This is a genomic window from Nocardioides sediminis (genome assembly GCF_003047295.1).
Lineage (GTDB): Bacteria > Actinomycetota > Actinomycetes > Propionibacteriales > Nocardioidaceae > Nocardioides > Nocardioides sediminis.
This window is the reverse complement of record NZ_PZYZ01000002.1, coordinates 113,471-168,355: the sequence shown is the minus strand read 5'-3', so window position 1 is coordinate 168,355 and position 54,885 is coordinate 113,471. Positions and strand designations below refer to the sequence as shown.

Below are 54,885 nucleotides of genomic sequence, written 5' to 3'. Positions count from 1 at the left end.
GAGGACGCGGAGGCCGGCGACGTCGTGCGCCTCGGGCCGATGGACGCCCAGGCGGCCTGGGACCTGGCCAACGCGCTGGACGAGAAGCGCTCGGAGTGGACGATGGTGATCCTGCCGCTGTTCTCCGACACCGACGTCGACTCGATCATCGAGCAGATCGAGTCCTGACCCGCGGCGGGGAGTGCGCTCAGGCGCGCCGGCTCTCCAGCACCCGGAAACCCTTGGCCGACGCCAGCCTGGTCGTCGGGTAGCCCTGCTCGCCGAGCCAGCGCTGGAGCGAGTCGGCGCCGAGGTTCTTGCCAACGACCATCACTGCGCGCCCGCCGGGCGCGAGCCGCGGCAACCAGGTGAGCAGCAGCTCGTGCAGCGCCTCCTTGCCGATGCGGATCGGCGGGTTGGACCAGATCTCGTCGAACACCATGTCCGAGGGCACGTCGGCCGCGCGACAGGCGACGAACTGACCGCCGACGCCCAGCGACGCGGCGTTCTCGTTGGCGAGCATGATCGCGCGCTCGTTGACCTCGAGGCCGATGACCGAGGACAGCGGGACGGCCTTCGCGATGGCCAGGCCGATGACGCCGTACCCGCACCCGAGGTCCAGGAAGCGTCCCGCGACCGGCGGCTCCACCTCGCGGAAGAGCACGGCGGTCGCGTGGTCGAGGTGGCCGCGGCTGAAGACGCCGGCGCCGCTGACCAGCTCGAGCTCGTGCCCCCACACCGACGCGGTGAACGTCTCGCGCTCGAAGGGCGCGGTCGGGTCCGCGGCGAAGTAGTGGTCCTCAGTCATGGACGGCCTCCCTGGGGTTGCGGGCCCGCTCGGCCTGCGCGGCGAGCTCGGCGCCCTCCGGGTAGCCGACCTCCTCCAGCGTCAGCCCGTGGGCGTGTACGACGGTCACGGCGGCGTCGCGACGACGCGCCGCCATCATCTCGGCCGCCCACTCCGGCGGCCGACGGCCCTCCCCGACGGCCAGCAGGCAACCGACCAGGGAGCGCACCATGCTGTGACAGAAGGCGTCCGCGACGACCCGCGCGACGGCCACGCCCGTCTCGTCGCGCGACCACGAGAGCTCCGTGAGGGTGCGGACCGTGGTGGCCCCCTCGCGCCGCTTGCAGAACGAGGCGAAGTCCCGCAGCCCGACCAGCGGCGCGGCTGCGGCGTTCATCGCGTCGAGGTCCAGCGGCCGGGGCCAGGCCAGCACGTGCGAGCGGACCAGCGGGTCGACGATCGCGGGGTCGTCGGCCACCCGGTAGGCGTACCGGCGCCACACCGCCGAGAAGCGCGCGTCGAACCCCTCCGGCGCCTCCGTGGCCCGGCGTACCCGCACGTCCGGCGGCAGGATGCCGTTGAGCCGTAGGACCAGCGCGTCGAGCGGCGTACGTCCGGAGCGACCCGCGGAGCGGACGACGTGCTCGGGGTCGAGGTCGACGTGGACCACCTGTCCTCGGGCGTGGACGCCCGTGTCGGTGCGGCCGGCGCAGACGACCCGGACCTCCGGCACCCGCACGACCGTGGACAGCGCGTCCTCGAGCGTGCCCTGCACCGTCCTCAGCGCGGGCTGTGTCGCCCAGCCCTTGAAGTCGGTCCCGTCGTAGGACAGGTCGAGCCGGATGCGCACCCGTCGATCCTAGGTGTCGACCTCGCACCCTTCCCGCCTCGGCCTCGAGTGAGGGGCCTGGTGGTGTCGCAGGTGCACGACTGGCTGCCCCAGCGACGTACTCAATCAACTGGTTGACAAAGCCCGAGGGTAGTCGTAGCGTCATGTTCAACCGATCAGTTGAGGAAGGGCGCCACGATGACCGACCAGCTCTCCAAGGTCTTTGCCGCCCTGGCCGACCCGACCCGGCGCGACATGGTCGCCCGCCTCACCGTCGCCGACGCGACCGTGGGTGACCTCGCCGAGCCGTACGACGTGAGCCTCCAGGCCGTCTCCAAGCACCTCAAGGTGCTCGAGGAGGCCGGCCTGGTGTCCCGCAGCCGGGAGGCCCAGCGCCGACCGGTGCACCTGGAAGCCGAGGTGTTCGACCTGATGTCGAAGTGGATCGAGCGCTACCGGCGGCAGGCGGAGGAGCGCTACTCGCGCCTCGACGCCGTCCTGGCCTCCCTGCAGGAGGCCGACTCGCCCACCGCTGAGGAAGGAACCGCATCATGACCACCACCCACGACCGCCGCTACGCCGAGGCCGCCATCGAGGCCGACCCCACCGTCCCGGCCGTCCACATCTGGCGCGACTTCTCCGCCACCCCCGAGCAGCTCATGCGTGCCCACACCGACCCCGAGCTGTTCGCCCGGTGGATCGGCCCGTCCTCGCTGACCACCCGCATCGACCACTGGGACTGCCGCACCCTGGGCTCCTACCGCTACGTCGCCGAGCGCGACGGCGAGGAGTACGCCTTCCGCGGCACGTTCCCCGAGGTCGGCGAGAACCGCATCGTCCAGACCTTCGTGTGGGAGGGCATGCCCGAGGCCATCGCCCTGGAGACCGTGACCTTCGAGGACCTCGGGGACGGACGGACCCGGCTCCACGCCTTCTCGCTGTGCGACTCCTTCGAGGGCCGCGACGGCATGCTGTCCAGCGGCATGGACGTGGGGATCCACGAGGGCTACGCCAAGCTCGACGCCCTGCTCGCCGAGGGCGCGGTCTGACATGGACCGGTCAGCGACGACGCTCCCCGACGCACCGGCGGCCCGCCACCGCGAGGTCGCCGCGGCCTTCGGCGACCTCGTGGCCGGCACCCGCGACTGGCAAGCGCCCGCTCCGGTCGACGGGTGGTCGGCCCGCGACGTCATCGACCACCTGGTCACCTGGTTCCCCGGCTTCCTGGCCGGCGGAGGGGTCGACCTGCCGGCCGGTCCGTCGGTCGAGGAGGACCCGCCGGCCGCCTGGCGGCACCACGCCGACGCGGTCCAGGCGCTGCTCGACCAGCGCGGTGACGAGCCGTTCAGCCACCCGATGGCGGGCGACCACCGGCTCGCGGACGCGATCGACCGCTTCTACACCGCCGACGTGTTCATGCACACCTGGGACCTGGGCCGTGCGACCGGGCAGGAGGTGCGGCTGGACCCCGTCTTCGCCGGGACGCTGCTGGAGGGCATGCGGCCCATCGAGGCCGTGATGCGGTCGTCGGGTCAGTACGGCGCGCCGGTGCCGGTCCCCGACGACGCACCGGTGGTCGACCAGCTGCTGGGCTTCATCGGGCGCGACCCGGGATGGATCCCTCCGGCCCGCTGAGGCAGGTCACTCCACCTCGTGGCGGTGCGGAGGGTCCCCGCCCGGGCGGCTCACCGTCACCGCCGCGGCTCGGGCGGCGAAGGCGAGCACGGCGGTCCGGTCGGCCGGCGCCAGCGCCCGGAGCCTCTCCCCCGCGCCGGCGCCGACGACGTCCCGCTCCCACAGCGCGTGGACGACGGCCGCGGTGACCGTGTCGCCGGCACCGATCGTGTCGACCACGTCGACCGCCGGCGCCGGCACCGTGACCTCGTCCTCGGCGGCGTACCAGCTCACCCCGGCCCCGCCCATCGTCACCACGACGGCTCCGACGCCCGCGTCGATCAGGCGGCTCGCCACCTCGCGGTGGGTGCGTCCCGGCCAGAGCGCCTCGAGGTCCTCGTCGCTGGCCTTGACCACGTCGGCCAGCCGGGCCATCTGCTCGGCCCGCGCGACCACGGCTCCCCCGGTCCCCGTGATGGCCGGTCGGGCGTTGACATCGAAGACGGTCAGCGCACCCGCGCGGGTTGCCTCCACCAGAGCGGCCACGTCGTCGGCGCCGGGCGCCAGGGCCGCACCGATCGAGCCGTAGACCACCACCGCCGGCGTCACGTGCCCGGGCAGGACCACGTCCGGGACCCGCCACTCGATGTCGAACTCGTAGCTCGCGGACCCGTCGTCCGCCAGCGTCGCCACGGCCGTGGCCGTCCGCTCCAGCACCACCGGGTCGACCGCCAGGCGTACGCCGTTGTCGGCCACATGTGCGGCCAGTAGGCCCCCGTGCTCGTCGTCCGCCCACGCGCTGGCGAAATACACCTCGCGGCCCAGCCGGCTCATCGCCACCGCGGCGTTGGCCGAGCTCCCGCCGGCGTGGTCGCGCTCGACGCCGTCCCGGCCGCGCACGACGTCGACCAGCGCCTCGCCGACCACCAGGGCAACCTGCTCCATGACGAGGTTCTACCACCATCCGGGCGCCCGCGGCGCCCCTAGGCTGTGCCCATGGAGCTGGCCCGCGTCGACCTCGATCCGCTGGACGCGGAGTCGGGCACCGCGCCGTACGAGCAGGTCCGCGTCCAGCTGGCGGCCCGCATCGGTGACGGCCGGCTGCCGGCCGGCGCCCGCCTGCCCACCGTGCGGGCGCTGGCGGCCGACCTCGGACTCGCGGTCAACACGGTGGCGCGCGCCTACAAGGAGCTCGAGGCGGACGGACTGGTCGTCACGGAGGGCCGTCGGGGCACCCGCGTCACCGGCCGGGTCTCCACACCCGCCGCCGTGCGCGACGCGGCGGCGGAGCTGGCGCTCCAGGCCCGCCGCGCCGGGCTCACCCTCCCGGAGGCCACCCGCCTGCTCGAGGAGGGCTGGTCGCGATGAGGTGGGTCGTCTACGGCGCTGGCGCCGTCGGCGGAGTGGTGGGCGGCCACCTGCACCTCGCGGGACGGCCCACCACGCTGGTGGCCCGCGGCGCGCACCTGGCCGCGATCCGCGAGGGCGGGCTGCGGCTGGACACGGGTGGGGGCACGCACCGGATCGTGGCACCGGCCACCGACACCGCCGCCGACGTCGGCTGGACCGACGACACGGCCGTCCTCCTCGCGGTGAAGTCCCACCAGGCCGCCGCCGCCCTCGACGACCTCGCCGCGCACGCGCCCCCGACCACCACCGTGGTCTGCGCGACCAACGGCGTCGCGACCGAGTCGGCGGCCCTGCGCCGCTTCGCCGCGACGTACGCCGTGTGCGTCATGCTCCCCGCCACGCACCTCGAGCCGGGGCTCGTCGTCGCGCGGTGCCACCCGGTGCCGGGGATCCTGGACGTGGGCCGGATCCCCCACGGCACCGACGACCGCACCTCGGCCATCGCCGCCGACCTCCGTGCGGCGGGCTTCGAGTCGGTCGAGCGGGACGACGTGATGGCCTGGAAGCGGCGCAAGCTGCTCATGAACGTCGCGAACGGCGTGGACGCGTCCTTCGCCCCCGGCCCGGACGCCGACGAGCTGGCCGAGGTCGCCCGTGCCGAGGGCGAACGCGTGCTGGAGGTCGCCGGCCTGACCCTCGTCAGCGCGGACGACGACCGGCGACGGCGCGGCGACGTGCTGCGGCGGCGTCCCGAGCTGGCTCCCGCCGGCGGCTCGACCTGGCAGTCCCTGCGTCGCGGCACCGGGGACACCGAGGTCGACTACCTGGCCGGCGAGGTGGTGCTGCTCGGGCGACTCCACGGCATCCCGACCCCGGCCTGCGAGGCCGTGGTGGCGGCGACCCGTCGTCTCACCATCGGTGGCGGGGTGCCCCGCAGCATCGGCGCCGGGGCGCTGCTCACCCGCCTGCGCTGACGCCTGTGGACGACGTCCGCGCGGTGTCGGTGCGGCGTGCCAGCCTCGGCAGCCACCACCACCGGCCCAGGGAGACGACATGGACGAGACCGACGACTCGGGCCCGATGCTGGCCAAGGTGCGCAAGCTCCTGGCCAAGGCCGAGGATCCTGCGGCGACGACGGCCGAGGCAGAGACCTACACCGCCAAGGCCGCCGCCCTGATGGCCGCCTACGGCATCGACCGGGCGCTCCTCGCCCTGTCCGACCCCTCGCTCGACGTCGTCGGTGACCTCGTCGTGGTCCTCGACCGCCCCTACGCCGCCGACAAGGCCGACCTGTTGTCGGCCATCGCGGGTGCGCTGGGGTGCCGGGCCGTGCGCCGCACCCGCTACCCCGACGGCACCAAGGAGCTGTCCCTCCACCTCTTCGGCCACCGCTCGGACCTGCAGCGGACCGAGATCCTCTTCACCAGCCTGCTCGTCCAGGCGCTCCACGCGCTGGCCCGCACCCCCGTGCCCTCCTGGGACCATCCCGCCGCCTTCCGGCGCAGCTGGCTGGCCGGCTTCTCCGGCGCGATCGGCCGCCGGCTCGACCGGGTCGAGCGGGCCGCTGCCGAGCACGCCCAGGACAGGTTCACCGGACACGGCACGTCCAGCGCGCTGGTGCTCGCCGACCGCTCGCAGGCGGTCGAGGCGGCCCGGGACGACGCCTACCCCCACCTGGGCAGGGCGAGCGCCCGTCGGCTCTCCGGCACCGGGGCGCGCGACGGCTGGAGCGCCGGCCAGCGCGCCGACCTCGGCGACGGGCGGCTGGGCGGAGCCCGCCGCCGGCTCCCCCAGGGGCGGTCGTGAACGACGAAGGCCCGCCACCCCGGACGGGGTGACGGGCCTTCGGTGGAGCGGTGTCATCTCACTTGGAGCTGTCGTCCTCGGCGGGCGCCTCGGTGGCCTCGTCCGCGGCCGGGGCCTCGGTCTCGGTCGCCTCGTCGGTCGACTCCGCGGCGGTCTCCTCGGCCGGAGCCTCGGTGGCCTCGGCCTCGGTCGCCTCGGTCTCGGTGGTCTCCTCGGCAGGAGCCTCCTCCTCCGCAGCGGCCGGAGCCGGGGCAGCGGCGCGGGTCTTCTTGGTCGAGGCCGCCTTGGGGCTGTAGGCCTCGGTCACGAGCTCGATGACCGCCATGGGGGCGTTGTCGCCCTTGCGCGGACCCACCTTGGTGATGCGGGTGTAGCCGCCCGGACGCTCGGCGAACGTCGGCGCGATCTCGGTGAAGAGGGTGTGCACGACCGACTTGTCGCGGATGGTCTTGAGGACCTCGCGACGGTTGTGCAGGTCTCCACGCTTGGCCTTGGTGATCAGCTTCTCCGCGACCGGGCGCAGCATGCGGGCCTTGGTCTCGGTGGTGGTGATCCGGCCGTGCTCGAACAGGCTGGTGGCCAGGTTCGACAGGATCAGGCGCTGGTGGGCCGGGCTGCCGCCGAGGCGGGCACCCTTCTTGGGCTTGGGCATCTCAGTTCTCGCTTCTCTCCGGCCGTGTCAGGTACCGGGTAGACGCCCGCCGGGACCGGCGGACGGTTTGGGTGGGTGGCGAACCTCGACCTGGATGCGGCTGCCCGACGCCGTACGACGCCAGGCAACCGCAAGTCCCGTGAAGGTCAACCGCGGTGCGGCAGCGTGGCGCCGAAGGCGACACGCTCGCGCAATTCAGTTCAGTACTGCTCGTCCTCGACGAAGGCGTCGTCGTCGTCGTCGCCGTACGCCGCCAGGGCAGCGTGCGGGTCGAAGCCGGGCGCGCTGTCCTTGAGGGACAGGCCCATCTCGACCAGCTTGGCCTTGACCTCGTCGATCGACTTGGCGCCGAAGTTGCGGATGTCGAGCAGGTCCTGCTCCGAGCGGCTGATGAGCTCACCCACGGTGTGGATGCCCTCGCGCTTGAGGCAGTTGTAGGACCGGACCGTCAGCTGCAGGTCCTCGACGGGGAGGGCCAGGTCGGCGGCGAGCTGCTCGTCGACGGGCGACGGGCCGATGTCGATGCCCTCGGCCTCGACGTTGAGCTCGCGGGCGAGCCCGAAGAGCTCCACCAGCGTCTTGCCGGCCGAGGCGATGGCGTCGCGGGGACGCATCGACGGCTTGGTCTCGACGTCGATGACCAGCTTGTCGAAGTCCGTGCGCTGCTCGACACGGGTGGCCTCGACCTTGTAGGTCACCTTGAGGACCGGGCTGTAGATCGAGTCGACCGGGATGCGGCCGATCTCGTTGTCGGCGCCCTTGTTCTGCACGGCCGAGACGTAGCCACGGCCACGCTCGACGACCAGCTCGACGTCGAGCTTGCCCTTGTCGGACAGGGTGGCGATCTTGAGGTCGGGGTTGTGGACCTCGACGCCCGCGGGCGGGGTGATGTCGGCGGCGGTGACGTCACCGGCGCCGGACTTGCGCAGGTACATCACGACCGGCTCGTCGTGCTCGGAGGAGACGACGAGGCCCTTGAGGTTGAGGATGACCTCGGTGACGTCCTCGGTCACGCCCTCGATGGTCGAGAACTCGTGCAGCACCGAGTCGATCTTGATGCTGGTGACCGAGGCGCCGGGGATGGAGGACAGGAGGGTACGGCGCAGCGAGTTGCCGAGCGTGTAGCCGAAGCCGGGCTCCAGCGGCTCGATGACGAACCGCGAACGGAACTCGTCGACGGTCTCTTCCGACAGGGTCGGGCGCTGAGCGATAAGCACTGATTCTTTCCTTTCCGGACCCACCCACCATTTGACGGGCCCGAACTCACAGGATTGTTGTGAAAGGGAGGGACCGGTGGCCACCCGGAGGTGGCCACCGGCAAGGGGTTACTTCTTCGAGTAGTACTCGACGATCAGCTGCTCCTGGACCGGCACGTCGATCTGTGCACGGACCGGCACCTGGTGGATGAGGATGCGCATCCGGCTGGGGATCGCCTCCATCCACGCAGGCACGTGACGCTCGCCGTGGGTCTCCCGGGCGACGATGAACGGGGTCATCTCCAGCGACTTCTCGCGGACGTCGATGATGTCGTGGGCCGACACCTGGAACGACGGGATGTCGACCTTGTGGCCGTTGACGAGGAAGTGGCCGTGCACGACGAGCTGACGGGCGTGGCGACGCGTGCGGGCGAAGCCGGCGCGGTAGACCACGTTGTCGAGGCGGCACTCGAGGAGCTGGAGCAGGTTGTCACCGGTCTTGCCCTGGCGACGGTTGGCTTCCTTGTAGTAGCGGAGGAACTGCTTCTCCATCACGCCGTAGGTGAAGCGGGCCTTCTGCTTCTCCTGCAGCTGGAGGAGGTACTCGCTCTCCTTGATGCGGCGACGGCCGTGCTGGCCGGGCGGGTAGGGACGCTTCTCGAAGGCAGCGTCGCCGCCGACGAGGTCGACACCGAGGCGGCGCGACTTGCGGGTGATCGGGCCGGTGTAACGGGCCATGGCTGGAAGTCTCTCTTTCTCGGGTGTCGGGTCAGACGCGGCGGCGCTTGGGCGGCCGGCATCCGTTGTGGGGCGTGGGGGTGACGTCCTGGATGGTGCCGACCTCGAGGCCGATCGCACCCAGCGAACGGATCGCCGTCTCGCGGCCCGAGCCCGGGCCCTTCACGAAGACGTCGATCTTCTTCATCCCGTGCTCCATCGCCCGACGACCCGCAGCCTCGGCTGCCATCTGCGCGGCGAACGGCGTGGACTTGCGCGAGCCCTTGAAGCCGACGGTGCCGGCAGAGGCCCACGAGATCACCGCACCAGTGGGGTCGGTGATCGTGACGATGGTGTTGTTGAACGTGCTCTTGATGTGGGCTTCGCCCTGAGCGACGTTCTTCTTCTCCTTGCGGCGGACCTTGGTCGCGCGGCTCTTGGGAGGCATTCAGGTATCTCCTGTGAGGTTCTGGTCTGGAAGCTTCGAGTGAAGGGGCGGGACTCAGCGCGTCAGCGCAGGGTCACTTCGCCTTCTTCTTGCCGGCGACAGTGCGCTTAGGACCCTTGCGGGTGCGCGCGTTGGTCTTGGTGCGCTGACCGCGGACCGGGAGGCCCATGCGGTGGCGGCGACCCTGGTAGCTGCCGATCTCGATCTTGCGACGGATGTCCGCCTGGACCTCGCGACGGAGGTCACCCTCGATCTTGAAGTTGGCTTCGATCTCGTCGCGGAGCTTGACCAGCTCCTCGTCGCCGAGCGTGTGGACTCGCGCGTTCGGGTCGACCCCGGTCGCGGCGAGCAGCTGCTGGGCGCGGGTACGGCCGATGCCGTAGATGTAGGTGAGAGCGATCTCGATGCGCTTGTCGCGCGGGAGGTCGACACCAACGAGGCGTGCCATGTGGCTTTCCTTGTCTGTTGCTCACAGTGGTTTCGGTCGTGTCGCGTCCCGCTCCTGCGGGCTCCGGCCACTGCTCCGGAGGTGTCTTCGCGCCGGCGGGGCCGGGCTAGCGATCACGTTGTGTGGTTATTCAGTTTGGGTACGTCGGGTGCTGCGGGCGGAGCGTCAGCTCAGCCTTGCCGCTGCTTGTGGCGCGGGTTCTCGCAGATGACCATGACGCGGCCGTGACGACGGATGACCTTGCACTTGTCGCACATCGGCTTGACGCTGGGCTTGACCTTCATCAGAAGGACCTTTCGGATCGGCTGGTCACTTGTAGCGGTAGACGATCCGACCGCGGGTCAGGTCGTAGGGGGACAGCTCCACCACCACGCGGTCCTCGGGGAGGATCCGGATGTAGTGCTGACGCATCTTGCCGCTGATGTGGGCGAGGACCTTGTGTCCGTTGGTCAGCTCGACCCGGAACATGGCATTCGGAAGGGCCTCCACGACGGAGCCCTCGAGTTCGATCACGCCTTCTTTCTTCGGCATGTCCTCCACAATCTGTTGGTCGTGTGTCTACCGTTGGTGCACCGCGCCACGTGGGTGGCGCGGGTGGCCCGGGAACCTCCGGTCCGTGGGGACCGGTGGACCTCGTGCAGTGGTCCCGGGTGCCTCATCCCAGGCACGACACCGACCGCCGTCCAGGACGGTCGAGCGTGATCAGGCAGCCGCGAGGCACCACGAAACGCAACCCACGTTGGGCCGACACGCCAGTTTAGTCAGGCGCTCTCCCAAAAGACCAATCATCGTGACCGGCGGCGCACCCTCGGGGTCGTGGGACGCAGGGACCGCAGGTTGACCGCCGCCAGGAACCGCTGCCGGCGACCCAGCGCGCGCCTCATCCGGCGACGCTCCGCGTCCACGCTCTCCCAGTACGACGCCGCGGCGCCGGCCTCGGGCACGCTCGGCCCGAAGACGAAGCTGTCGGCCCGCCGGGCGAGGGGGCCGGCCTGCTCGGAGCCGATCGACCCGGACTGCTCGCGCCGGGTGACGGTCGGTCCCAGCGGCACGGGCTGCCCGAGGTCGCGGGCCTGGTCCACGAGCTCGCGCCAGGCCCCGACGAAGCGGGCCGAGACGCTGGCGGCGTTGCGGCGACGGTGGCGGCGGAGCAGCTTGAGGCCCACGATCGCGCCGACGAGGAGCAGCACCGCCAGGAGCGGCCCGCCGACGTAGGTCACGACGACCCGGACCCAGCCGGGCAGCCGGTCGACGACCGACTCCTCGTCCTCCTCGTCGGCGTCCTTCTTGTCCGCCTTGCGCTCCTTGAGGTCGGCATCGCTCTGGTCGCCGGCGTCGGACGGCGGCGGGATCGGCGCCGGCGGCGGGACGATGGTGCCGGTCATCGGGGTGTTGGTCTCCGGCAGCTCGTCGGCCGGCGGCTCGTCGGACATGAAGGCCTCGGTGGGCAGCGTCCGCCAGGACCCGTCGGCCGCACGCAGCTCGACCCACGCCGAGACGTCCTTGCCGGTGACGACGCCGTCCTCGGGCACCTCGGCACCCAGCACGACCCGCGCCGGCACCCCCACCTCGCCGGCGAGCAGGGCCATCGCGGCGGCGTACTGCTCGTCGTTGCCGACGATCTGCTGCGCCGCGAGGAACTGCTCGCCGAGCCGCCGGATGCTGTGGCCGGGGTGGTGGACCTGCTCGGACTTGCGGACGCCGTCGGAGTACTTGCCCTCCCGGCGCAGGTGCTCGGCGATGGCCCGGACCCGCTCGATCGGGGTGGTCGCCTTGGCCGACCACTGGGCGGCCGGCGCCTTGAGGAACGTCGTGCCCTCGGGCGGCGGCACCGCCGCGTCCGAGGCCACCGTGGTCTCGTCCAGGGCGTCGTCGGGGGCGACCGCCGTGAAGGTGTAGGTGTCGCCCTCGTGGAGCCCGGTGGGCACCACGGCCGTGGACGTGGCCAGGTTGTAGCGGAACGCCTCGGCCTTGCCGGCGGGGTCCCCGATGCGGAAGTCCAGCGACTGGAGCGCGCCGATCGTGGGCAGCCACACCCCGTCGTACGCCTCCCCGATCGTGACGGTGGCCTCGAACTCCTCCCCCTCGACCGGGTTGTCGATGGTCGACGAGACCCGCTGGAAGGAGTCGGCGGCCGGCTCGGGCAGCGCGTTGTCGGAGGCGCCCCACACCATCCCGTCGTAGTGGTCCATCGCCGCGAACCTCACGCGCGTGCCCGCCGGGGCGCCCTCGATGGTGAACAGGGTGCGGTCGTGGACGTTGGCCGCGTCCTTCTTGCCGAGGAGGTCGACGTACTTGCGGAAGCCGGCCAGCGGCGAGGGGTAGCGGCCGATGTCGAACGGCGGCTCGACCCAGTTGCGCACCACGCTGCGGTCGGCGTCCTCGTCCATGACGAGTCCCGAGGCCGGTACGGCGAGCGCCGAGGCCAGCGCGACCATTCCGGCGCCGACGACCAGGCGGCCCCAGCCCGACGTGCCGCCGTGGACGCTGGCCGAGGCCCGGCGGGAGCGCAGCGCGAGCCAGCCGAGCGCGAGGCCGGCGAAGACAGACCCCTGCAGGACCAGCGACTGCGGGTGCCGGACGCCGAGCAGGATCACGGTCGCCAGCACCGCGGTGAGCCCGAGCACCGGCAGCAGGGCGGTCAACCAGGCCCGCCGCAGGCGCAGGTGCGCCAGCGTGGTGCCCAGCACGCCCGCGACGAGCCCGAGCAGCCAGGGCAGGACCAGCAACGGGCCGTCCCCGTCGACGGGCGGCAGGGTGGTGAGCAGGTCCTTCCACCCGTGGATGGCCTGGTCGACGAGCCTGGAGAGCGTCTCGCCGCCGGGGACGAAGGCCGTGTCCCCCACCGAGCGCAGGGTCAGCGGTCCTCCGAGCAGGAAGAAGACCAGGCCGAGGACCAGGACCGGCGCGACCAACGGCCAGCCCAGGGCGCGGGACAGGTGGGTGACGACGACCGCGAGGACGGCGCCGGTCATGCCGACGACCAGGAACGACCAGCCGGTGAACGAGGTGGCCAGTCCGGCCAGGGCCACGCCGGTGAGCAGGAGGACGAACGCCAGGTCGACGACGGCTCGGCCGTCGGGGACGAGGTGGCTCGGCCGGGTGCGGGTCTGGGTGTCGACGTGGCTCACTCGGGGCCCCCGCGGCGTTGTCCGGCGGAGGAGCGGAGCGGAGGAGACGGAGAACGTCGTGGGGTGAGGTTCATCGCAGGCTCCACAGGAGCAGGCCGCCGAGGTCCTCCTTGGCGGCGAGGTGCAGGACCGGGAGCCCGCCGGTCTCGGTCACCCGGCTGCTGCCCTCGGGGTCGAGCACGACGGCGAACCGGCGCACCTCGGGCGGGAAGGCGGCCGAGGCGCGGAGCAGGTCGGTGAAGGAGGTGTCGGCGCCGCCCACGAGGAAGAGCAGGCTGCAGTCGGGAGCCACGAGCGTCGCGCGCCGTCCGGCCGCCACGATCCCGGTCTCGCCGAAGTCGGCCCGGCACACCGCGTCGAGCGCGAGGTGGCCGTCCGCACCGGTCGATGCGGTCTCGCCGCACACGAAGGAGACGTCGAACTCGTCGAGGACGGCGCGGACCGCGACCGACGCGGCCACCGACATGGCGTCCTCGAACTCGTCGTCGCTCCTCCAGGACGAGCGCTGGTCGTCCACGACGATCGCCGCATGGCTGCGCCGGGTGTCGAGGTACTGCCGGACGAGGAGCGCGGACTCGCCGGTGGAGGCCATCACCTTGGCCGACGAGCGCCAGTGGATGTGACGCAGGTCGTCACCCGGGACGTACTCGCGCAGCGCGTGGAAGGCCAGGTCGCTCTGCGAGACCGCGTCGGTGGAGACACCCTCGAGGTCGCGGAGCAGGCCGGCACCCAGGGAGTCCAGCGGCACCATGGGCGGGCGGACGAGCACCTCGCGCACCGGCGTCCACACCATGTCGCGGGAGAAGATGCCGACCGGGTCGCCGCGCCGGGTGGTGGCCGGGCCCACCCGGATGACGCCGCGACGCTCCGTGCGGATGGTGAAGGACTCCTCGTGCACTCCCCCGGCCGGCAGCGAGCCGATGCCGTAGCGGTGGGTGGACGACCCCACGGGCACCTCGAGGGTCGTGGGCAGCAGCCGCCCGGAGGCGATGTTGCGCACGACCACGCCCGCCGCGACCGAGTCGCCGGCGGCGACCCGCTCGGGCTCGAGGCGCAGGTCGACGTCCACGGAGGTGCGCCCGAGCAGGAACGGCGCCGCGAGCGCCAGCAGCAGCAGGCAGGCTGCGGCCAGGACGCCCATCTCCCGCCAGCCCGCCAGGGTCGCGACGTACGCCGCGCCCAGTCCGATGCCGAGGACCAGCCAGCCCGTGGGCCGGACGATGCCCAGCGTCTCCGTCACTCGATCCATCGTCGGGTCAGGCCACCCGGTCGGTGGGCGGTGCGACGCCGTCGAGGAGGCGACCGATGACGGTCTGGACGCTGACGCCGCTGAACTGCGCCTCGGCGTCGAGGAGCAGGCGGTGCGACAGCACCGGCTCGGCGAGCTCCTTGATGTCGTCGGGCACGACGTGGTCTCGGCCGTCGGCGGCGGCCCAGGTCTTGGCGACCCGGATGAACGCCAGGCAGCCGCGCGCGGAGAGACCGAGCTTGACGTGCGGCTGGCGACGCGACTCCTCGGCCAGCTCCGCGACGTACCCCACGACGGCCGGGTCGACGTAGACGTCGTCGGCCAGCTTGCTCATCTGGGTGATCGTCGCGGCGGTGATGACCGGCGTGACGAGCGAGGCGCGGTCGCGCACCGCCGCGTTGACGAGCAGCTCGATGGTGGCGGCCCGGTCGGGGTAGCCCATGGACGTCTTCATCAGGAAGCGGTCGAGCTGGGCCTCGGGCAGGCGGTAGGTGCCGGCCTGCTCGATGGGGTTCTGGGTGGCGATCACGAGGAACGGCTGGCCCACCGGGTGCGCCACCCCGTCGACGGTGACCCGCCCCTCCTCCATGACCTCCAGCAGCGCGGACTGCGTCTTGGGCGAGGCCCGGTTGATCTCGTCGGCCAGCACGATCGAGTGGAAGATCGGGCCGGGGTGGAAGTCGAAGGTGCCCTTGTGCTGGTCGTAGACCGTCACACCGGTGACGTCCGAGGGCAGCAGGTCGGGGGTGAACTGGATGCGGGCGTGGCTGCCCTGCACGGTGTTGGCCAGCGCCCGGGCCAGCATCGTCTTGCCGGTGCCGGGGAAGTCCTCGAGGAGGATGTGGCCCTCGGAGAGCAGGCAGGTCAGCGCCAGGCGTACGACGTGCCGCTTGCCCAGCACGGCCTTCTCCATGTTGTCGGTCAGCTGGTCGAAGGTCTGCTTGAACCAGTCGGCCTGCTCGTGCGAGATCGTCATGGGGCTTCCTGTCGTGAGTGGATGTGCGTCGGGGTCACCAGCTGAGTCCGGCCTTCACCCTGAAGTAGTTGGGGCCGCCCTTGCCCGCCTCGCACGTGACCTCGATGTAGCCCGCGTCGAACACCCAGTCGGTGACGGTCTCACCGTTGGACATGTTGGGCTGGTACTTGTAGAGGTTCTGGTTGGCGGTCGAGGTGGTCACCTGGCAGCCGAAGTTCTCGCGCGCACCCTCGACACGGATGCCGAGGAACCCGCACCGGTCGTTGGTGCAGCCGAACTGCCCGAGGTTGCTGCAGTCGTTGTCCGGGTTGTCGTCGCCGTCGTTGCACGAGCGCTGCTTGTAGATGTTGACCGTCGGAGGAGGCGGGTCGCCCGACTCGGTCCCGGCGGAGGCGTACGCCTCTCCCCGCCCGCTGGGCGCATCGTCGTACAACCGGACGCGGACGTCGGTTCGTCTGTTGAAGTCCGCCACGGTCATGCTGCGGGTGAAGCTGAACTGGCCCGGGCCGCCGAGACGCACCGCCTCCTCCGGACCGCCGTCGATGCTGACACCGGCGATCGCGGCGTCGCCGTTGGAGGTGCCGCTGATGGTCCAGACGACGTTGAGGCCGTTGACCGAGGCCGTGGGCTGGTTGAGGTGGTTGCTGCGCAGCGGCCCGTAGCTCTGTGCGGTCTTGGCGTCGGAGTAGGAGCAGCCGCCCTGGCTGGCGAACTCGTTGCACATCCGCAGCTGGACCTGCGCGGGAGCCTCGTTCGTGGAGGTCGGGACCACTTCGCTGATGCCCGCGCCCGCCTTGACCGAGTTGGTCCAGACGACCTGGCCGCCGACGAGGATGCTGGCGATCGACTGGGCGCCGCGCGAGTCGGGGGCCGTGGCGGTCACCCGGAGCTGCTGGTCCGCGCCGGTCGGGGCGACGGCCCACGCCCCCCACGCGGCCGGCCTGCCGACCGCCTGGAAGGTCGCCGGCTGGCTGGGGCCGGAGGTGTTGGCCACGTTGTGCGCTCGCACGGTGTAGGCGTAGGTCGACCCGTCGTACTCCACACCTGAGTGCACGCAGGTGAGGGCCTGCACCTTGACGCATCCGGGCACGTTGGCGGCGCCCTGGCCGGTGCTGTAGCTGACCGTGTAGAGCGTGTCGCCGGGCCCCTCGGGCAACGTGGACGGCCACGTCACTCGCACGGAGGTGCGGTCGAGACCGGACTCGAGGTCCGCCACGGTCGGCGTCCCCGGCGGCGCCGGCGTGCCCAGCGGCTGGAACGGGTCGGAGGTGCGCGGCGGGGCGTACCCGACCTTGTTGAGCGCCTTGATGGTGAAGGAGTACTGCGTGTTGTTGTCCAGGCCACCCACGAGCAGGGACGTCTGGTCACCCGGCACGGTCTGCTCCCCGCCCAGCCAGGTGACGTGGTAGCTGAGCACCTTGGAGGTCACCGTCGTGGGCGGCTTCCAGGCGATCGTGATCGTGTGGTCGCCGCGGGTCTTCATGCGGATGTCGTCGACCCGGCCCGGGGCCGTGTCCGCGAAGGCGGACTTGGAGACGCTGCTCCACTCCCCCCGGCCGACCTTGTTGACCGCCGCGACCTTGAACGTGTAGCGCTTGCCGTTGTCGAGACCGCCGAAGTCGCACTCGTTGGTGCGACAGGTGATCTCCTTGCCGTAGCGCTGCTCTTGCACCACGTAGTGGGTGATCGGCGAGCCGCCGTCGTCGCTGGGCGGCTCCCAGCCCATCGAGATCTTCTGCGACTGCTGTGACGGGTAGGGGCGGGGCGGTCCTGGCGCTCCGGGCGTGCCCCGGACCTCGAACTGGATCCGTCCCTCCGCGGTGCGCTCGCGGCTCCTCGAGTCGGAGACGTCACTCATCACGATCCGGAACGCCGACGTCCCCTGGGCGTCGGGGCCGGCCTTCAGCGTGACCGACGACCCGCTGGCCGAGGCGGTCACTCCGGAGCCACCGAGGGGGTCGACCGACACGACGGTCGGGTCGGGCCGGGAGACCCCCGGCTCGAGGTAGGGCGCGAGGTCGTAGGTGCGCGACTGCCCGGCCTCGAGGTCGTCGACGCGGATCGGCAGCAGCGACGGCGGCGGCGCGTCGTCGAGGCGGAACCGGATCTGCTCGGCGTTGCTGTTGCCGGCGGTGACCGAGAGGACGGCGGTGCCGCCCTCGGTGGCGCCCTCGTCGGCACTCACGCGCAGCACCGGGCTGCCGGTGCCCGCGACGGACACGCCCTGGACCGACTGGGTGAACGTCCCGTCGTAGACGAGGTCGTCGACGTCGCCGGGGTCGAGCGTCCACACGTTGCACAGCGACCCGATGTCGAGGTCGTACACCTGGCCGGCCGCGATCGGGATGGTCGTCTCGGGACAGGTGAGCTCGGGGGTGTCGTCACCGACCTGGACGGGGACCGACAGCAGTGCCGTGTAGCCGTCGGCCGGGTCCTGGGGATCCTCGTTGCCGCTGGGGTCGGTGGCGGTGGTGACCTCGAGCAGCAGGGCGCCGGGGCCGCGGTACTCGGCGTCGGACTCGATGGTGAAGCCACGCTCGCCGTCGGGGGCGGGCTGCAGGGCGGCCGGCGAGGCGTTGACGGCGCGCTTGCCGGTCAGCCGCAAGGTCCCGCCGGACGGGTTGACGACGTAGTCCTCGAGCTTGCCCGACGCACGCCCCCCTCGCTCGAGCTCGATGAGAGCGTCCGGCTTGACGTAGGGAATGCCGGTGCCGGTCGGCGGCACGTAGAGGGACGCGGTGGCCGAGGCGCCGTCGGCGTCCTCGACGCGGAACGGCACCACGAGCGGCGACGCGGCACGGTTGGCCTTGACCCGGTCACCGTCGATGCGGGCCACCTCCGGGTCTCCGAGCACCTCCGCCACCCGGAGGTCGTCGGCGCGCCCGTCAGGGTCGTAGGCGCCGTCGAGCACGTCGACGGTGACGCTCTCGCTGTCGTCGGCGCGGCCGAACGCGTCGTAGAGGACCGGCGGGTTGTTGAAGTTCTCGGCCGTCTCCAGCCTCATCACGGCTCGCGACCGGTCGATGCCGTTGGTGATCTCGTAGACGACCGTGACGGCGGCGGCGTCGAGGCGCTCGGGCGCGGGCACGGTGACCAGGCTGGTCTCGTCGTCCAGCGACACCCCGGCCGGCGGGTCAACGAGCTCGATCTGCACGTCGTCGCCGGGCGCGACGAAGTCGTTGGCGAACGGGTCGAACGTGGCGGTGCGCCGCGGCTCCACGGTCAGCTGGTCGTCGACGGCGAGCGGGCTCTGCGGCTCCTCCGGCGGTACGACGACGACGCGCACCGTCCCGGACGCCGCGGCCCCCTGCGTGTCCACGACGGAGTACTCGAACTCGTCGGTGCCCACGGTGCGCGGGTAGGCCTGGTACTCCAGGTAGTTGCCGCCGAAGGCCACCAGGCGTCCCTTGCGCGGGGCGGAGGTGATGCCCGCGATGGTCACCGGGTCGCCGTCCGGGTCGACGCCGCTGCCGGGGAGGCGGACCTTGACGGTGTCGCCGGACACGACCCGCGACTCCAGGGTCGGCGGCTCGGGTGCCGTGTTGGGCGCGTCGGCCGGCGTGATGATCACGGTCAGCCGTCCGGGCGAGGTCTGCCCGGTGGTGTTCGCGGCCACGTAGGGGATCTGGAATGAGTCGCGCTGCTTGATGTCGGGCGGCGCCACGTAGCGCACCGTGCGACCCGACACGAACGCCCGGCCGACGTCCCCCTTGACGTCGAGGGGGGCGATCACCTCGAGCTCCCCGGGCGCGCCCTCCACGACGTCGCCGAGCAGGGAGAGCCGGTCGCCGGACGGCGAGAGGTCGTTGTCCAGGACGGGCGCGGTCACCGAGGTGCCGGCGCGCACGTGCACCCGGTCGGACGCGGTGACCGGCGAGTTGTCCTTGGGGGCCGGACGCAGGCTGACCGACACCTCGCCCTCGACGCTCGACGAAGGGCCGTTGCTGATCGTGTAGGAGACGAGCTGCGGGTTGGGCGAGAGCGCGCCCTGCCGCGCCGAGATGCGCAGCCACCTGCCGTCGATGATCGCGACGTCGAGCTGGTCGGGGTCGTTCGCCTCGGCCCGCTGGACCGCCAGCAGGCCGCCCGCCGGGTCGAGGTCGTTGGCCAGCACGTCCACGATCGCCGCCGACTGGCCGTAGACCGTGAGGCTGTCGGGCATGGCGACCGGGTCGCGGTCGCCGCGGGCGGGCTGCACGTCGACCCGGATGGTGCTGCCGTCGAGGGGCGCGTTGCCGTAGGCCGCGTCGTAGTCGAGGAAGAAGGTGCCGGCCTTGGAGCCGGTGAAGGTGATGATGCCGTTCTCGAGGTCGGTCCTGATCGTCGCGCCGGACTGGCCCGGGAGCTTGCCACCGAGGGCCAGCTCGGTCTCGGGGGTCGACGGGTCCGAGCCGGGCAGGTCGTTGAGCAGCGGCCGGATCTTGATGGGCTGGCCCACCTCGCCACGGACGACGTCGGGCTGGGCGTCGGCCTCGAAGGCGTCCTGGTCGAGCTTGTCCTGCACCTGGAACGTGATCGCACGCTCGACCGGCGCGGACCGCCCGTCGGTGACGGCGTACTGGACCCGGACCGGCTCGCCGCCGTCGCGCGGGGCGGTGAAGCGGATCCGGCCGTCGGAGGTGGTGCGCGCCACCGCGCCCGTCTGCTGGCCGCCGAGGGCCACCGCGGAGTCGAGGACCACGGTGTCGCCGTCGTCGTCGTCGCGCCAGTCGGCCAGCACGGGCACGGACAGCGCCCCGGCGGCCGGGACCCGGAACACCGGCGCCTCGTAGCCGTCGCGCACGCCCGGGGGACGGTTCTCGCCGGGTCCGCGGACGTCGACCGAGATCACCGCGTTGTCGGAGCTGTCGCGCCCGTCGTCGATGAAGTAGGCGAAGCTGGTGTCGCGGGCGTCCTCCGGCAGCGACAGCACGATGGTCTGGCCGTCGGGGCTGATCTCGGCCTGCGCCCCGCCCGTGGGCTCGTCCACCTCCACGATGCTGAGCAGCCGGCCGTCGGGGGCCGAGTCGTTGTCGAGCGGGTGCAGCACGGTCGTCCGCCCCGGGCGGGCGCCGTACTGGTCGGGCTTGGCCTTCGGCGGTCGACGGTCGCCGGTGCTCTGCTCCTCGTTCTTCTTGTCCTGGTCCTCGACCTTCTTGGACGCGGTGAAGGCGTTCCAGTTGTCGATCTTCTGGGGCTCGAGGTCCTCGACGTCCCACACCGACCCGGTCGTGCCGTCGTTGAGCACGATCTCGCCGCGGTTGACCCGGAAGGCGAGGTCGCGCCCCTTGCCGCCGAGCGTGGAGACCGTCGGCTCGTCGTCACCGCACCGCACCGCGACGGTGCCCAGCCCGCCCGACCACGCGGCGTACTCGCACGCACCGAGGCGGACCGGCTCGGTGGCCTGACCGTTGACCCCCTCGGTCACGACCGTGACCCGGCCGCTGCCGAGGTCGACGCTCATCAGGCTGCCCCGGCTGGCGACCAGCACCGCGTCTGCGCTGGGCCCGGCCTGCTGGAGGACGCTGTCCTCGGGAACCGTGGCGGTGGGCCCGCCGAGGACGGCGAGGGTGCCGGTCCCGGCGTCGAGGGTCACGACCGTCTCGCCGACGGTCGTGACGGCGGTCGGCTCGCCGGAGGCGTCGGGGAGGTCCTCGGTCCTCGGGTCGGCGAAGTCGCCCTCGCGGGCGACGAGGTAGGTGACCGTGCGTTCCTCGGCGGAGGTGACGACGGCGGTGCCGGCCTGGCTCACCGCGAGCGCGGCGCCCTCGCCGACCTCCTCGACCGGGTCCGACTGGCGGTCGACCTCGGAGACGAGCGAGGCGCCGGAGACCGTGTCGACGCGGGCGGCCCACAGGCCCCCGGTCTCGGCGTCGACCGAGGCCAGCGTGCCGCCGGCCAGCTGGAGGTCGCCCGTGGTGGGCACGGAGATCCTGCCGGTGGAGTCGAGCTCGGAGGTGCTGGGCTTGATGACCTGGGCCGTGCTGGCCCGCTCGTCGACGGCCAGCACGGCGGCGCCGTCCTGCACGACGTCGAGCGGCAGGTCCCCGCGGTCGGCGAAGACCACGCTGTCGAGCTGGTTGATCGGCTTGTTGATGCGGCCGTGCAGGCCTTCCTTGCCGTTGACGACCCAGATGCCGCCGTCGTTGAGCTCGGCCTCGTGGGCCTGGTAGCCGTCGGCGGAGACGGCGTAGGCCAGCACGGCTCCCGCGGCGATCACGAGAGCGGTGTTGGAGGCGATGGCCGCACGGTGCCGTCGCAGGAATCCAACCCGAGCCACTGGACAGCCCCCTACCGCGAGAATGTGCTCCCGTCCCCCGACGGCGCAGGATGGAGCCTAGGTTCGTACCGGGCGGCGGACAAGTTGGGACGGAGTGGCCCACCACGGCCCGGAGTGGTGACACTATCGTCCCCGACGGGTGCACTCGCACGGAACGAGGAGACGCAGCGTGGTCGTGGAGACCAGGTACGCCGCAGGGGACGGCGTCCTGCTGGGGGCCGGTGATCACTGGGTCCTGGTGACCGACCCGCACGACGACGACGTGCTGGAGGAGCTCTGGGCGCTGGTCTCGCTGGCCCGCCCCGCGACCGCCTCGGTCACCGAGGAGGTCCTCGCGGTGCTCGACAAGACCTTCGACGGCGATCCGCCCGCGCTGGCCGTGGTCGACCTGTCCTCCGGCGGCTCGACGAGCATCTCGCGGGGTGCCGGGCACGTCCGCGTGCTGGGCGCCGACCGCTTCCTGGCCCTCGACGGCGGCGCCGACCCCGCGCACGCGACCCCCACCCGCCGGCTGGTCGCCGGGGTGGTGGCCGCGAGCCGGGCGGAGGTGCGGCCGCTCGCCCACAAGGTCGCCCCGGCCCCCGTGGTGGCCGCTCCCGCCCCCGCGCCGGTCGCGGGCATGATCGACGGCATCCCGGACGCGATCCTGGCGGCCCGTGGCCCCGACGGCCCGCCGCCTCCCCGCCCCCGCGCCCGGTTCGAGGAGCGACCGGCGAGCGAGGACACCGGGTCCCTCCACGACACCACCGAGCCCGACCCCGGCTTCATGGAGCGCATCCGCGAGGGCGGGCACACCACGATCCGCTCCGCACCGGAGCAGCCCGACGCGGACGTCGAGGACCACGACGACCACGACGGCGCGACGGTGCACCGGCCCGAGCCGGCCGCCCACCTGCGTCACGGCACCCACGAGACCGTCCTGGCGATCAGCTGCCCCCAGGGCCACCTGACCTCGCCGGCCCGGCCGACCTGCCGGGTGTGCCACCAGAAGGTCGCACCGCAGGAGCCCCGGCGCGTTCCCCGTCCGCCGCTGGGCGGCCTGCGCCTCCCGACCGGTGAGGTCGTGCCCCTGGACCGGGGCGTGGTGCTCGGCCGCAAGCCGGCCCCCCTCGAGGGCACGACCGACTGGCCGCACCTGGTGCACCTCCCCCCCGACCACACGTTCGTGTCCCGCATGCACCTGCACATCGAGCTGGACGGCTGGCAGGTGCTCGCGCACGACCTGGACTCCCGGGGTGGCACCATGCTCACCATGCCCGGACGTGATCCCGTACGCATGCGCGCGGGCGAGGCCTACGTGCTCGAGCCCGGCACCACCCTCGACCTGGCCGAGGTCTACGAGGTGCGCTACGAGGTCGGGTCCGCGGCCGGCTCGGTGGGCGGGCTGTGAGCGCCCCGGTCATCCCGGGGTTCCAGTTCGTCGAGCACCTCGGCAGCGGCGGGTTCGCCGACGTCTTCCTCTACGAGCAGCAGTGGCCGCGACAGCGCGTCGCCGTCAAGGTGGTGCGCCCCGACGTACCCCTCAACGACCGCGAGAAGCAGCTGTTCACCGCCGAGGCCAACGCCATGGCCCGGCTGGCCGACCACCCCTACATCGTCTCGGTGATCACGGCCGGGGTGACCCAGGACGGCGGGCGGCCCTACCTCGTCATGCGCTACTGCCCGCCGCCGGACCTCGGGGTGCGCGTCCGCTCCAACCCGATGCCGGTGGTGGACGCGGTCGCGACGGGCATCAAGCTGGCCAGCGCCATCGAGACGGCGCACCGGTCCGGGATCCTGCACCGCGACATCAAGCCGAGCAACGTGCTGGTCACGACCTACCACGAGCCGGCGCTCACCGACTTCGGCATCGCCGGCCACATGGCCGACATCGAGGGCGAGAGCGACGTCCGGATCTCCTACCCGTGGTCTCCGCCGGAGCTGCTCGACGGTCGGTCCAACGGCTCGGTCGCCTCCGACGTCTACTCCCTCGGGGCGACGATCTGGCACCTGCTGGTGGGCCGGTCGCCGTTCTCCATCCCGTCGGGGGACAACTCGACCCGTGCCCTGAGCGCCCGCATCCTGCACGCCGCTCCCCCGGCCACCCAACGTCCCGACGTGCCGCCGGCGCTCGACCGCCTCCTGCAGCAGTGCCTGGCCAAGCAGCCCGCGCACCGGCCGCAGAGCGCCCTGGAGCTGGCGCGGAGCCTCCAGCAGATCGAGGCGGCCGCCGGCTGGTCGCGCACCGCCGTGGCCGTGGAGGGCGACCGACCGGACACCTCGGTCCGGGCCGCACCGCCCGAGCCCGAGGAGGACCGGACGGTCATGAAGGCCGTCACGGTCATCTCCGCCTCCGGCCCGCGGCGGATCGCCTCTGCCCAGGAGGAGCAGGAGGCCGAGGATGCGACGGGCCGCAACGGTGTCACGAGCGTCGTGTGGGCCGTCGCCGGCGTGGTCGCCGTCGCCGCGGCGGTCGGCGGGCTTCTGCTCGGCGGCAGCGACCGCCCCGACGAGCCGGGGACCGACGGTCCCACCACGCCGGCCGAGACCACCCCCTCCGACCTCATCCCCCAGAACCTCACGGCGACGCCCTCCCTGACCGGCACCCGGACCGCGGACGGCGTCGTGTTCCGCTGGCGCACACGCGACGAGCTCGAGCCGGGCGACCGGTGGATCTGGCAGCGGCTGGACTCGGGCGACTTCGAGCGCACCGGCCGCGACCGGGTCCTCATCCGGACCCGGGACGAGATCTGCCTCGAGGTGCGACTCGTCCGCGGCAGCGACGAGTCCCCGGCCACCAACGAGTGCGTCCCCGCCGGCTGAGCCGACGGGGACGTCCTCGGTGGAGCGGGGCTGGGGTCAGTCGTCGTCCCAGTCGCGGCGCGGACCGGTCGCCGCGTCCTGCTCGACGGGCGTCATCCGGCGCGACGCCCACAGCGACACGACGGCCGTGACCGCGAGCGTGGCGATGATGACCACCAGGGAGAGCCAGATCGGGATCTCCGGCGCCCAGGTGATGTGCTCGCCGCCGTTGATGAACGGCAGCTCGTTCTCGTGCATCGCGTGCAGGATCAGCTTGACGCCGATGAAGGCCAGCAGGAACGCGAGCCCGTAGGAGAGGTAGATCAGGCGCTGCAGCAGGCCACCGATGAGGAAGTAGAGCTGGCGCAGGCCCATCAGCGCGAAGATGTTGGCCGTGAGCACCAGATAGGGCTCCTTGGTGATGCCGAAGATCGCGGGGATGGAGTCCAGGGCGAAGAGCAGGTCGGTGGTGCCCAGGGTGAGGATCACGATGAACAGCGGCGTGATCATCCGCTTGCCGTTCTCCTTGATGAAGATGCTGCGGCCGTGCCACTCCTTGGTGGCCGGGAAGCGCTTCTCCACCCAGAGGACGAGCTTGTTCTCCTCGTACTCGTCCTCGTCCTCGCCGCCCTCGCGGGCCAGCTTGACCGCCGTGTAGATCAGGAAGAGGCCGAAGAGGTAGAAGACCCAGCTGAAGTTGTTGATCGCCGCCGCGCCCACCGCGATGAAGATCGCCCGCATGACCAGGGCCATCACGATGCCGATCATCAGGGCGTACTGCTGGAGCTCACGCGGCACCGCGAACTTGCTCATGATGATGATGAAGATGAAGAGGTTGTCGATCGACAGCGAGTACTCGACCAGCCAGCCGGAGTAGAACTCCAGGGCGTAGGTGCCGCCGGAGGTGTACCAGACCCCCAGGCCGAAGATCACCGCCAGGCCGACGTAGATCGACAGGTACGCCGTGCACTCGCGCATCGAGGGCTCGTGCGGTCGGCGGCCGACGATGGCCAGGTCGAAGGTGAAGATGACGACGGTCACCACGGCAGTGGCGATCCAGACCCAGGTGGGGACGTCCACGGGTGTGCTCCTCCGGGAGGGATAGGGGGATGGTGAGCTCCGAGCCGCCCGCGGGCGGTCGTGCCGGAGGTCTCTTCCACTCCGCGACGCATGGCCGCACGAGCCGATGGCACCGGGAGCGAGTAGGTACCCACGCCGTACTGACGACACCATCGTGGGGGAATACTCCCCTCCTGGTGCCGTCAGTCTGGCACGGACCGAGCGCCCCGGTCGAACCGTCCGCCCTGCGACGTGCGGTCAGGAACCGCCGTACCGGGCGCCGAGCTCGGCGAGCCGCGCCCGGCCGCCGTCGAGGGCGGTGAGCACCCAGGCACCCGCCGGGGTGAGGGTGAAGGTGTGCTCGAAGTGGGCGGCCATGCTGCCGTCCACGGTGGCGACGGTCCACTCGTCCTCGAGCAGGTCGGTGTCCTTGCTGCCCAGGGTCACCATCGGTTCCACCGCCAGGGCCAGGCCCTCGACGAGGGTGGGCCCCTTGCCCCGCTTGCCGTAGTTGGGGACGTTGGGCGGCATGTGCATCTCGGTGCCGATGCCGTGCCCGGTGTAGTCCTCGAGGATGCCGTAGCGGCCCTGCGACCGGACGTAGCCCTCGATCGCGTGGCCGATGTCCCCCACCCGCCCGCCGAGGTGCGCGGCGGCCAGGCCGCGCCACAGCGCCTCCTCGGTGACCCGCAGCAGCTCGAGGGTCTCCGCAGCCACCTCGCCCACGGGCACCGTGATCGCCGCATCACCGTGCCACCCCTCGACGATCGCTCCGCAGTCGATGGAGATGACGTCCCCGTCGCGGAGCACCCGGTCCCCCGGGATGCCGTGCACGACCTCGTCGTTGACCGAGGCGCAGATCGTCGCCGGGAACGGCGGGTGGCTGTAGCCCTTGAACGACGGGATGCCGCCGTTGTCCCGGATGTGCGACTCGGCCAGCCGGTCGAGCTCGCCCGTGGTCACCCCCGGGCGCGCGGCGTCGCGCAGCAGCTCCAGCGTGCGGCCCACCAGCAGCCCGCTCACCCTCATCAGGGCGATCTGGTCCGGGGTCTTGATCTCCAGGCCCCTGTTGCCGAACACGTCAGGGACCTCCGGTCAGCTCTGGGGTACGGCGTCGAGCGCGTCGAAGATGCGCTGGGTGACCTCGGCGACCTCGCCGAGGCCGTCGACCTCGATGAGGAGGCCCCGGTCGCGGTAGACGTCGATGAGGGGCGCCGTCTCCTCGCCGTAGATCTCCTGGCGGCGGCGGATCACCTCGGCGGTGTCGTCGGCCCGGCCCTCGGTCTGGGCGCGCTGCAGGAGACGCCCGACGACCTCCTCCTGGTCGACCGTCAGCACGACGACCGCGTCGAGGGCGTGACCGGTGTGGCGGATCATCCCGTCGAGCTCCTCCACCTGCGCCAGGGTGCGCGGGTAGCCGTCCAGCAGGAAGCCGGGCTCGGCGTCGGGCTCGTCGATCCGGTTGCGCACCATGAGGTTGGTGACCTCGTCGGGGACGTACTCCCCCGCGTCCATGAAGCGCTTGGCCTCGATGCCGAGCGGCGTGCCCTCAGACACGTTGGCCCGGAAGATGTCGCCGGTGGAGATGGCGGGGATGCCGAAGTGCTCGGCGATGAACTTCGCCTGGGTGCCCTTGCCGGCACCGGGCGGGCCCATGATGATCAGCCTCATTTAACGCAGGAACCCTTCGTAGTTGCGCTGCTGGAGCTGGCTCTCGATCTGCTTCACCGTGTCCAGCGCGACACCGACCATGATCAGGATCGAGGTGCCGCCGAAGGGGAAGTTCTGGTTGGCGTTGATCAGCGCGAAGGCGATCAGCGGCACCAGGGAGATGAGGCCGAGGTAGAGCGCTCCGGGGAACGTGATGCGGGACAGGACGTAGGACAGGTAGTCCTCGGTCGGCTTGCCCGCCCGGATCCCGGGGATGAAGCCGCCGTACTTCTTCATGTTGTCCGCGACCTCCGTGGGGTTGAAGGTGATCGAGACGTAGAAGTACGTGAAGAAGATGATCAGGCCGAAGTACACCGCCATGTAGAGGGGGTGGTCGCCGCTGACGAAGTACTTGTTGATGAACGAGATGACCGGCGAGGAGCTGGTCTGGTTGAACTGCACGGCCATCGCCGGCAGGTAGAGCAGCGAGGACGCGAAGATCACCGGGATGATGCCGGCCTGGTTGACCTTCAGCGGGATGTACGTCGAGGAGCCGCCGAACATCTTGCGGCCCACCATGCGTCGGGCGTACTGCACCGGGATGCGGCGCTGTGCCTGCTCGATGAAGATGACCGCGGCCACGAGGATCAGGCCGACGACCATGACGATGCCGAACACCCACCAGCCCTGGGTCTGCTGGACCTGCCACAGCGAGCCCGGGAAGGTCGCGATCACCTGGGTGAAGATGAGGATCGACATGCCGTTGCCGATGCCGCGGTCGGTGATGAGCTCGCCGAGCCACATGATGACGGCCGTGCCGGCGGTCATGGTGAGCACCATCGTCAGGAACGTCGCGGTGCTGTCGCTGTGCAGCAGGTCGCGCGTGCAGCCCTGGAGCAGGTTGCCCGAGCGCGCGAGCGCCACGATGCCGGTGGCCTGCAGGAGCGCGAGGCCCAGCGTCAGGTAGCGCGTGTACTGGGTGATCTTGGTCTGGCCCGCCTGGCCCTCCTTCTTCAGCGCCTCGAGCCGCGGGATGACCACGACGAGCAGCTGCAGGATGATGCTGGCGGTGATGTAGGGCATGATCCCCAGCGCGAAGATCGTCAGCTGGAGCAGCGCGCCACCGGAGAACAGGTTGACGAGCTGGTAGAGGCCGTCGGACTCGACGTCACTGAGGCACGCCTGCACGTTGGCGACGTTGACGCCCGGGGTCGGCACCTGGGAGCCGAGCCGGAAGATCGTGACGATCAGCAGGACGAACAGCAGCTTGCGCCGCAGGTCCGGCGTGCGGAAAGCGTTGGCGAACGCGCCTAGCACAGGATCGGCCTTTCGGTTACTGGTGCCGCGCGAGGGTCTGGTCCCCCGTCACGGCTGACTACGCCCCCACACACCTGCGTGGAGGCCCGGGGAAGCCTAACAGTCGCCTGCCAGACTCCGACCCCGGTGAACGATGAGGCCCGACCGGACAGCTCCCACTGCCAGGCCGGGCCTTCGTTCGTCGTACGTGAGGACGGACCTCAGAGCACCGTCGTGGTGCCGCCGGCGGCCTCGATCTTCTCCTTGGCGGAGCCCGAGAACGCGTTGGCGGCGACCTGGACGGCCACCGAGATGTCGCCCTGGCCGAGCACCTTGACGGGCTGGCCCTTGCGGACCGCGCCCTTGGCGACCAGGTCCTCGACCGAGACGGCCCCACCCTGCGGGAAGAGCTCGCCGAGCTTGTCGAGGTTGACGACCTGGAACTCCACCTTGAAGGGGTTCTTGAAGCCCTTCAGCTTGGGGAGCCGCATGTGGATCGGCATCTGGCCACCCTCGAAGGCGACCGGGACCTGGTAGCGGGCCTTGGTTCCCTTGGTACCGCGACCGGCCGTCTTGCCCTTCGAGCCCTCACCGCGACCCACGCGGGTCTTGGCGGTCTTGGAGCCGGGAGCAGGCCGCAGGTGGTGCAGCTTGAGCGTCATGTCAGTCAACCTCCTCGACCGTCACGAGGTGACGGACGGTCTGGACCATGCCGCGGATCTCCGGGCGGTCCTCCTTGACGACGACGTCACCGATGCGCTTGAGACCGAGCGACCGCAGGGTCTCGCGCTGGTTGGCCTTGCAGCCGATCGTCGACTTCTTCTGCTGGACCTTCAGCTGCGCCATCAGGAGGACACCCCCGCGGCGGCCGCAGCAGCGGCCTCTTCCTTGCCGGTCTCGCGAGCCTTGAGGATCGCGGCCGGGGTGACGTCCTCGACCCGCAGGCCACGGCGAGCCGCCACGGCCTCCGGCTCCTCCAGCATCCGCAGCGCCTCGACGGTCGCGTGCACGATATTGATCTGGTTGGACGAGCCGAGCGACTTGCTCAGCACGTCGTGGATGCCGGCGCACTCGAGCACGGCGCGCACCGGGCCACCGGCGATGACACCGGTACCGGGGGACGCCGGGCGCAGCAGGACGACGCCCGCGGCCTTCTCGCCCTGGACCGGGTGCGGGATGGTGCCCTGGATGCGGGGGACCTTGAAGAAGTGCTTCTTGGCCTCCTCGACACCCTTGGCGATCGCCGCGGGAACTTCCTTCGCCTTGCCGTAGCCGACGCCGACCAGACCGTCGCCGTCACCGACGATCACGAGGGCGGTGAAGCTGAAGCGACGACCACCCTTCACGACCTTGGCGACACGGTTGATCGCAACGACTCGCTCGATGTAGGCGGTCTTCTCAGCACCCTGGCCACGACGGTCGTCACGATTGCGACGGTCGTTGCCCTGGCGCTCGCCACCACGCTGTCCGCGCTGGGCTCCGCTCATGAGATTCTCCTCTTTCGAAAAACTTGTTCGACTGCGATCAGAACGACAGTCCGCCCTCACGGGCGGCGTCGGCGAGGGCCGCGATGCGACCGTGGTACTTGTTGCCGGCGCGGTCGAAGACGACCGAACCGACACCCTGGGCCTTGGCACGCTCGGCCACCAGCTCGCCGACCTTCTTGGCCTTGGCGGTCTTGTCACCGTCGGTGGCACGCACGTCGGCCTCCATGGTGGAGGCGTAGGCGAGCGTGGCACCCCGCAGGTCGTCGACGACCTGCACCGTGAGGTGCTTGGCCGACTTGGTGACGACCAGGCGCGGGCGCTCGGCGGTACCGGAGACGCGCTTGCGACCACGGACCTGACGACGCAGGCGCGACTTGACGCGTGCGGCGGTGTGCTTGTTGTTGGACAGCGAGATCGCCATGGTCACTTACCAGCCTTTCCGACCTTGCGGCGGATGTGCTCGCCGGCGTAACGGACGCCCTTGCCCTTGTAGGGCTCGGGCTTGCGCAGCTTGCGGATCTTGGCCGCGACCTCGCCGACGAGCTGCTTGTCGATACCGACGACGCCGAGCTTGGTCGGGCCCTCGGTGGTGAACGTGATGCCCTCGGGGGCGTCGAACACGATCGGGTGGCTGTAGCCGAGCTGGAACTCCAGCTGCGTGGGGCCCTTGGGCAGCACGCGGTAGCCGACGCCCACGATCTCGAGCTTCTTCTCGTAGCCCTCGGTGACACCGACGACCATGTTGTTGATCAGGGTACGCGTCAGGCCGTGGAGCGAGCGGCTCTCGCGCTCGTCGTTGGGGCGGGTCACCTCGAGGACGCCGTCCTCACCCTTGGCCACGGTGATGGGCCGGGCCACGGTGTGGCTGAGCGTGCCCTTGGGGCCCTTGACGGTCACCAGCGCGTCGTCGATCGCGACGTCGACACCGGACGGGACCGTGATGGGGAGCTTGCCAATGCGCGACATGCTTCTCTATCTCCTTCTTGGTCTCAGAGGTCCGGGGTCACCAGACGTAGGCGAGGACTTCGCCGCCCACGCCCTTCTGGTTCGCCTGACGGTCGGTGAGCAGGCCCTGGCTGGTCGAGATGATCGCGACACCCAGGCCGCCGAGCACCTTGGGCAGGCCGGTGTGCTTGGCGTAGACCCGCAGGCCGGGCTTGCTGATGCGGCGCACGCCGGCGATGGAACGCTCGCGGTTGCGGCCGTACTTCAGGGTGACGGTCAGCGTCTTGCCGACCTCGCCCTCGGAGGGCTCCTTGACGTCGTACGACGTGATGTAGCCCTCCTGCTGGAGGATGTCCGCCAGGCCGGCCTTCATCTTGCTGTAAGGCATCGACACCTGGTCGTGGAACGCCTGGTTGGCGTTGCGCAGACGCGTGAGCATGTCTGCGATCGGGTCAGTCATCGTCATGGCCGTGAGGCCCTTTCTCCACCGTGGTTTCGCGCCTGCATCTCAGGCGCGACCTGCAGCGATCGTTGTGTGAGGGGTGAGGAAGGAGAGGAGGTCACCAGGAGGACTTGGTCACGCCGGGCAGCTCGCCCCGGTGCGCCATCTCCCGCAGGCAGATGCGGCACAGCCCGAACTTGCGGTAGACCGCCTTCGGACGACCGCAGCGCTGGCAGCGGGTGTAGCCGCGCACCGCGAACTTCGGCTTGCGGGCGGCCTTGACCTTGAGCGCAGTCTTTGCCATGTCAGTTGCCTTCCTTGAAGGGGAAGCCCAGCTGCTTGAGCAGCGCACGACCCTCGTCGTCGTTGGTCGCGGTGGTCACGACAGTGATGTCCATGCCGCGCGACCGGTCGATCTTGTCCTGGTCGATCTCGTGGAACATGACCTGCTCGGTGAGACCGAAGGTGTAGTTGCCACGGCCGTCGAACTGCTTGGCCGAGAGGCCACGGAAGTCACGGATGCGGGGCAGGGCCAGCGAGAGCAGGCGGTCCAGGAACTCCCACATGCGGTCGCCGCGCAGCGTGACGTGCGCACCGATCGGCATGCCCTCGCGCAGCTTGAACTGCGCGATGGACTTGCGGGCCTTGGTGACCGACGGCTTCTGGCCGGTGATCGCGGTGAGGTCGCGGATGGCGCCCTCGATCAGCTTGGAGTCGCGGGCTGCCTCGCCGACACCCATGTTGACCACGACCTTGGTGAGGCCGGGGACCTGCATGACGTTCTTGATGTCGAACTCGGACTGCAGCGCCGGGAGGATCTCCTCGCGGTAGCGGGTCTTGAGACGCGGGGTGACCTTCTCGGCCGAGCCCGTCTCGATCTGGGTCTCGGTCATGTCAGATCTCCTTCCCGGTCTTGCGCGAGATGCGCACGGAGCGCTCCGCGGAGTACGTCGAGCCGTCCGGGCGACGCTTGGTGACCTCGTCGCGGCGGAAGCCGACGCGGGTGACGCCGTCACCCTCGACCAGCATCACGTTGCTGACGTGGATCGGCGCCTCGGCGGTGATGATGCCGCCCGTGCTGCCGCCCTGGACCGCCTTGGTGTGGCGCTTGACGCGGTTGACACCCTCGACGATCACCCGCTGCTCCTCGCGGAGCACCGAGATGACCTTGCCCTGGGCACCCTTGTCCTTGCCGGCGATGACCTTGACGGTGTCGCCCTTCTTGATGTTCATGCTGTTCTTACCCATCTCTCACAACACCTCCGGGGCGAGCGAGATGATCTTCATGAAGCGCTTCTCGCGCAGCTCGCGACCGACGGGGCCGAAGATGCGCGTACCACGGGGCTCGCCGTCGTTCTTGAGGATGACGGCGGCGTTCTCGTCGAAGCGGATGTAGGAACCGTCGGCGCGGCGACGCTCCTTGACGGTGCGCACGACCACGGCCTTGACGACGTCGCCCTTCTTGACGTTGCCACCGGGGATCGCGTCCTTGACGGTGGCGACGATGACGTCACCGATGCCGGCGTAGCGACGGCCGGAGCCACCGAGAACACGGATGCACAGGATCTCCTTCGCACCGGTGTTGTCGGCGACCTTGAGTCGCGACTCCTGCTGGATCATTGATTTCTCCTGGTTGTCGAGCTGGTTCTCGGACCCTCAGCGGGGAGCGAGCCTGGCCGAACTGATGTGTGGAAGATGAAGCTCGAGGCCCGGAGGCCTCAGGTCACTTGGCCTTCTCGAGGACCTCGACGAGGCGCCAGCGCTTGGTGGCCGACAGCGGGCGGGTCTCCATGATCAGGACCCGGTCGCCGACGCCGCACTGGTTCTGCTCGTCGTGCGCCTTGAGGCGCGAGGTCTTGCGCATGACCTTGCCGTAGAGGGCGTGCTTCACGCGGTCCTCGACGGAGACGACGATGGTCTTGTCCATCTTGTCGCTCACGACCAGGCCCTCGCGGACCTTGCGCGCGTTGCGCTGGGGGGTCTCGGTGCTGTCGCTCATGCGCTTGCCTCTTCAGTGCTGGTCTCGTTGTCCGAGCCCGGGGTCTCGCGGATGCCGAGCTCACGCTCGCGCAGCACGGTGTAGATCCGGGCGATGTCCTTCTTGACCGTGCGGAGCCGGCCGTGGCTCTCCAGCTGGCCGGTGGCCGCCTGGAAACGGAGGTTGAACAGCTCCTCCTTGGCCTCGCGGAGCTTGGCCTCGAGGTCGACGGGCGTGAGCTCGTCGAGCTCGTGGGCGTTCAGCTTGGTTGCCATCAGAATTCACCTGCCTCGCGGGAGACGAACCGGCACTTCATCGGGAGCTTGTGCATCGCGCGGCGCATGGCTTCACGAGCAGTGCCCTCGTCGACACCGGAGAGTTCGAACATGACGCGGCCGGGCTTGACGTTGGCAACCCACCACTCGGGGGAGCCCTTACCCGAACCCATGCGGGTCTCGGCAGGCTTCTTGGTCAGCGGGCGGTCGGGGTAGATGTTGATCCACACCTTGCCGCCACGCTTGATGTGACGGGTCATCGCGATACGAGCCGACTCGATCTGCCGGTTCGTGACGTAGTGACCCTCGACCGCCTGGATGCCGAAGTCGCCGAAGGCGAGCTTCGTGCCACCCTTGGCAGCACCGGTCCGCTTGGGGTGGTGCTGCTTGCGGTGCTTGACACGACGGGGCATCAGCATGTGATCAGCCCTCCCCAGAGGTAGTAGCGGAGGCGGCCTCGCCGGCGCCGGCGGTGGCCTCGGCCGGAGCCTCGGTCGCCGGAGCGTCGGTGCGGTCGCTGCGGGTGGGACGGTCGCCGCGCGAGCCACGGCTCGGACGGTCACCGCCACGGGACGGACGGCCACCACCGGCGCCACCACGGCCCGGGGCACCGGCGCGGGCAGCGGCCTGCGCCTGGCGCTCGGCACGGGTGCCGGCGACCTCGCCCTTGTAGATCCAGACCTTCACGCCGATGCGGCCGAAGGTGGTCTTGGCCTCGTAGAAGCCGTAGTCGATGTCGGCACGCAGCGTGTGCAGCGGGACGCGACCCTCGCGGTAGAACTCGGTGCGCGACATCTCGGCGCCGTTGAGGCGGCCCGAGCACTGGATCCGGATGCCCTTGGCACCCGAGCGCATCGAGGTCTGCATGGCCTTGCGCATGGCACGGCGGAACTGCACGCGGCCGGCGAGCTGCTCGGCGACGCCCTGGGCGACCAGCTGCGCGTCGACCTCGGGCTGCTTGACCTCGAGGATGTTGAGCTGCACCTGCTTGCCGGTGAGCTTCTCGAGCTCGCCGCGGATGCGGTCGGCCTCGGCGCCGCGGCGACCGATGACGATGCCGGGACGCGCGGTGTGGATGTCGACGCGCACGCGGTCACGGGTGCGCTCGATCTCGACCTTCGCGATGCCGGCCCGCTCCATGCCCTTGGAGAGCAGCTTGCGGATGGCGACGTCCTCGCCGACGTACGACTTGTAGAGCTTGTCGGCGTACCAACGGCTCTTGTGGTCGGTCGAGATGCCCAGGCGGAACCCGTTCGGGTTGATCTTCTGGCCCATCAGGCACCCCTTCCGTTCTTGGTGGCACTGGCGTTCTTCTTCGCGGCGACGACCTCGGCCGGCTGCACCGCGAGGGTGATGTGGCTGGTGCGCTTGTTGATGCGGGTCGCACGACCCTGCGCACGCGGACGCCAGCGCTTCATCGTCGGACCCTCGTCGACCATCGCGACCGAGACGACCAGGTCGTCGGTGGCGAGGCCCTCGGTGGTCTCGGCGTTGGCGACGGCGCTCTCCAGCACCTTGTAGACGGTCTCCGAGGCGGCCTGCGGCGCGAACTGCAGCAGGGCCAGGGCCTCGTCGACGGGGAGGCCGCGGACCATGTCGACGACACGGCGGGCCTTCATGGGCGTGATGCGCACGTAGCGGGCGGCCGCGAAGGCACCGGGCTGGTCACCCAGCACGGTCTCGCGGCGGGCGCTGGTGCGCCGGCGCTCGGTGACACTCATCGACGGCGTCCCTTCCGGTCTTCCTTGACGTGACCCTTGTAGGTGCGGGTCGGGGCGAACTCACCGAGCTTGTGGCCGACCATGGAGTCGGTCACGAACACGGGGACGTGCTTGCGCCCGTCGTGCACGGCGATGGTGTGGCCGATCATGTCGGGCACGATCATCGACCGGCGCGACCAGGTCTTGATGACGTTGTGGCTGCCCTTCGCGTTCTCGGCGTCCACCTTCTTCTGAAGGTGGTCGTCGATGAAGGGGCCCTTCTTCAGGCTGCGAGGCATGTCGGTTACTTCCTACCCTTGCCGGACTTGCGACGACGAATGATCTGGGAGTCGGAGGCCTTGCGCTTGCGCGTGCGACCCTCCGGCTGGCCCCAGGGCGACACCGGGTGGCGACCACCGGACGTCTTGCCCTCACCACCACCGTGCGGGTGGTCGACCGGGTTCATGACGACACCACGGACGGTCGGGCGCTTGCCCTTCCAGCGCATGCGGCCGGCCTTGCCCCAGTTGATGTTGGACTGCTCGGCGTTGCCGACCTCGCCCACCGTGGCGCGGCAGCGCACGTCGACGAACCGCATCTCGCCCGAGGGCATGCGGAGCGTGGCGCGGCTGCCCTCACGGGCGACGAGCTGGGCGGAGTTGCCGGCCGAGCGGGCGATCTTCGCGCCGCCGCCGGGACGCAGCTCCACGCAGTGGATCGTCGTGCCGACGGGGATGTTGCGCAGCGGGAGGTTGTTGCCCGGCTTGATGTCGGCGTTGGGGCCCGACTCGACCGCGGTGCCCTGTGACAGGTCCTTCGGCGCGATGATGTAGCGCTTCTCGCCGTCGGCGTAGTGCAGGAGTGCGATGCGCGCCGTGCGGTTGGGGTCGTACTCGATGTGGGCGACCTTGGCCGGCACGCCGTCCTTGTCGTAGCGACGGAAGTCGATGATGCGGTAGGCCCGCTTGTGACCGCCACCCTGGTGCCGGGTGGTGATCCGGCCCTGGTTGTTGCGGCCGCCCTTCTTGGGCAGCGGACGCGTCAGCGACTTCTCCGGCGTGGTCCGGGTGATCTCGACGAAGTCGGCCACCGAGGAGCCACGACGGCCCGGGGTGGTCGGCTTGTACTTGCGGATTGCCATGTGTGATCAGTCCTATTCCGGCGGTCAGCCGACCTGGCCGAAGATGTCGATGCGGTGACCCTCAGCCAGGCTGACGATGGCGCGCTTGGTGTTGGCGCGCTTGCCGAGCCCGGTGCGGGTGCGGCGGGTCTTGCCCTGGCGGTTGATCGTGTTGACCGCGGTCACCTTGACGTTGAAGACCTTCTCGACCGCGATCTTGATCTCGGTCTTGTTGGCGTCCGGGCGGACGATGAAGGTGTACTTGTTGGCGTCGAGGAGCCCGTAGCTCTTCTCGGAGACGACCGGCGCGATCAGGATGTCGCGGTGGTCCTTGTGCAGGGTGCTCACTTGTCGTCCTCCTTGGCCTGGGTGCTGCTCGCGGCGGTGCCACCCACGAACGCGTCGTACGCGCCCTGGGTGAAGACCACGTCGTCGGAGGCCAGCACGTCGTAGGTGTTGAGCTGGTCGACGGCGACGATGTGCACCTGCGGCGCGTTGCGCAGCGAGAGCCAGGTCAGCGCGTCGGAACGCTCGAGCACCACGAGGAAGCGGACCCGGTCGCTCAGCGTCGCGAGCGAGGCGAGCGCCAGCTTGGTCGACGGCTTGTCGCCGGAGACCAGGCCGTCGACGACGTGGATGCGACCGTTGCGGGCCCGGTCCGAGAGGGCACCGCGCAGGGCGGCGGCCTTCATCTTCTTGGGGGTGCGCTGGTCGTAGCTGCGCGGCTGCGGGCCGTGGACGGTGCCACCGCCGGCGAACTGCGGAGCGCGGGTCGAGCCCTGGCGGGCGCGGCCGGTGCCCTTCTGCTTGTAGGGCTTGCGGCCACCGCCGCGGACCTCGCCGCGGGTCTTGGTGGCGTGCGTGCCCTGGCGGGCAGCAGCCTGCTGCGCGACCACGACCTGGTGGATCAGCGGGACGTTGACCTCGACGTCGAAGATCTCGGCGGGGAAGTCAACCTTCACGGTCTTGACAGCCATGCTCAGGCCTCCTGCGTCTTCTTGGCAGCCGAGCGGATGACCACGAGGCCGCCCTTGGGGCCGGGAACGGCGCCCTTGAGCAGGATCAGGCCCTTGTCGGCGTCGACGGCGTGGACCGTGACGTTCTGGGTCGTGACGGTGTCGTTACCCATGCGACCCGACATGCGCGTGCCCTTGAAGACACGGCCCGGCGTGGCGCAGGCACCGATCGAGCCCGGCTTGCGGTGGTTGCGGTGGGCACCGTGCGAGGCGGACACACCGGAGAAGCCGTGACGCTTCATGGTTCCGGCGAAGCCCTTGCCCTTGCTGGTGCCGGTGACGTCGATCTCGTCGCCGGCCGCGAAGAGCTCGGGGGTGAGCTCCTGGCCGACGGAGTACGACGCGGCGTCGCTGGTGCGGATCTCGACGACGTGACGGCGCGGGGTCACCCCGGCCTTGCCGAAGTGGCCGGCCTCGGGCTTGTTGACCTTGCGGGCCTCGATCTCGCCGTAGGAGACCTGGATGGCGTTGTAGCCGTCGGTCTCGGGCGAGCGGACCTGGGTCACGACGTTGGTCGCGGCAGCGATCACGGTCACGGGGACGACGACGTTGTTCTCGTCCCAGAGCTGGGTCATGCCGAGCTTGGTGCCCAGCAGTCCCTTGACGTTGCGTTCAAAAGTTCCGGTCATCGCAGATACCTCAGAGCTTGATCTCGATGTCGACACCGGCAGGCAGGTCGAGGCGCATGAGCGAGTCGACCGTCTTCGGCGTGGGGTCGATGATGTCGATGAGGCGCTTGTGGGTGCGCATCTCGAAGTGCTCGCGGGAGTCCTTGTACTTGTGGGGCGAGCGGATGACGCAGAACACGTTCTTCTCGGTCGGCAGCGGCACCGGGCCGGCGACCTTCGCACCCGTGCGGGTGACGGTGTCCACGATCTTGCGCGCCGAGGTGTCGATCACCTCGTGGTCATAGGCCTTGAGCCTGATGCGGATCTTCTGTCCCGCCATAGGTCTCTCTCGTCCTTATCGATCTCGTACCCCGCCAGGGAGGTACCGCGTTCTGGTCCTTGATTCACGACACGGCTTCGTCGGGTGAAGCCGCACCGCCTGTCTCTCCACCACTCCGCCGACCCCCGCGGTCGGGCGTGTCGCCTGTCTTGAACGACACGAGACGCGGATCTCGATGGTGTGTGCAGTGGCACCCGACCGGTTCGTCGGGCTGATCGGATCTCCGTCGGACGACCGGGCCGGTGCGGCGCACGCAGAGCACTGAGGTCGTTCCGGGAGAAGCGATTCAGTGATCAATGTGGTGCCGCATCCGCACGGACGGTCCGAGGGACCCGCCGGAGCAACCTGGATATCTTGGCAGAGATCGCGGGGTGCGCCAAATCGAACTGGGCCTCACCTGACAGGATTGGCTGCACTCACGAGACGGGGGTCCGATGACCGAGCAGTTCCCGCCGCCCGGGCCCACCGGGTCCGCGCCACCACCACCGCCGCCCGGCGCCCAGCCGACGGCCCCGTGGCCCGCGGCGCACCCGCAGCAGGGACCCCCGCAGGCGACGCCGTACGCGACCACGCCCCCTCCCCCGCCGCGGGGGATGCTGGGGGCCGCCCACAAGCCCGGGGCGGTGCCGCTGCGCCCGCTCGCGCTCTCGGACATGTACGACGCGGCGTTCCGGATCATCCGCTTCAACCCCAGGGCCACGGTCGGCTCGGCCGTGCTCGTCGCGGCCGTGGCGATGGCCATCCCGGTGGCGGTCACGACCTTCCTGAGCCTGGCGCTGGACCTGTCGCTGCAGGTGGACGACTCGGGCGAGCTCAGCGGGGACGTCGCCGGCCTCGTCGGCTCCATGGGCTCGCTCGGGCTCGGGACGCTGCTCCAGACCGTCGGGCTCATCCTCGTCGGCGGCATGATCGCCCACGTCGTCGCGGCCGCCGCTATCGGACGCCGCCTGGGGCTGGAGCAGGCCTGGGCCGCGACGCGCGGGAAGCGCTGGCGGCTGGTCGGCCTGACGCTCCTGCTGGGGTTGTCGCTGACGCTCCTCCTCGCGCTCTACGCCGCGAGCTGGATCCCGGTCGTGCTCGTCTCCGAGAGCTGGCAGGAGCCGACCGTCTACGGCCTCGTCAGCATCCCGCTCTTCCTGGCCTTCCTGGTCTGGTTCTGGGTGCGGGTCTACTACCTGCCCGTCCCGGCGCTGATGCTGGAGCCGGTCGGCGTCCTCGGCGCGGTCCGGCGCGGCTTCCGCCTGACGAGGGGGGCGTTCTGGCGCACCTTCGGCATCGGCCTGCTCACCGTCGTGATCGCGCAGGCCGCGGGGGCGATGCTGGCCATGCCGATCAGCTTCCTGTCCCAGGCGGCCCTGCTCGGCGGCCTGCCCGGCGAGGCGGGCGTGCTGGTGATCGTGGTCAGCCAGGCGCTGGCGTCGGTGGTGACCGCGGCCTTCGTCGCCCCCTTCACCACGGCGGTCACCGCGCTGCAGTACCTCGACCTGCGGATGCGCACCGAGGGCCACGACATCACCCTCATGCAGCAGGCCGGGATCCTCGGGGCGTGACCCGGACGGTGCCCGCCGAGCCGCCCCTCGTCCCGACCCCGGGCGAGGGGCGCTCGCTGCTGCGCCGCGAGCTGCTCGACCCGGCCTACCGCGAGGACGACCTGCTGGGCCGCCTGCTCGACTGGGTCCGCCGGGCGATCGTCCGCACCCTCGACGCCGCCTCGTCGGCCCCGCCGCTCACGACCTTCTTCGCCATGCTCGTCGGCCTGCTGCTGGTCCTGGCGCTGATCTGGCTGGTCACCCGGACCCGCGCCGACCACGCCGTGCGCCGAGCGGGCGACGCGGCGGTCCCCGACGCGACGGTGAGTGGCGACGAGTGGCGCGCGCGGGCCGAGGCGGCGTACTCCTCGGGCGACCACGGCACGGCGCTCGTGGACGGTTTCCGGGCGCTGGCCGTGCGGCAGGTCGAGCGCGGACAGCTCGACGACGCCCCCGGCGCCACGGCGCACGAGCTCGCGGCCGCGCTGGGCAGGCTGCACCCCGCCCGGTCGGACCGGCTCGAGGCGGGCGCGCGGCTCTTCGACCTCGTCCTGTACGGCGATCGCGCGGCCACCGCCGAGCAGGCCCGGTCCGTGCTCGACCTGGACGACGAGCTGGCGGGTGTCCGGTGAGGGGCTGGTGGGAGCGGCACCGGACGATGACGCTCATCGGTGGCGGCACGGTGGCCGCCCTGCTGGTGGCGGTGCTCCTCGGCACCGGCGCCCGCACCTCGGCGGCGCACGACCCCGACAACCCCGACGGCACCGGCGCTCGGGCGGTGGCCCGCGTGCTCGCCGACCAGGGGGTGGACGTCGAGGTGGTGCGCTCCGCCGCAGAGCTGGAGGACACCGAGGTCGGTGCGGACACGACCGTGCTCGTCACCTCGCCCGACGACCTGGGGCGCAGCACGGCGCGCCGGCTCCTCGCGCACGCGGACGCCGCGACCGTGGTGGTGGCCGACCCGGGCCCGGGCGCCGTCGCCGCCCTCGGCGTGGAGGCGGAGGGCATCGGCAGCGTCCCGGACGCCCCCCGCGGCGCGGCCTGCACCGACGGCGGACTGGACGCGCTGCGCGGCCTGGCGGTCGACGTGGACCGGGCCACGGCGTGGCCGACGACCGCGGGCTGCTTCGGCGGTCCCGACGGGTGGTGGCTCGCCTCCGCCGACGAGGGCCTGCTGCTCCTCGGGGCGGCCGGCATCCTGGAGAACGACCAGGTCCTGCGCGCCGACAACGCCACGGCGGCGCTGCGCCTGCTCGGCCAGGACCGGCGACTGGTCTGGTACGTCCCGGACCTGGCCGACCTGGGCGCCGACGACGGCGTCAGCCTCCGGAGCCTGCTGCCCCCGTGGCTGCTGCCGGCCGTGTGGCTCGGCGGGATCGTCATGGTCGCCGTCGCCTGGTGGCGGGGCCGGCGCCTCGGGCCCCTGGCCGTCGAGCCCCTGCCGGTGACCGTCCGCGCGCTGGAGACCACCCACGCGCGGGGGCGCCTCTACCGGGACGCGGCCGACCGCGCGCACGCCGTACGCGCGCTGCGCCGGCACACCCGGGTGACGGCGGCCGCCCACCTGCGGCTGCCGGAGCAGGACACCGACGCGCTCCTGCGGGACGTGGCGCGCGCCGTGGGGAGGCCGGCCGACGAGGTGGCCGCCCTCCTCGCCGACAGCGCTCCCCCGCCCCGCACCGACGACGAACTCATCCACCTGGCCAGGTCGCTGGCCGAGCTCGACAGAGAGGTACGTGCCACATGACCGCAGCACCCATCCAGGCCGAGGAGGCCCGGACCCGGCTCGCCGCCGTGCGCGGCGAGGTCGCCAAGGCCGTCGTCGGCCAGGACGCGGCCGTGTCCGGGCTGCTCGTCGCCCTGCTGTGCGGGGGCCACGTGCTGCTCGAGGGAGTGCCCGGGGTGGCCAAGACCCTGCTGGTCCGCACGCTCGCCCAGGCCCTGGACGTCGGGTCGAAGCGGGTCCAGTTCACTCCCGACCTGATGCCGGGCGACATCACCGGGTCGATGGTCATCGAGGGGCGGGCGGGCGAGCTCGCGTTCCGCGAGGGCCCCTTGTTCACCCACCTCCTGCTGGCCGACGAGATCAACCGCACCCCACCCAAGACGCAGTCGGCGCTGCTCGAGGCGATGGAGGAGGGCCAGGTCTCGGTCGACGGGGTGTCGCGCCGGCTGCCGTCGCCCTTCCTCGTCGCGGCCACCCAGAACCCGGTCGAGTACGAGGGCACCTACCCGCTCCCCGAGGCACAGCTGGACCGCTTCCTGCTCAAGCTGGTGCTGCCGGTCCCGGACCGCGAGGCCGAGCTGGAGATCCTGCGCCGGCACGCGGCGGGCTTCGACCCGCGCGACGTCGCCGCCTCCGGCGTCACCGCGGTCGCCGGGCCGGCAGACATCGCCGCGGGGCAGGCCGCCGTCCAGCAGGTGCAGGTCTCCCCCGAGGTGACCGGCTACGTCGTCGACATCGCCCGCGCCACCCGGGAGTCGCCCTCCCTCTCGCTGGGGGTCTCGCCGCGCGGCGCCACCGCCCTGCTCCGGGCCGCCCGTGCCTGGGCCTGGCTCACCGGCCGGGACTTCGTCACCCCCGACGACGTCAAGGCCCTGGCCCACGCCACCCTCGTCCACCGCCTCGGGTTGCGGGCCGAGGCCGAGCTGGAGGGCGTCGACGTCGGCGCCGTGCTCGCCTCCGCGCTCGGCTCCGTCCCGGTGCCGCGCTGACCGTGGTGACCCAGCCATGACCCTCACCGGCCGCGTCCCCCTCCTGCTCCTCGTCGGGCTCGTGCCCGTCGTGCTGCGCCCCTCCATGGGCACGGTGTGGACGTGGGTCCTGCTGGTCGGCCTGGTGACCGCGCTCGACTGGCTGCTCGCCCCGCGACCCTCGGCGCTCGAGGTGGTGCGCCGGCCGCCGGGGACCGTGCGGACCGGGACGCCCGCCACGTCCCGGCTCACCGTCACCTCGACCGTTCGTCGTACGGTCCGCGCCGTCGTGCGCGACGCATGGCAGCCCACGGCCGGCGCCACCGGCAACCGGCACCGGGTCGTGCTGCGCCCCGGCGCGCGCACGGTGCTGACCACGCCACTCCTCCCCCGGCGCCGGGGTGACCTCCTCGCCCTCGGCGTCACCGTGCGCCTGCCCGGGCCCCTCGGGCTGGCCTGCCGGCAGGCCACCCTCGACGTCCCCGGCACCGTGCGCTCCCTGCCCGCGTTCGAGTCGCGCAAGCACCTGCCGTCCCGGCTGGCGCGGCTGCGGGACCTCGACGGACGGGCGGCGGTGCGCATCCGCGGCCAGGGCACCGAGTTCGACTCCCTGCGTGAGTACGTCCGCGGGGACGACGTCCGATCGATCGACTGGCGGGCCAGCGCCCGCAGCCGCTCGGTGGTCGTCCGGACCTGGCAGCCCGAGCGGGACCGCCGGGTGGTGCTGGTGCTCGACACCTCACGCGTCGCCGCCGGCCGCGTCGGCGACGTGCCCCGGCTCGACTCGGCGATGGACGCCGCGCTGCTGCTCGCGGCGCTGGCGGCGCGCGCCGGCGACCGGGTCGACTTCCTCGCCGGTGACCGCACCGTGCGCTCCCGCCTGCGGGCAGCCGGGGCCCGGGACGTCGCGGCACGCCTGCAGGAGGCGATGGCCGACCTCGAGCCGGTGATCGCCGAGGCCGACTGGTCGGGGCTCGCCGGGGAGATCACCCGCCTCGGTCGTCAGCGCGCACTGGTCGTGCTGCTGACCCCGCTCGAGCCGGCGGCGGTCCGCGAGGGCCTGCTGCCGGTCCTCCCCACGCTGGTGCGCCACCACCGGGTCGTCGTCGCCTCCGTCAAGGACCCCGCCCTCGGCGCCCTCGTGGACGCACGCGGGTCCCTCGCCGAGACGTACGCCGCCGCGGCGGCGGCCGAGGTCGTCCACGAGCGCGAGCGCGCCGCCCGCGTCCTGCGGACCCTGGGGGTCGACGTGCTCGACACGGACGCCGAGCGGCTGCCGCCCGCGCTCGCCGACCACTACCTCGACCTCAAGGCCCGCGGCCTGCTCTGACGCCGTCGCAGGGCCTCAGGCCTGCGTCGCGACCCGGTCCTCGAGCAGGCCGGCGTCGAGGTCGCCGGTGTGGCCGCGCAGCGCGGCGTTGCGGCCCAGCACGAACACGTAGGCGAAGAAGACGAGCTCGGCGGCGACGCCGATGCCCACGCGGGCCCAGGTCGGCAGCGACGAGGGGGTCACGAAGCCCTCGATCACGCCGCTCACCGCGAGCACGGCGACCAGGCCCAGCGCGACCGTCCCCGCGGTCCGCCCCTCCCGCGCGAGGGACTGGGCACGCGAGAGGTCCCCGGGCTCGATCCACGACCAGAACAGCCGCAGCCCCACTCCCCCCGCCACGAAGACGGCGGTCAGCTCGAGCAGGCCGTGCGGCAGGATCAGTCCCCAGAAGTGACCGGCGTGGTCATGCCGGGTCATGATCGACCCGATGATCGCGAGGTTGGCGACGTTCTGGAAGAGCAGCCAGACCACCGGCGCCCCCAGGATGCCCAGCGCGATGCACAGGGCGGCGACCCAGGCGTTGTTGATCCACACCTGCGCGGCGAAGTGCGAGGCGGCGTACTCGCTGTAGTAGCCCTCGAAGTCGTTGCGGACGAGCTGGTCCACCTCGGCCGGGGTCAGCAACGACTGCTCGACGGCGGGGTTGTCGAGCAGCCACCACATCATCACCGCGACGACCAGGGCGTTGGCCGCCAGCGTGGCCAGCCACCACCACCGCAGCCGGTAGAGCGCGGCCGGGAACCGCTCGGTGAAGAAGGTGCGGACGCCGTGCCAGGTGGTCGCCCGGGTCCCCACGGTGCCCTGGCGGGCGCGGGCCAGCAAGGAGGACAGGTGGGCGATGAGGCCGGCGTCCGGCGCCGAGGTGCGCACGACCGACAGGTGGGTGGCGACCCGCTGGTAGAGCTCGACGAGCTCGTCGCTCTCCGCGCCGCTGAGGCGCCGCCGGCCGGCCAGCTCGTCGAGCCGCCGCCAGTCGGCCGAGTGCGTCAGCACGTAGGCGTCGAGGTCCACCGCGCCAGCCTATGCTGGCGGCGATGTCCGGCACCGCTCCCACCTTCGCCAGCCTCACCAGTGACGACCACGTCACCGGCGAGGCCGTCGCGCTCGACCTCCCACCGGCCAGCCTCGGCCCGCGGATCGTCTCCGGTCTCGTCGACGTCCTCGTCACGCTGGTGGTGCTCGTCGCGACCATCTTCCTGTTCGGCATCGCGGCCCTGCAGTCCGACGGCGCGCTGGCCCACGTGGCGTTCATCGGCACCCTGATCGCCGTCTTCCTCGTGCTGCCGACCACCGTCGAGACGCTGACCGGCGGCCGGTCCCTGGGCAAGCTCGCGATGGGGCTGCGGACCGTGCGCGACGACGCGGGCCCGATCACCGCGCAGCACGCCTTCGTGCGGGCGCTCATCGGGTTCGTGGAGATCTACGCGTTCAGCGGGGTCCCGGCGTTCTTCTCCGCCATGCTCTCGAGCAAGGGCAAGCGGCTCGGGGACTACGCCGCCGGCACCTACGTCGTCCGCAGCCGGGTCCGCCTCCAGCTCGCGCCGCCCGCCGTGATGCCGCCGGGGCTCACGGCGTGGGCGCGCACCGCCGACATGGCCGCGCTCCCCACGGGCCTGGCCCTCGCCGTGCGCCAGTACCTCGGACGCGAGGCCACCCTGGACCCCCGCCACCGGCACGAGCTCGGGGTGCGGCTGGCCGACCAGGTGGCGTCGTACGTCGCCCCGCCCCCGCCCCCGGGGACACCGCCCCAGGCCTACCTGGCCGCGGTCGTCGCCTCGCGCCGCGAGCGCGACCTGGCCAGGCTGCGGCGCGAGGCCGCCCTGCGGGAGAGACTCACCGGCGGCCGGTGACACCGTGGGGGGCCGGGCGTACCGTGGACGCATGCTGACCGGCCTGCTGGCCGTCGTCGCGTGCACCGCGATGCTCGGCCTGGTGGTGGGAGTGGCGCTGAACGCCGGCTCCCTGGGCCGGCTCGTGCACCGGCACCGCCGCTTCCCGCCCGCCCCGGTGGGACGGCCGCTGGAGCAGGTCGTCGCCGACCTGCACCGGATCCGCGCCGAGGTCCTCTCCCCGGCCCCCGGTGCCAGCAAGGTACGACGCGACGCGACGCTGGCGGCGTACGACGACGTGCTCGCCGAGGCCTGCCGCGCGCTCGACGTGCCGGACGTCCTCGACACGCTGCCGCCGGGGACCGAGCGCGACGCCGAGCGGCTCCGCGTCGAGTGGCTCCTCGAGCAGGCGGGCGTCCGGGTCACCTCCCGGCGGTGACCCCCGCGGCATGCGGGATCCCGGCCGGTCAGGTGCGGGTGTAGGTGAGGTCGGTGATGTCCCGACCCTTCTCCAGGCCCTTGCGCTCGAAGCGGGTCACCGGGCGGTCGGCCCAGCGGTCCACGCGGCCTCCCGTGAGCAGCGGCTCCGCGTCGAGCACCTCGACCATCTGCTCGGCGTAGTCGGCCCAGTCGGTGGCCAGGCGCCACCGGGCGCCCGGCCGGAGCCGGCTCGCGACGAGCGCGACGTTGGGAGGGGTGACGAGACGTCGCTTGTGGTGCTTCTTCTTGTGCCACGGGTCGGGGAAGAACGTCCACACCTCGCTGATGCTCTCGGGTCCCAGCAGGTGCTCGAGCGACCAGACGGCGTCGACCCCGCAGAAGCGCACGTTGGAGGCGCCGGCCTCGGCCACCCGCCACAGCGAGTCGGCGACGCCGGGGCGCCACACCTCGAACGCCAGGATGTTGACCTCGGGGCGGGTGGCCGCCAGCGCGGCCGTCGCCTCGCCGATGCCCGAGCCGACCTCGACCACGAGGGGCGCGTCCCGGTCCGGCCACCACGAGAGCAGGTCGAAGCCCGGGCGGTCGACCGCCTCGTCGGGGATCACCCAGTCGGCCTGGTGCGCGGCCCAGCCCTCGGCCTGCCGGGGCGTGAAGCGGCTGCCGCGGCGGGAGTAGGTGAGCACCTCCCGCATCCGGCGACCGTCCTCGGTCAGCTTGTGGTGCGGGCGGGCGGGGCGCACGGGGCCCTGGGACGAGTCGGACACGGCGGCATTCTCCCAGTCGCCTTCCCGGGCCCCTAGGTTGGTGCCGTGGAGACCCTCCGCCTCCCCGACGGCCGCTGCGCGCAGCTGTGGCTCGGCGGTGCCGACGACGGACCTGTCGTGCTGTTCTTCCACGGCACCCCGGACACGCGATGGGCCGTCCGGTTCGCCGAGGCCGCCGCCCTCGACGCCGACGTGCGCCTGCTCTGCGTCAACCGACCGGGCTACGGCCTGTCGTCCCCCGCCGCCTCGACGTACTCGTCCGTCGTCGACGACGCGGTGGCAGTGCTCGACCTCCTGGGCATCGGGCGCGTCGCCGCGCTCGGCATGTCCGTGGGCGGTGGGTACGCCGCCGCGTTCGCCGCGCGGCACCCCGACCGGGCGGGGGCGCTGGGTGTCGTCGCCACCCTGCCGATGCCCTACAGCGGCACCGGGACGGTCGAGGAGGCGATGGACGGTGCCCGGCCCGAGCTCGAGGGGTGGGCGCGCGACATCGACGTCACCGACCCGGACGACACGGCGCTCGCTGGGCGCTGGGCCGCGGCCCTGCCGGAGCAGGACGGGGCGCTCGTGCGCCGGTGGCCCGCCGCGGACGTCGCCGCCTCCGCCCGCGAGGCGCTGGCCGACCACCACGGGTTCCTGCGCGACGCTGCGCTGGCCTTCCGCCCGTGGGACGTCGACGTCTCCGCCGTCCGCTGCCGCACGCACCTCTGGTACGGCGAGGCCGACGAGCGCGCCCTCCCGGGCGCCGCGTGGTTCCGGGCGCGCATTCCGCACGCCTCGCTCGTGGTGCGACCCGGCGCCACCCACCTCGCGACGCTGGTCGGCCACTGGCCCGAGATCCTGGTGACGCTCACCCGGCCGGAGCCGTGTGGCACGCTGCGCGGAGGGACTCCGCGGCCGTGGGAGACTCCCTGACGTGCTGCTCACCACGTGGTTGCGAGCTCCGTCGCAGGACCTCGCCCTTCTACGTCAGGCGTACGACGAGGTGCTCCGGCCGAGCTTCCTGCCGGACGAGCTACCGAGCTGGGACTTCCTGCTCGCAGGCTTCAGGTCACCCGCCCGCCAGTGCGTCGGGATCCTCTACGACGAAGATCCGGTCGGGGTGCGATCGGTCAGGGCCGTTGGGGTCACCAACTGGCGCGATGGCCGACACATCGGCACGTTGAGCTATCTGGCAACCGCCCCGGCCCACCGGGGAACGGGCCTGGGCGGCACGCTGGTCGCGGAGCATGCGCACCACTGGCCGACCTTGGGCCTGGGCACCGTCCTCGGGGAAGTACACGACCCGCGGCTGCACCCTGAGACGGCTGATGAACGCCCCATGGACCGGTTGCGCTTCTACGACCGGCACGGGGCGCGGCTGGTCGGAGTCCCTTGGATCCAGCCCGCCCTCTCGCCGGACACAAGGCGATCCCGCGGCATGCTCCTGATCGTGTTGCCGCCGGTCCCCAAGGCGATCCCTGCCGGCGACCTGATCGCCTGGGCAACCGACTACTACCTGGAGGCAGAAGGGGCACCAGCGACCGATGGGGACCTCAGAGCCCTCGTGACCAGGTTCGGCGGGCGCCAGAGCTGGACGCCGGGACCGGTCATGGCGTTCGCGGAGGTGGAGCCGCTTCGTCGGTAGAAGGGTCGTCGTCCCCGCCACGCGCGCGGCGCTCCCACGACCAGGCCAGCACGCCGACGACGAGCCCGAGGAGGATGCTCACCTCCACCAGCCACACGCTTCTCCTGGACTCCAGGCCGAGGTAGGTGTTCGACCAGGAGAAGAGGTCGATGAGGCTCAGCACGGCAAGCACCGTCAGCAGCAGGGTGACTGGACGCTCTCGTCTGGCCCGGCGCTCCTCGACTGCCGCCTCGCTGCGCTGCGCCGTCGTGTTGGCCAGTCGATCGATCCGACTGCGTACGAGTTCCTGCAGCGACGACGTCGCCCCGACGCTGGCCTCCAGAGCGCCGCCGAGCGCCTCCACTCCGTTGACCGAGCAGAGGTAGGCCAGAGTCCCCCGACTGTGGTAGCTGCGCGACAGCATGAACGTACGGGCCTGGTCCAGCAGGGTGCGTACTCGGCTGATGCGCTCCTGGAGCTGGATGTCGAGACGACGCACCTCGGCGAGCGTGGAGCGGAGCTCCGAGAGGTCGAGCCCCTCGATACGACCCGGCTGGAGGAGTGTCCGGACCTCTGCCTCGTCGCGCGCGGCGCTTCGTGTCAGCCACTCTCGGCGCCGCGCGTACACACCGATGAGGCTGGCCGAGAACTCGACGAGCTCGCGGGTCTCGAGCACCTGCCAGTGAGGACAGTTCCCGGCGAAGACCAGTGTCGTGTCGCCGTGACAGCGGACCGAGGCACGCTCCCGCTGGTCAGCTGCCGGTGGACCCGTCGACCCGCGGTCCGACCCATCTGACCGAACCCACTCGAGGATGCCCGTTGCGAAGCTGCGCTGTGGGGCGACCCATGCGCTGTACCCCGCGAGCTCCTGGAGGTCGGGCGCCTCCTCGACGAACCGTCGACCATCGGCATCGACGGCGACCGCCTCCGTGACCACCAGGACCGCGTGGGCGTGGCGCTTGAGGAAGGCCCGGATCGAGACCAGGTCCTCCGAGTACTCAACCAAGGCGTCGTCCCAGGACTCCTCGGCGGCGAGGGCGTCGGTCGCATCGACCCGGTGCTGTTCTGCGCTGTCCAGGGCCGCGGCATAGTTGGCGAGATCGTGGATGATGTGGGCGACCAGGTCGACGAAGCCGGACCAGGTCGTCCCGTCGGTTTGTGTCCCCGCTGCCCCCCGTGGCACGAACCATAGGGTGTTGTCGCCGCACTCGTCGCCGATGCGACGTACGAACTGGTCGACCTGGTGCGGCGTCCAGGCCGTGCCGCCGCGCTCCCAGGTCTCCCCACCGTCGTGCGACACGGGGGTGTTTGTCCCGACACCCGCGCGCACGTAGTAGTTACCGAGGCCACCGAGTCGCACCTCGAGGTTCAGGTCCCTGAAGACCACGCCGTCCGCAGTGCGGAGTACCAGCTCGTGCGACTCCCAGAGCAGACGCACGCCGACGTGGATCAGGTGGTCCTCGCCCAGGTTGGGCGCCCACGCGTCGGTCTGGGGCGTGTCCATCAGCACCGTGGGCATCCCGCACAGCACGGGCAGGTCCTCGGGGACACCTTCTCCGCCCTCGAAGTGCGCTCGCAGTCGTTGCCGCACGACATCACTGCCGGTCGGCGAGACCGGAAGCCCGAACGGATAGACGAACGCGACCTCGCCGCCCGTCATCGTCAGGGACGCCCTCTGCTGGAGCAGGAGATCGCGCGACGACTCCAGGGTCAGCCGGTGGGCCCGGGACTCCGAGGCGAACACACCTCGCCGCCCGGCCGGGCTCCGCTCGAACTCGACACATGCGGCGATGGCGTCGTCGAGGCATCCCAGGACCTCCTTGTCCTGGTCTCGTTCGCCCAGGTTGTCCTCGAATGCTCGGGCTGCGGGACCTACGGCTTCCGCGAGAAGGCGGAAGAACGGGAGGGTGTGGCCGACGTCCGATCGCAGCAGACCGACCAGTGTGCGGGCCACGTCATCGGGGCCTCGTGAGTCGGGAGCCAGCTTGCCCTCGACTTGTTCAAGCCGGACGACGACGACCCGCGCGCGGTCGGACAAGCGGCGCGGTGAAGTTGCACCCAGGGCGTCCTCGACCTCGAACTGACAGGGAAGGCTTTCGGCGAGCATCCGCGTCGCGTCGACCGTGCGCCAGTGGAGGTCGTCCTCGCCGGGAGCCCCGAGGCCCGCCACCCATCCACTGAACACGTCGACCAGGGCCACGACGGGCTCGTGGTCGTAGGAGTACTCCCAGAACGCCAGGGCCTCGAAGTAGCAGAACAGCGAGAGCAACGCGGTTTCTGCGCTGTCGGGAGCCTGGTCCGGCAGCAGGCCGATCAACGACCTCCAAGCCACCTCCGACAGCTCGGTCCAGTCGTCCGGGTCCGCAACCCGACCGACGACGTCGGGGTGCGCGAGAAGAGGGGCACGTTGGCCGGTGTAGACGGCCTGCGAAAAGCGCCGCCAGACCGACAGCGTCGCGTGCGGTTGTCGAGGATCGCCCAGCGCCTCCTCCACCAGCGCCCGCAGAGGTCGCACGTCCCGTGCGTGCCACGCCCTGCTCAGCTCCGCGACGCGCGCCTCGGTCAGTCCCCCGATCGACATGCCGTGAGCGTAGGCAGAAGGAGACCCTCCCCGCGGCGTATTCCCTGATTCACCGCGCGGCGACGCCCCGCAGACGCAACGAGGCCCCACTCCCGAAGGAGTGGGGCCTCGCTGGTGGAGAAGAGGTCAGATCACTTGGTGATCTTGGTGACCCGGCCGGCGCCGACGGTGCGGCCACCCTCGCGGATGGCGAAGCGCAGGCCCTCGTCCATGGCGATGGGCTGGATGAGCTCCACCGACATCTCGGTGTTGTCGCCCGGCATGACCATCTCGGTGCCCTCGGGGAGGGTCACGACGCCGGTCACGTCCGTGGTACGGAAGTAGAACTGCGGGCGGTAGTTGTTGAAGAACGGCGTGTGACGGCCGCCCTCGTCCTTCGAGAGGATGTAGACCGAGGCCTCGAAGTTGGTGTGAGGCGTCGTGGTGCCCGGCTTGATGACGACCATGCCGCGCTCGACGTCCTCGCGCTTGGTGCCACGGAGCAGGAGACCGACGTTCTCACCGGCCTGGCCCTCGTCGAGCAGCTTGCGGAACATCTCGACACCGGTGACGGTCGACTTCTGCGAGCCCTCGCGGATGCCGATGATCTCGACCTCCTCGTTGACCTTGACGATGCCGCGCTCGATGCGACCGGTGATGACGGTGCCGCGACCGGTGATCGTGAAGACGTCCTCGACGGGCATGAGGAACGGCTTGTCGGTGTCACGCTCGGGGGTCGGGATGTAGTCGTCCACGGCCTGCATGAGCTCGGCGATCGACTCGCCCCACTTGGCGTCGCCCTGCAGCGCCGGGAAGGCGGCAACGCGGACCACGGGGATGTCGTCGCCCGGGAACTCGTACTCGGAGAGGAGCTCGCGCACCTCCATCTCGACGAGCTCGATGAGCTCGTCGTCGTCGACCATGTCGCACTTGTTGAGGGCGACGACCAGGGCGGGCACGCCGACCTGGCGGGCGAGCAGCACGTGCTCACGGGTCTGCGGCATCGGACCGTCGGTCGCGGCGACCACGAGGATCGCGCCGTCCATCTGCGCGGCACCGGTGATCATGTTCTTGATGTAGTCCGCGTGACCGGGGCAGTCGACGTGGGCGTAGTGCCGCGACTCGGTCTGGTACTCGACGTGCGCGATGGAGATGGTGATACCGCGCTGGCGCTCCTCGGGGGCCTTGTCGATCTGGTCGAAGGCCGAGGCCTCGTTCAGGTCCGGGTGCTTGTCGTGCAGGACCTTGGTGATCGCAGCGGTCAGCGTCGTCTTGCCGTGGTCGATGTGACCAATGGTTCCGATGTTGACGTGCGGCTTGGTCCGCTCGAACTTCGCCTTAGCCACTGTGGGCTCCTCCTGGGTGTGGTTGTTACTTGACTCGTGGTTGGTTGGTGCAGCCGAGGATCCGGACGAGGACTACTCGCCGCGGACCTTCTTGATGATCTCGTCGGCGATGTTCGTGGGAACCTCGGCGTACGAGTCGAACTCCATCGAGTACGACGCCTGGCCGGAGGTCTTGGACCTCAGGTCGCCAACGTACCCGAACATCTCGGACAGGGGCACAAGGGCGTTGACCACCATGTCCCCGTGACGCTCCTCCTGGGCCTGGATCTGGCCGCGGCGGGAGTTGATGTCGCCGATCACGGTGCCGAGGAAGCTCTCGGGGGTCGTGACCTCGACGGCGAACATGGGCTCGAGCAGGACCGGCTTGGCCTTGCGCGCGGCCTCCTTGAACGCCTGGTTTCCGGCGATCTTGAACGCGAGCTCGGAGGAGTCGACGTCGTGGTAGGCACCGTCGGTGAGCGTGAACTTCACGTCCACCATCGGGTAGCCGGCGAGCACGCCGAACTCCATGGCCTCCTGGCCGCCCTGGTCCACCGAGGGGATGTACTCCTTGGGGACGCGACCGCCGGTGACCTGGTTGACGAACTCGTAGCCCGCGCCGGTGCCGGTCTCGGGGTCGATGTTCGGCTCGAGGTCGATGACGACCTTGGCGAACTGGCCCGAGCCACCCGTCTGCTTCTTGTGGGTGTAGGAGTGCTTCTCCACCTTGTTGCGGATGGTCTCGCGGTAGGCGACCTGCGGCTTGCCGACGGTGGCCTCGACGCGGAACTCGCGCTTCATCCGGTCGACGAGGATCTCCAGGTGGAGCTCGCCCATGCCGGCGATGATCGTCTGGCCCGTCTCCTCGTCGGCCTTGACCGTGAAGGTCGGGTCCTCGTCGGAGAGACGCTGGATGGCCGTGGAGAGCTTCTCCTGGTCACCCTTGGTCTTGGGCTCGATGGCGACCTCGATCACGGGGGCCGGGAAGGTCATCGACTCGAGGACCACCGGGTTGGCCGCGTCGCACAGGGTGTGACCGGTCTTGGTGTCCTTGAGGCCCATGACGGCCACGATCTGGCCGGCGCCGACCGACGCGATCTCCTCACGCTTGTTGGCGTGCATCTGGTAGACCTTGCCGATCCGCTCCTTGCGACCGTTGACCGAGTTGACCACGGACGCGCCGGCCTCGAGCTTGCCGGAGTAGACGCGGACGTAGATCAGCTTGCCGAGGTGCGGGTCGGAGGCGATCTTGTAGGCGAGGCCGGAGAACGGCTCGTCGTCGGACGGCTTGCGCTTGATCTCCTCCTCCTCGTTGTTGACCGCGTGGCCGACGATCGCGTCGATGTCCAGCGGCGAGGGGAGGAACTTCACGACGGCGTCGAGCAGGGGCTGCACGCCCTTGTTCTTGAACGCGGTGCCGCACAGGACCGGGTTGAGGCGGTCGGCCAGGGTGGCGCGACGGATCGCGGCCTCGAGCTCCTCGACGGTGAAGTTCTCGTCACCCTCCTCGAGGTACTTCTCCATGACCTCGTCGTCGGCCTCGGCCAGGGTCTCGATGAGCTTCTCGCGGTACTCCGCGGCCTGCTCGGCGAGCTCCGCCGGGATCTCCTCGACGTCGTAGTCCTCGCCCATCTTGGTCTCGCCGCGCCAGGTCAGGGCGCGCATGCCGACCAGGTCGACGACGCCGAGGAAGTCGGACTCGGCACCGATCGGGAGCTGGAGGACCAGCGGGGTGGAGTTGAGGCGCTCGACCATCATGTCGACGCAGCGGAAGAAGTCCGCGCCGGTGCGGTCCAGCTTGTTGACGAAGCACATGCGGGGGACCGAGTACTTGTTGGCCTGGCGCCAGACGGTCATCGTCTGCGGCTCGACGCCCGCGACACCGTCGAACACCGCGACGGCGCCGTCGAGGACGCGCAGCGAGCGCTCGACCTCGGCGGTGAAGTCCACGTGACCGGGGGTGTCGATGATGTTGATCTGGTGGTTCTTCCACCAGCAGGTCGTCGCGGCGGAGGTGATCGTGATGCCACGCTCCTGCTCCTGCTCCATCCAGTCCATCGTGGCTGCGCCGTCGTGGACCTCACCGATCTTGTAGGAGATACCGGTGTAGAAGAGGATGCGCTCGGTCGTGGTGGTCTTGCCGGCGTCGATGTGCGCCATGATGCCGATGTTGCGGACCTTGTTGAGGTCGGTGGTGATGTCGACAGCCACTGTTGGGTCTCAGTCCCTCGAAGAGTTGGTGGGGCGGTGGGGGGTGGAGCGCACCACCGGGGCGGCGCGCTCCACCGTGGTCACCAGCGGTAGTGGGCGAAGGCCTTGTTGGACTCGGCCATCTTGTGGGTGTCCTCGCGCTTCTTCACCGCGGCACCGAGGCCGTTGGAGGCGTCGAGGATCTCGTTCATGAGGCGCTCGGCCATGGTCTTCTCACGACGGTCGGCGGCGTAGCCGACGAGCCAGCGCAGCGCCAGCGTCGTACCACGGTTGGCCTTGACCTCGATCGGGACCTGGTAGGTCGCACCGCCGACTCGGCGGGACTTGACCTCGATGGCCGGCTTGACGTTGTCGAGCGCGCGCTTGAGCGTGACGACCGGGTCGGTGCCGGTCTTCTCGCGGCAGCCCTCGAGCGCGGTGTAGACGATGCGCTGGGCGACCTGCTTCTTGCCGTCCTG

At 71.1% G+C, this 54,885-nt stretch carries 62 protein-coding genes and 1 pseudogene (2 of these 63 only partly in view); 18 read left to right on the top strand and 45 right to left on the bottom strand.

All coding sequences use genetic code 11. The features are described from left to right. Positions 1–168: the 3' portion of a hypothetical protein gene (locus DAI17_RS05645; RefSeq protein ID WP_107771937.1), read on the top strand. The gene continues 114 nt to the left of window position 1, outside the view; 168 of the gene's 282 nt are visible here — the last part of the coding sequence; its start codon lies off the left edge, out of view; the stop codon is at positions 166–168. 19 nt (positions 169–187) lie between these two features. On the opposite strand, the gene DAI17_RS05640 is transcribed toward DAI17_RS05645, so the two are convergent. Then, on the bottom strand, positions 188–787 hold the full coding sequence (locus DAI17_RS05640; RefSeq protein ID WP_107771936.1) for a class I SAM-dependent methyltransferase: 600 nt from the start codon (positions 785–787) through the stop codon (positions 188–190). Then, positions 780–1,616, bottom strand: a complete 837-nt coding sequence (gene truA / locus DAI17_RS05635) for a tRNA pseudouridine(38-40) synthase TruA (RefSeq protein WP_107771935.1) — start codon at positions 1,614–1,616, stop codon at positions 780–782. Before truA ends, DAI17_RS05640 begins: the two co-directional genes overlap by 8 nt. Positions 1,617–1,793: 177 nt before the next feature. Here truA and DAI17_RS05630 point away from each other — a divergent pair, with 177 nt between their 5' ends. From DAI17_RS05630 to DAI17_RS05620, 3 genes are read left to right on the top strand one after another with little or no spacing between them, the layout of a single operon-like run. After that, positions 1,794–2,150 carry an ArsR/SmtB family transcription factor gene (locus DAI17_RS05630; RefSeq protein ID WP_107771934.1) on the top strand — a complete coding sequence of 119 codons (357 nt, stop codon included), beginning with the start codon at positions 1,794–1,796 and terminating at the stop codon, positions 2,148–2,150. Further along, positions 2,147–2,644, top strand: a complete 498-nt coding sequence (locus DAI17_RS05625; protein ID WP_107771933.1) for an SRPBCC family protein — start codon at positions 2,147–2,149, stop codon at positions 2,642–2,644. Before DAI17_RS05630 ends, DAI17_RS05625 begins: the two co-directional genes overlap by 4 nt. Position 2,645: 1 nt before the next feature. Beyond that, positions 2,646–3,230 (top strand): maleylpyruvate isomerase family mycothiol-dependent enzyme, encoded by a 585-nt coding sequence (locus DAI17_RS05620; RefSeq protein WP_107771932.1) that lies wholly within the window; start codon positions 2,646–2,648, stop codon positions 3,228–3,230. A gap of 6 nt (positions 3,231–3,236) precedes the next feature. Here the strand turns inward: DAI17_RS05620 and DAI17_RS05615 are convergent, their stop codons facing one another. Then, positions 3,237–4,154 carry a PfkB family carbohydrate kinase gene (locus tag DAI17_RS05615; protein ID WP_107771931.1) on the bottom strand — a complete coding sequence of 306 codons (918 nt, stop codon included), beginning with the start codon at positions 4,152–4,154 and terminating at the stop codon, positions 3,237–3,239. 51 nt (positions 4,155–4,205) lie between these two features. Here DAI17_RS05615 and DAI17_RS05610 point away from each other — a divergent pair, with 51 nt between their 5' ends. From DAI17_RS05610 to DAI17_RS05600, 3 genes are all read left to right on the top strand, one after another. Continuing rightward, positions 4,206–4,577, top strand: coding sequence for a GntR family transcriptional regulator (locus DAI17_RS05610; protein ID WP_107771930.1), 372 nt, complete (start codon positions 4,206–4,208; stop codon positions 4,575–4,577). Next, positions 4,574–5,533, top strand: a complete 960-nt coding sequence (locus tag DAI17_RS05605) for a ketopantoate reductase family protein (protein ID WP_107771929.1) — start codon at positions 4,574–4,576, stop codon at positions 5,531–5,533. The genes DAI17_RS05610 and DAI17_RS05605 overlap by 4 nt, the downstream gene beginning before the upstream one ends. 79 nt (positions 5,534–5,612) lie before the next feature. Beyond that, positions 5,613–6,365, top strand: a complete 753-nt coding sequence (locus DAI17_RS05600) for a DUF2786 domain-containing protein (protein WP_199904959.1) — start codon at positions 5,613–5,615, stop codon at positions 6,363–6,365. A gap of 58 nt (positions 6,366–6,423) precedes the next feature. Here DAI17_RS05600 and rplQ read toward each other — a convergent pair whose 3' ends face one another. From rplQ to DAI17_RS05545, 11 genes are all read right to left on the bottom strand, one after another. After that, a complete protein-coding gene (gene rplQ, locus DAI17_RS05595) occupies positions 6,424–7,017 on the bottom strand; it encodes a 50S ribosomal protein L17 (protein WP_107771928.1) in 594 nt (197 codons plus the stop codon). A 200-nt stretch (positions 7,018–7,217) separates the two neighbouring features. After that, positions 7,218–8,234, bottom strand: coding sequence for a DNA-directed RNA polymerase subunit alpha (locus tag DAI17_RS05590; RefSeq protein ID WP_107771927.1), 1,017 nt, complete (start codon positions 8,232–8,234; stop codon positions 7,218–7,220). 108 nt (positions 8,235–8,342) lie between these two features. Further along, positions 8,343–8,951 (bottom strand): 30S ribosomal protein S4, encoded by a 609-nt coding sequence (gene rpsD, locus DAI17_RS05585; protein WP_107771926.1) that lies wholly within the window; start codon positions 8,949–8,951, stop codon positions 8,343–8,345. 31 nt (positions 8,952–8,982) lie between these two features. Further along, positions 8,983–9,378: a 30S ribosomal protein S11 gene (rpsK, locus tag DAI17_RS05580; RefSeq protein ID WP_056887144.1), complete on the bottom strand. Its 396-nt coding sequence runs from the start codon at positions 9,376–9,378 to the stop codon at positions 8,983–8,985. A gap of 73 nt (positions 9,379–9,451) precedes the next feature. Beyond that, positions 9,452–9,826: a 30S ribosomal protein S13 gene (rpsM, locus tag DAI17_RS05575; protein WP_056599771.1), complete on the bottom strand. Its 375-nt coding sequence runs from the start codon at positions 9,824–9,826 to the stop codon at positions 9,452–9,454. 170 nt (positions 9,827–9,996) lie between these two features. Beyond that, the gene (rpmJ, locus tag DAI17_RS05570; RefSeq protein WP_056927041.1) at positions 9,997–10,110 is read right to left on the bottom strand and encodes a 50S ribosomal protein L36; all 114 of its coding nucleotides are present in this window, start codon (positions 10,108–10,110) and stop codon (positions 9,997–9,999) included. A 25-nt stretch (positions 10,111–10,135) separates the two neighbouring features. Then, positions 10,136–10,357 carry a translation initiation factor IF-1 gene (gene infA / locus DAI17_RS05565; protein ID WP_056927040.1) on the bottom strand — a complete coding sequence of 74 codons (222 nt, stop codon included), beginning with the start codon at positions 10,355–10,357 and terminating at the stop codon, positions 10,136–10,138. A gap of 254 nt (positions 10,358–10,611) precedes the next feature. Continuing rightward, positions 10,612–12,957: a transglutaminase domain-containing protein gene (locus DAI17_RS05560; RefSeq protein ID WP_107771925.1), complete on the bottom strand. Its 2,346-nt coding sequence runs from the start codon at positions 12,955–12,957 to the stop codon at positions 10,612–10,614. A 70-nt stretch (positions 12,958–13,027) separates the two neighbouring features. Continuing rightward, positions 13,028–14,197 (bottom strand): DUF58 domain-containing protein, encoded by a 1,170-nt coding sequence (locus DAI17_RS05555; RefSeq protein WP_107771924.1) that lies wholly within the window; start codon positions 14,195–14,197, stop codon positions 13,028–13,030. A 16-nt stretch (positions 14,198–14,213) separates the two neighbouring features. Then, positions 14,214–15,182 (bottom strand): AAA family ATPase, encoded by a 969-nt coding sequence (locus DAI17_RS05550; protein ID WP_107771923.1) that lies wholly within the window; start codon positions 15,180–15,182, stop codon positions 14,214–14,216. A gap of 34 nt (positions 15,183–15,216) precedes the next feature. Then, on the bottom strand, positions 15,217–21,441 hold the full coding sequence (locus DAI17_RS05545; RefSeq protein ID WP_159081367.1) for a fibronectin type III domain-containing protein: 6,225 nt from the start codon (positions 21,439–21,441) through the stop codon (positions 15,217–15,219). Between the two features lie 169 nt (positions 21,442–21,610). Between DAI17_RS05545 and DAI17_RS05540 the strand changes: the two genes are divergently transcribed. Both DAI17_RS05540 and DAI17_RS05535 read left to right on the top strand, forming a co-directional pair. After that, entirely contained in the window at positions 21,611–22,831 is a 1,221-nt protein-coding gene (locus tag DAI17_RS05540; RefSeq protein WP_107771921.1) for an FHA domain-containing protein, read from the top strand. Next, on the top strand, positions 22,828–24,243 hold the full coding sequence (locus DAI17_RS05535) for a serine/threonine-protein kinase (RefSeq protein ID WP_107771920.1): 1,416 nt from the start codon (positions 22,828–22,830) through the stop codon (positions 24,241–24,243). The genes DAI17_RS05540 and DAI17_RS05535 overlap by 4 nt, the downstream gene beginning before the upstream one ends. Positions 24,244–24,279: 36 nt before the next feature. Here the strand turns inward: DAI17_RS05535 and DAI17_RS05530 are convergent, their stop codons facing one another. From DAI17_RS05530 to rpsJ, 25 genes and pseudogenes are all read right to left on the bottom strand, one after another. Beyond that, entirely contained in the window at positions 24,280–25,302 is a 1,023-nt protein-coding gene (locus DAI17_RS05530) for a TerC family protein (RefSeq protein ID WP_234412259.1), read from the bottom strand. A gap of 237 nt (positions 25,303–25,539) precedes the next feature. Beyond that, entirely contained in the window at positions 25,540–26,361 is an 822-nt protein-coding gene (map, locus tag DAI17_RS05525; protein WP_107771918.1) for a type I methionyl aminopeptidase, read from the bottom strand. Positions 26,362–26,376: 15 nt separating this feature from the next. Next, complete coding sequence (locus tag DAI17_RS05520) at positions 26,377–26,952, bottom strand: adenylate kinase (protein ID WP_107771917.1); 576 nt, start codon at positions 26,950–26,952, stop codon at positions 26,377–26,379. Next, on the bottom strand, positions 26,953–28,248 hold the full coding sequence (gene secY, locus DAI17_RS05515; protein ID WP_107771916.1) for a preprotein translocase subunit SecY: 1,296 nt from the start codon (positions 28,246–28,248) through the stop codon (positions 26,953–26,955). A gap of 200 nt (positions 28,249–28,448) precedes the next feature. Continuing rightward, positions 28,449–28,889 carry a 50S ribosomal protein L15 gene (gene rplO, locus DAI17_RS05510; protein WP_107771915.1) on the bottom strand — a complete coding sequence of 147 codons (441 nt, stop codon included), beginning with the start codon at positions 28,887–28,889 and terminating at the stop codon, positions 28,449–28,451. Between the two features lies 1 nt (position 28,890). Beyond that, positions 28,891–29,073 (bottom strand): 50S ribosomal protein L30, encoded by a 183-nt coding sequence (gene rpmD / locus DAI17_RS05505; RefSeq protein WP_107771914.1) that lies wholly within the window; start codon positions 29,071–29,073, stop codon positions 28,891–28,893. Continuing rightward, entirely contained in the window at positions 29,073–29,714 is a 642-nt protein-coding gene (gene rpsE / locus DAI17_RS05500; protein ID WP_107771913.1) for a 30S ribosomal protein S5, read from the bottom strand. The genes rpmD and rpsE overlap by 1 nt, the downstream gene beginning before the upstream one ends. 37 nt (positions 29,715–29,751) lie before the next feature. Further along, entirely contained in the window at positions 29,752–30,135 is a 384-nt protein-coding gene (gene rplR, locus DAI17_RS05495) for a 50S ribosomal protein L18 (RefSeq protein WP_107771912.1), read from the bottom strand. A 2-nt stretch (positions 30,136–30,137) separates the two neighbouring features. Then, positions 30,138–30,680, bottom strand: a complete 543-nt coding sequence (gene rplF, locus DAI17_RS05490; RefSeq protein WP_107771911.1) for a 50S ribosomal protein L6 — start codon at positions 30,678–30,680, stop codon at positions 30,138–30,140. 37 nt (positions 30,681–30,717) lie between these two features. Next, positions 30,718–31,125: a 30S ribosomal protein S8 gene (gene rpsH, locus DAI17_RS05485; RefSeq protein WP_107771910.1), complete on the bottom strand. Its 408-nt coding sequence runs from the start codon at positions 31,123–31,125 to the stop codon at positions 30,718–30,720. Positions 31,126–31,219: 94 nt separating this feature from the next. Continuing rightward, entirely contained in the window at positions 31,220–31,405 is a 186-nt protein-coding gene (locus DAI17_RS05480) for a type Z 30S ribosomal protein S14 (RefSeq protein ID WP_011757321.1), read from the bottom strand. A gap of 1 nt (position 31,406) precedes the next feature. Continuing rightward, positions 31,407–31,994 (bottom strand): 50S ribosomal protein L5, encoded by a 588-nt coding sequence (gene rplE, locus DAI17_RS05475; protein ID WP_107771909.1) that lies wholly within the window; start codon positions 31,992–31,994, stop codon positions 31,407–31,409. A 1-nt stretch (position 31,995) separates the two neighbouring features. Further along, entirely contained in the window at positions 31,996–32,349 is a 354-nt protein-coding gene (gene rplX, locus DAI17_RS05470) for a 50S ribosomal protein L24 (protein ID WP_107771908.1), read from the bottom strand. A gap of 3 nt (positions 32,350–32,352) precedes the next feature. Further along, on the bottom strand, positions 32,353–32,721 hold the full coding sequence (rplN, locus tag DAI17_RS05465) for a 50S ribosomal protein L14 (protein WP_056599693.1): 369 nt from the start codon (positions 32,719–32,721) through the stop codon (positions 32,353–32,355). Positions 32,722–32,824: 103 nt separating this feature from the next. Then, complete coding sequence (gene rpsQ, locus DAI17_RS05460; RefSeq protein ID WP_107771907.1) at positions 32,825–33,100, bottom strand: 30S ribosomal protein S17; 276 nt, start codon at positions 33,098–33,100, stop codon at positions 32,825–32,827. Beyond that, a complete protein-coding gene (gene rpmC, locus DAI17_RS05455; RefSeq protein ID WP_107771906.1) occupies positions 33,097–33,354 on the bottom strand; it encodes a 50S ribosomal protein L29 in 258 nt (85 codons plus the stop codon). The genes rpsQ and rpmC overlap by 4 nt, the downstream gene beginning before the upstream one ends. Beyond that, the gene (rplP, locus tag DAI17_RS05450; protein ID WP_107771905.1) at positions 33,354–33,773 is read right to left on the bottom strand and encodes a 50S ribosomal protein L16; all 420 of its coding nucleotides are present in this window, start codon (positions 33,771–33,773) and stop codon (positions 33,354–33,356) included. Before rplP ends, rpmC begins: the two co-directional genes overlap by 1 nt. A 4-nt stretch (positions 33,774–33,777) precedes the next feature. Continuing rightward, positions 33,778–34,629: a 30S ribosomal protein S3 gene (rpsC, locus tag DAI17_RS05445; protein WP_107771904.1), complete on the bottom strand. Its 852-nt coding sequence runs from the start codon at positions 34,627–34,629 to the stop codon at positions 33,778–33,780. Beyond that, positions 34,629–35,075 (bottom strand): 50S ribosomal protein L22, encoded by a 447-nt coding sequence (gene rplV, locus DAI17_RS05440; RefSeq protein ID WP_107771903.1) that lies wholly within the window; start codon positions 35,073–35,075, stop codon positions 34,629–34,631. The genes rpsC and rplV overlap by 1 nt, the downstream gene beginning before the upstream one ends. Further along, positions 35,072–35,353: a 30S ribosomal protein S19 gene (gene rpsS, locus DAI17_RS05435; RefSeq protein WP_107771902.1), complete on the bottom strand. Its 282-nt coding sequence runs from the start codon at positions 35,351–35,353 to the stop codon at positions 35,072–35,074. The genes rplV and rpsS overlap by 4 nt, the downstream gene beginning before the upstream one ends. A gap of 5 nt (positions 35,354–35,358) precedes the next feature. Beyond that, positions 35,359–36,195 (bottom strand): 50S ribosomal protein L2, encoded by an 837-nt coding sequence (gene rplB, locus DAI17_RS05430; protein WP_107771901.1) that lies wholly within the window; start codon positions 36,193–36,195, stop codon positions 35,359–35,361. 24 nt (positions 36,196–36,219) lie between these two features. Beyond that, complete coding sequence (gene rplW / locus DAI17_RS05425) at positions 36,220–36,522, bottom strand: 50S ribosomal protein L23 (protein ID WP_107771900.1); 303 nt, start codon at positions 36,520–36,522, stop codon at positions 36,220–36,222. 14 nt (positions 36,523–36,536) lie between these two features. After that, positions 36,537–37,151 (bottom strand): annotated as a pseudogene (rplD, locus tag DAI17_RS05420) (50S ribosomal protein L4); the annotation flags it as partial. Positions 37,152–37,153: 2 nt separating this feature from the next. Beyond that, positions 37,154–37,819: a 50S ribosomal protein L3 gene (gene rplC, locus DAI17_RS05415; RefSeq protein ID WP_107771898.1), complete on the bottom strand. Its 666-nt coding sequence runs from the start codon at positions 37,817–37,819 to the stop codon at positions 37,154–37,156. Positions 37,820–37,829: 10 nt separating this feature from the next. Beyond that, positions 37,830–38,138, bottom strand: a complete 309-nt coding sequence (rpsJ, locus tag DAI17_RS05410) for a 30S ribosomal protein S10 (RefSeq protein ID WP_007078637.1) — start codon at positions 38,136–38,138, stop codon at positions 37,830–37,832. Positions 38,139–38,572: 434 nt separating this feature from the next. On the opposite strand from rpsJ, the gene DAI17_RS05405 reads away from it, so the two are divergent. The 5 genes from DAI17_RS05405 to DAI17_RS05385 are packed head-to-tail and all read left to right on the top strand — an operon-like array spanning position 38,573 to position 43,691. Further along, entirely contained in the window at positions 38,573–39,688 is a 1,116-nt protein-coding gene (locus tag DAI17_RS05405; protein ID WP_159081366.1) for a hypothetical protein, read from the top strand. Next, positions 39,685–40,299, top strand: coding sequence for a DUF4129 domain-containing protein (locus tag DAI17_RS05400; protein ID WP_107771896.1), 615 nt, complete (start codon positions 39,685–39,687; stop codon positions 40,297–40,299). The genes DAI17_RS05405 and DAI17_RS05400 overlap by 4 nt, the downstream gene beginning before the upstream one ends. A gap of 26 nt (positions 40,300–40,325) precedes the next feature. Further along, positions 40,326–41,414: a DUF4350 domain-containing protein gene (locus DAI17_RS05395; RefSeq protein WP_159081365.1), complete on the top strand. Its 1,089-nt coding sequence runs from the start codon at positions 40,326–40,328 to the stop codon at positions 41,412–41,414. Continuing rightward, positions 41,411–42,382 carry an AAA family ATPase gene (locus tag DAI17_RS05390; RefSeq protein ID WP_107771894.1) on the top strand — a complete coding sequence of 324 codons (972 nt, stop codon included), beginning with the start codon at positions 41,411–41,413 and terminating at the stop codon, positions 42,380–42,382. The genes DAI17_RS05395 and DAI17_RS05390 overlap by 4 nt, the downstream gene beginning before the upstream one ends. 16 nt (positions 42,383–42,398) lie before the next feature. Further along, on the top strand, positions 42,399–43,691 hold the full coding sequence (locus tag DAI17_RS05385; RefSeq protein WP_107771893.1) for a DUF58 domain-containing protein: 1,293 nt from the start codon (positions 42,399–42,401) through the stop codon (positions 43,689–43,691). 15 nt (positions 43,692–43,706) lie between these two features. On the opposite strand, the gene DAI17_RS05380 is transcribed toward DAI17_RS05385, so the two are convergent. Then, entirely contained in the window at positions 43,707–44,702 is a 996-nt protein-coding gene (locus DAI17_RS05380; protein WP_107771892.1) for a stage II sporulation protein M, read from the bottom strand. A 23-nt stretch (positions 44,703–44,725) separates the two neighbouring features. Between DAI17_RS05380 and DAI17_RS05375 the strand changes: the two genes are divergently transcribed. Both DAI17_RS05375 and DAI17_RS05370 read left to right on the top strand, forming a co-directional pair. Continuing rightward, positions 44,726–45,541 (top strand): RDD family protein, encoded by an 816-nt coding sequence (locus DAI17_RS05375; RefSeq protein WP_107772508.1) that lies wholly within the window; start codon positions 44,726–44,728, stop codon positions 45,539–45,541. Positions 45,542–45,572: 31 nt separating this feature from the next. Then, positions 45,573–45,959 (top strand): hypothetical protein, encoded by a 387-nt coding sequence (locus DAI17_RS05370; protein ID WP_107771891.1) that lies wholly within the window; start codon positions 45,573–45,575, stop codon positions 45,957–45,959. Between the two features lie 28 nt (positions 45,960–45,987). Here the strand turns inward: DAI17_RS05370 and trmB are convergent, their stop codons facing one another. Beyond that, positions 45,988–46,725, bottom strand: a complete 738-nt coding sequence (gene trmB / locus DAI17_RS05365; RefSeq protein WP_234412257.1) for a tRNA (guanosine(46)-N7)-methyltransferase TrmB — start codon at positions 46,723–46,725, stop codon at positions 45,988–45,990. 45 nt (positions 46,726–46,770) lie between these two features. Between trmB and DAI17_RS05360 the strand changes: the two genes are divergently transcribed. Beyond that, positions 46,771–47,640: an alpha/beta fold hydrolase gene (locus DAI17_RS05360; RefSeq protein ID WP_107771890.1), complete on the top strand. Its 870-nt coding sequence runs from the start codon at positions 46,771–46,773 to the stop codon at positions 47,638–47,640. A 1-nt stretch (position 47,641) separates the two neighbouring features. Further along, on the top strand, positions 47,642–48,352 hold the full coding sequence (locus tag DAI17_RS05355; RefSeq protein ID WP_159081364.1) for a GNAT family N-acetyltransferase: 711 nt from the start codon (positions 47,642–47,644) through the stop codon (positions 48,350–48,352). Here DAI17_RS05355 and DAI17_RS05350 read toward each other — a convergent pair. The 4 genes from DAI17_RS05350 to rpsG form a co-directional block, all read right to left on the bottom strand. Next, complete coding sequence (locus DAI17_RS05350; RefSeq protein WP_107771888.1) at positions 48,315–50,912, bottom strand: hypothetical protein; 2,598 nt, start codon at positions 50,910–50,912, stop codon at positions 48,315–48,317. The two genes, DAI17_RS05355 and DAI17_RS05350, sit on opposite strands and share 38 nt — an antisense overlap. Before the next feature lie 131 nt (positions 50,913–51,043). Beyond that, positions 51,044–52,237: an elongation factor Tu gene (gene tuf / locus DAI17_RS05345; RefSeq protein ID WP_107771887.1), complete on the bottom strand. Its 1,194-nt coding sequence runs from the start codon at positions 52,235–52,237 to the stop codon at positions 51,044–51,046. A gap of 72 nt (positions 52,238–52,309) precedes the next feature. Beyond that, entirely contained in the window at positions 52,310–54,427 is a 2,118-nt protein-coding gene (gene fusA / locus DAI17_RS05340; protein ID WP_107771886.1) for an elongation factor G, read from the bottom strand. Between the two features lie 80 nt (positions 54,428–54,507). Further along, positions 54,508–54,885, bottom strand: the 3' portion of a protein-coding gene (gene rpsG / locus DAI17_RS05335; RefSeq protein ID WP_107771885.1) for a 30S ribosomal protein S7. It continues 93 nt past the right edge of the window; only the last 378 of its 471 coding nucleotides appear in the window; its start codon lies off the right edge, out of view; the stop codon is at positions 54,508–54,510.

Coding starts and splice junctions, on each gene's coding strand:
- rpsQ (WP_107771907.1), bottom strand. CDS start 33,100: ATGAGCGACAGCACCGAGACCCCCCAGCGCAACGCGCGCAAGGTCCGC.
- DAI17_RS05620 (WP_107771932.1), top strand. CDS start 2,646: ATGGACCGGTCAGCGACGACGCTCCCCGACGCACCGGCGGCCCGCCAC.
- DAI17_RS05630 (WP_107771934.1), top strand. CDS start 1,794: ATGACCGACCAGCTCTCCAAGGTCTTTGCCGCCCTGGCCGACCCGACC.
- DAI17_RS05550 (WP_107771923.1), bottom strand. CDS start 15,182: ATGACGATCTCGCACGAGCAGGCCGACTGGTTCAAGCAGACCTTCGAC.
- DAI17_RS05390 (WP_107771894.1), top strand. CDS start 41,411: ATGACCGCAGCACCCATCCAGGCCGAGGAGGCCCGGACCCGGCTCGCC.
- rpsD (WP_107771926.1), bottom strand. CDS start 8,951: ATGGCCCGTTACACCGGCCCGATCACCCGCAAGTCGCGCCGCCTCGGT.
- rplX (WP_107771908.1), bottom strand. CDS start 32,349: ATGGGTAAGAACAGCATGAACATCAAGAAGGGCGACACCGTCAAGGTC.
- rplV (WP_107771903.1), bottom strand. CDS start 35,075: ATGAGTGTCACCGAGCGCCGGCGCACCAGCGCCCGCCGCGAGACCGTG.
- rplO (WP_107771915.1), bottom strand. CDS start 28,889: ATGACGCTCAAGCTGCACCACCTGCGGCCTGCTCCCGGCTCCAAGACC.
- DAI17_RS05350 (WP_107771888.1), bottom strand. CDS start 50,912: ATGTCGATCGGGGGACTGACCGAGGCGCGCGTCGCGGAGCTGAGCAGG.
- DAI17_RS05395 (WP_159081365.1), top strand. CDS start 40,326: ATGACGCTCATCGGTGGCGGCACGGTGGCCGCCCTGCTGGTGGCGGTG.
- rpsE (WP_107771913.1), bottom strand. CDS start 29,714: ATGAGCGGAGCCCAGCGCGGACAGCGTGGTGGCGAGCGCCAGGGCAAC.
- DAI17_RS05605 (WP_107771929.1), top strand. CDS start 4,574: ATGAGGTGGGTCGTCTACGGCGCTGGCGCCGTCGGCGGAGTGGTGGGC.
- DAI17_RS05600 (WP_199904959.1), top strand. CDS start 5,613: ATGGACGAGACCGACGACTCGGGCCCGATGCTGGCCAAGGTGCGCAAG.
- rplR (WP_107771912.1), bottom strand. CDS start 30,135: ATGGCGATCTCGCTGTCCAACAACAAGCACACCGCCGCACGCGTCAAG.
- rpsM (WP_056599771.1), bottom strand. CDS start 9,826: ATGGCACGCCTCGTTGGTGTCGACCTCCCGCGCGACAAGCGCATCGAG.
- rpmJ (WP_056927041.1), bottom strand. CDS start 10,110: ATGAAGGTCAAGCCCAGCGTCAAGCCGATGTGCGACAAGTGCAAGGTC.
- DAI17_RS05370 (WP_107771891.1), top strand. CDS start 45,573: ATGCTGACCGGCCTGCTGGCCGTCGTCGCGTGCACCGCGATGCTCGGC.
- infA (WP_056927040.1), bottom strand. CDS start 10,357: ATGCCGAAGAAAGAAGGCGTGATCGAACTCGAGGGCTCCGTCGTGGAG.
- rplF (WP_107771911.1), bottom strand. CDS start 30,680: ATGTCGCGCATTGGCAAGCTCCCCATCACGGTCCCGTCCGGTGTCGAC.
- rplB (WP_107771901.1), bottom strand. CDS start 36,195: ATGGCAATCCGCAAGTACAAGCCGACCACCCCGGGCCGTCGTGGCTCC.
- DAI17_RS05625 (WP_107771933.1), top strand. CDS start 2,147: ATGACCACCACCCACGACCGCCGCTACGCCGAGGCCGCCATCGAGGCC.
- rpsH (WP_107771910.1), bottom strand. CDS start 31,125: ATGACGATGACTGACCCGATCGCAGACATGCTCACGCGTCTGCGCAAC.
- rpmC (WP_107771906.1), bottom strand. CDS start 33,354: ATGGCAACCAAGCTGAACGCCCACGAGCTCGACGAGCTCACGCCCGTC.
- rpsK (WP_056887144.1), bottom strand. CDS start 9,378: ATGCCTCCCAAGAGCCGCGCGACCAAGGTCCGCCGCAAGGAGAAGAAG.
- DAI17_RS05615 (WP_107771931.1), bottom strand. CDS start 4,154: ATGGAGCAGGTTGCCCTGGTGGTCGGCGAGGCGCTGGTCGACGTCGTG.
- rplN (WP_056599693.1), bottom strand. CDS start 32,721: ATGATCCAGCAGGAGTCGCGACTCAAGGTCGCCGACAACACCGGTGCG.
- DAI17_RS05480 (WP_011757321.1), bottom strand. CDS start 31,405: ATGGCAAAGACTGCGCTCAAGGTCAAGGCCGCCCGCAAGCCGAAGTTC.
- DAI17_RS05375 (WP_107772508.1), top strand. CDS start 44,726: ATGTCCGGCACCGCTCCCACCTTCGCCAGCCTCACCAGTGACGACCAC.
- DAI17_RS05405 (WP_159081366.1), top strand. CDS start 38,573: ATGACCGAGCAGTTCCCGCCGCCCGGGCCCACCGGGTCCGCGCCACCA.
- rpsJ (WP_007078637.1), bottom strand. CDS start 38,138: ATGGCGGGACAGAAGATCCGCATCAGGCTCAAGGCCTATGACCACGAG.
- rplP (WP_107771905.1), bottom strand. CDS start 33,773: ATGCTGATGCCCCGTCGTGTCAAGCACCGCAAGCAGCACCACCCCAAG.
- rplQ (WP_107771928.1), bottom strand. CDS start 7,017: ATGCCCAAGCCCAAGAAGGGTGCCCGCCTCGGCGGCAGCCCGGCCCAC.
- DAI17_RS05610 (WP_107771930.1), top strand. CDS start 4,206: ATGGAGCTGGCCCGCGTCGACCTCGATCCGCTGGACGCGGAGTCGGGC.
- DAI17_RS05640 (WP_107771936.1), bottom strand. CDS start 787: ATGACTGAGGACCACTACTTCGCCGCGGACCCGACCGCGCCCTTCGAG.
- rpmD (WP_107771914.1), bottom strand. CDS start 29,073: ATGGCGCAGCTGAAGGTCCAGCAGAAGAAGTCGACGATCGGCTGCAAG.
- DAI17_RS05520 (WP_107771917.1), bottom strand. CDS start 26,952: ATGAGGCTGATCATCATGGGCCCGCCCGGTGCCGGCAAGGGCACCCAG.
- rpsS (WP_107771902.1), bottom strand. CDS start 35,353: ATGCCTCGCAGCCTGAAGAAGGGCCCCTTCATCGACGACCACCTTCAG.
- DAI17_RS05385 (WP_107771893.1), top strand. CDS start 42,399: ATGACCCTCACCGGCCGCGTCCCCCTCCTGCTCCTCGTCGGGCTCGTG.
- rplE (WP_107771909.1), bottom strand. CDS start 31,994: ATGACCGAGACCCAGATCGAGACGGGCTCGGCCGAGAAGGTCACCCCG.
- rplC (WP_107771898.1), bottom strand. CDS start 37,819: ATGACCGGAACTTTTGAACGCAACGTCAAGGGACTGCTGGGCACCAAG.
- rpsC (WP_107771904.1), bottom strand. CDS start 34,629: ATGGGCCAGAAGATCAACCCGAACGGGTTCCGCCTGGGCATCTCGACC.